At 52.5% G+C, this 41,946-nt stretch carries 31 protein-coding genes and 1 pseudogene; 22 read left to right on the top strand and 10 right to left on the bottom strand.

The genetic code is table 11. From position 1 onward, the window contains the following. On the top strand, positions 1–1,599 hold a 1,599-nt coding region (locus DACE_RS17590; protein WP_238326432.1), incomplete at its 5' end, for a sensor domain-containing diguanylate cyclase. Between the two features lie 132 nt (positions 1,600–1,731). Here DACE_RS17590 and DACE_RS14785 read toward each other — a convergent pair. From DACE_RS14785 to DACE_RS14750, 7 genes are all read right to left on the bottom strand, one after another. Further along, entirely contained in the window at positions 1,732–4,020 is a 2,289-nt protein-coding gene (locus DACE_RS14785) for a multiheme c-type cytochrome (RefSeq protein ID WP_006002542.1), read from the bottom strand. 26 nt (positions 4,021–4,046) lie between these two features. Next, complete coding sequence (locus tag DACE_RS17585; RefSeq protein WP_006002541.1) at positions 4,047–4,874, bottom strand: cytochrome c3 family protein; 828 nt, start codon at positions 4,872–4,874, stop codon at positions 4,047–4,049. Positions 4,875–4,887: 13 nt separating this feature from the next. Beyond that, complete coding sequence (locus DACE_RS14775; RefSeq protein WP_006002539.1) at positions 4,888–6,102, bottom strand: hypothetical protein; 1,215 nt, start codon at positions 6,100–6,102, stop codon at positions 4,888–4,890. A 567-nt stretch (positions 6,103–6,669) separates the two neighbouring features. Further along, positions 6,670–7,761, bottom strand: coding sequence for an SEL1-like repeat protein (locus DACE_RS14765; RefSeq protein ID WP_006002538.1), 1,092 nt, complete (start codon positions 7,759–7,761; stop codon positions 6,670–6,672). 26 nt (positions 7,762–7,787) lie between these two features. Beyond that, positions 7,788–8,612: a hypothetical protein gene (locus DACE_RS14760; protein WP_006002536.1), complete on the bottom strand. Its 825-nt coding sequence runs from the start codon at positions 8,610–8,612 to the stop codon at positions 7,788–7,790. Positions 8,613–8,635: 23 nt separating this feature from the next. Then, a complete protein-coding gene (locus tag DACE_RS14755; protein WP_006002535.1) occupies positions 8,636–9,928 on the bottom strand; it encodes a cytochrome c3 family protein in 1,293 nt (430 codons plus the stop codon). Positions 9,929–10,008: 80 nt separating this feature from the next. After that, positions 10,009–10,791 carry a cytochrome c3 family protein gene (locus DACE_RS14750; RefSeq protein WP_006002534.1) on the bottom strand — a complete coding sequence of 261 codons (783 nt, stop codon included), beginning with the start codon at positions 10,789–10,791 and terminating at the stop codon, positions 10,009–10,011. A gap of 411 nt (positions 10,792–11,202) precedes the next feature. On the opposite strand from DACE_RS14750, the gene DACE_RS14745 reads away from it, so the two are divergent. The 12 genes from DACE_RS14745 (at position 11,203) to DACE_RS14690 (ending at position 28,603) form a co-directional block, all read left to right on the top strand. Next, positions 11,203–12,480, top strand: coding sequence for an O-acetylhomoserine aminocarboxypropyltransferase/cysteine synthase family protein (locus tag DACE_RS14745; protein WP_040367635.1), 1,278 nt, complete (start codon positions 11,203–11,205; stop codon positions 12,478–12,480). A 233-nt stretch (positions 12,481–12,713) separates the two neighbouring features. After that, positions 12,714–13,478, top strand: coding sequence for a hypothetical protein (locus DACE_RS14740; protein ID WP_006002532.1), 765 nt, complete (start codon positions 12,714–12,716; stop codon positions 13,476–13,478). Positions 13,479–13,603: 125 nt separating this feature from the next. Next, complete coding sequence (pepN, locus tag DACE_RS14735) at positions 13,604–16,267, top strand: aminopeptidase N (protein ID WP_006002531.1); 2,664 nt, start codon at positions 13,604–13,606, stop codon at positions 16,265–16,267. Between the two features lie 7 nt (positions 16,268–16,274). After that, entirely contained in the window at positions 16,275–20,018 is a 3,744-nt protein-coding gene (locus tag DACE_RS14730) for a hydantoinase B/oxoprolinase family protein (protein WP_006002530.1), read from the top strand. 44 nt (positions 20,019–20,062) lie between these two features. After that, positions 20,063–21,124 carry a GGDEF domain-containing protein gene (locus tag DACE_RS14725; protein ID WP_006002529.1) on the top strand — a complete coding sequence of 354 codons (1,062 nt, stop codon included), beginning with the start codon at positions 20,063–20,065 and terminating at the stop codon, positions 21,122–21,124. Next, a complete protein-coding gene (gene yihA, locus DACE_RS14720) occupies positions 21,114–21,722 on the top strand; it encodes a ribosome biogenesis GTP-binding protein YihA/YsxC (protein WP_006002528.1) in 609 nt (202 codons plus the stop codon). The genes DACE_RS14725 and yihA overlap by 11 nt, the downstream gene beginning before the upstream one ends. Positions 21,723–21,768: 46 nt before the next feature. Further along, entirely contained in the window at positions 21,769–22,983 is a 1,215-nt protein-coding gene (locus DACE_RS14715; protein WP_006002527.1) for a bifunctional cobalt-precorrin-7 (C(5))-methyltransferase/cobalt-precorrin-6B (C(15))-methyltransferase, read from the top strand. Positions 22,984–23,013: 30 nt separating this feature from the next. Beyond that, positions 23,014–23,364 carry a PilZ domain-containing protein gene (locus DACE_RS14710; protein ID WP_006002526.1) on the top strand — a complete coding sequence of 117 codons (351 nt, stop codon included), beginning with the start codon at positions 23,014–23,016 and terminating at the stop codon, positions 23,362–23,364. Between the two features lie 6 nt (positions 23,365–23,370). Continuing rightward, a complete protein-coding gene (locus DACE_RS14705; RefSeq protein ID WP_006002525.1) occupies positions 23,371–24,333 on the top strand; it encodes a tRNA dihydrouridine synthase in 963 nt (320 codons plus the stop codon). A gap of 262 nt (positions 24,334–24,595) precedes the next feature. Further along, entirely contained in the window at positions 24,596–26,443 is a 1,848-nt protein-coding gene (locus tag DACE_RS14700) for a hypothetical protein (RefSeq protein WP_006002524.1), read from the top strand. A 199-nt stretch (positions 26,444–26,642) separates the two neighbouring features. Next, positions 26,643–26,861, top strand: coding sequence for a hypothetical protein (locus DACE_RS14695; RefSeq protein ID WP_006002523.1), 219 nt, complete (start codon positions 26,643–26,645; stop codon positions 26,859–26,861). A gap of 149 nt (positions 26,862–27,010) precedes the next feature. Next, positions 27,011–28,603 (top strand): sensor histidine kinase, encoded by a 1,593-nt coding sequence (locus tag DACE_RS14690; protein WP_006002522.1) that lies wholly within the window; start codon positions 27,011–27,013, stop codon positions 28,601–28,603. A gap of 33 nt (positions 28,604–28,636) precedes the next feature. On the opposite strand, the gene DACE_RS14685 is transcribed toward DACE_RS14690, so the two are convergent. After that, a complete protein-coding gene (locus DACE_RS14685; RefSeq protein ID WP_006002521.1) occupies positions 28,637–30,052 on the bottom strand; it encodes a sigma-54-dependent transcriptional regulator in 1,416 nt (471 codons plus the stop codon). Positions 30,053–30,548: 496 nt separating this feature from the next. Here DACE_RS14685 and DACE_RS14680 point away from each other — a divergent pair, with 496 nt between their 5' ends. From DACE_RS14680 to DACE_RS14665, 4 genes are all read left to right on the top strand, one after another. Beyond that, entirely contained in the window at positions 30,549–31,586 is a 1,038-nt protein-coding gene (locus tag DACE_RS14680) for a cytochrome c3 family protein (RefSeq protein ID WP_006002519.1), read from the top strand. Position 31,587: 1 nt separating this feature from the next. Next, the gene (locus DACE_RS14675) at positions 31,588–32,229 is read left to right on the top strand and encodes a cytochrome b/b6 domain-containing protein (RefSeq protein WP_006002517.1); all 642 of its coding nucleotides are present in this window, start codon (positions 31,588–31,590) and stop codon (positions 32,227–32,229) included. 72 nt (positions 32,230–32,301) lie between these two features. Continuing rightward, positions 32,302–33,111, top strand: coding sequence for a hypothetical protein (locus tag DACE_RS14670; protein ID WP_006002515.1), 810 nt, complete (start codon positions 32,302–32,304; stop codon positions 33,109–33,111). Between the two features lie 80 nt (positions 33,112–33,191). Then, positions 33,192–33,758 carry a hypothetical protein gene (locus tag DACE_RS14665; RefSeq protein ID WP_006002513.1) on the top strand — a complete coding sequence of 189 codons (567 nt, stop codon included), beginning with the start codon at positions 33,192–33,194 and terminating at the stop codon, positions 33,756–33,758. Between the two features lie 40 nt (positions 33,759–33,798). Here DACE_RS14665 and DACE_RS14660 read toward each other — a convergent pair whose 3' ends face one another. After that, positions 33,799–34,083, bottom strand: a complete 285-nt coding sequence (locus DACE_RS14660; protein WP_006002511.1) for a hypothetical protein — start codon at positions 34,081–34,083, stop codon at positions 33,799–33,801. 376 nt (positions 34,084–34,459) lie between these two features. Between DACE_RS14660 and DACE_RS14655 the strand changes: the two genes are divergently transcribed. From DACE_RS14655 to DACE_RS18735, 5 genes and pseudogenes are all read left to right on the top strand, one after another. Next, the gene (locus tag DACE_RS14655; RefSeq protein WP_040367629.1) at positions 34,460–34,699 is read left to right on the top strand and encodes a hypothetical protein; all 240 of its coding nucleotides are present in this window, start codon (positions 34,460–34,462) and stop codon (positions 34,697–34,699) included. Between the two features lie 269 nt (positions 34,700–34,968). Then, a pseudogene (locus tag DACE_RS14650) lies at positions 34,969–37,173 on the top strand (ribonucleoside triphosphate reductase). A gap of 5 nt (positions 37,174–37,178) precedes the next feature. Beyond that, positions 37,179–37,874, top strand: coding sequence for an anaerobic ribonucleoside-triphosphate reductase activating protein (locus DACE_RS14640; protein ID WP_006002503.1), 696 nt, complete (start codon positions 37,179–37,181; stop codon positions 37,872–37,874). 655 nt (positions 37,875–38,529) lie between these two features. Next, positions 38,530–39,012, top strand: a complete 483-nt coding sequence (locus DACE_RS14635; RefSeq protein WP_006002501.1) for a chemotaxis protein CheW — start codon at positions 38,530–38,532, stop codon at positions 39,010–39,012. 49 nt (positions 39,013–39,061) lie between these two features. Then, positions 39,062–41,014: a methyl-accepting chemotaxis protein gene (locus DACE_RS18735; RefSeq protein ID WP_006002499.1), complete on the top strand. Its 1,953-nt coding sequence runs from the start codon at positions 39,062–39,064 to the stop codon at positions 41,012–41,014. Between the two features lie 186 nt (positions 41,015–41,200). Here DACE_RS18735 and DACE_RS14625 read toward each other — a convergent pair. Next, a partial coding sequence (locus DACE_RS14625; RefSeq protein ID WP_238326431.1) for a hypothetical protein occupies positions 41,201–41,946 on the bottom strand: 746 nt, incomplete at its 5' end.

Here is a 41,946-nt window from a genome sequence, read left to right as displayed (position 1 = left end):
ACGAATGAAATTCGTATATTCAAGGTGCAGTTGCACTACCCGACTAAGAGAGACACTATGTCCTTACGCCTGCGTACTTTATTGACTCTTATTCTTATCCTCGGCGTTTCGCTTGTGTCGATGATGTTTGTCATGCACCGTTATATTTTTTCTGCGTTTAATTCGCTAGAACACCTGCACTTCAACCGGCTTGGTGAGCATTTTGTTCAGACCATTGGCAGTCAGGAGGAGTACTTCACCTCCTTTGTCCGTGATTGGGGCGTGTGGAATGACAGTTATCAATTTATCCAGGATCAAAATCAGGGCTATATTGATGACAATTTCAATGATGAGACGCTGACCGGGATTGGAACGCTGTGTATCCTTTACTTTGACCTCGACTTCAACCTTGTTTATGCGTTCTCTTTTGCCGAGGATCGTAAGATAGCGCTTTCTGTGGCCGAATCTGTCAAGCACAGCCGCAAGCATATTCAAGCGCTGAACCTTGAGGTGAAAAGCTCCTTTTACCTGTGTGTCAAACAGCTCAATGGTCCACTTCTTACCGCTATGTATCCTATTTATCCAACGGATCGCAGTTGTCCAGCCAATGGCTACATCCTGATGGGACGGGCCATCAACAGTCAATATTGCTATGATGTGTCAAGCCACTCCGGATTTGATTTTGAACTGGTTAAAGTCTGTGACAAAACGGCAACGGCTCAAAAGAATGAAAAAAAGACGAGTCTGACCTATTCATTTATCTCGGAAGATTTTGCCGAACTGACTCTGATGGTGCGCAATGTCGACCATCAGCAGGCCTTTGCCTTAAAGACAAAGGTTTTTCGTGAGATGAACAACCATCTGCGCCAGGTGTTCAAGGTGACTGTCACCGTGATGGTCATGTTGGGTGTTATCGGGATTTTGTTGGTTGAATTGCTGTTGAACCATCTGGTCCTGTCGCCGATCTCCGCTCAAATTAACCACTTTAACCGCATTGGTGAGAGTGGTGATCTCAGTGAGCGATTTGAAGATCACAGCAGCCGTGAGCTCCACCAGTTGTCACAGACCGCCAATCACATGCTGGATCGGATTGAATCGTTGAACAAGGAGCTGCAGTTGGCGTCCATGACAGACAGCTTAACCAGGGTGGGAAACCGCCGTCAGTTTGATGAGCATCTTCAGCATGAGTGGCTGATCGCTCGGCGTAACGGAACGGTTGTCAGCCTGCTGATGATCGATATTGATCACTTTAAGCTCTACAATGATACCTACGGTCATCAGGATGGCGACCAGTGCCTGCAGTCCGTTGCCGAGGTGATTTCGAATCAAGTCAAGCGAGAGGCTGATCTCGTTGCCCGCTACGGTGGAGAAGAGTTTGCGGTTATTCTTCCCGATGTTCCGCTTATTGGGGCGCAAAAAGTGGCCGAGCGGATCCGGCAGGCGATCAATGATCTGGGGATCCCCAATGTTGATGCACTAAAGACTCCCTGGATTACTGTCAGTATTGGCTATGAGTCGATGTCGCCGCAGTCCGGACAGGATTGTGAGGAGCTGATCCGTTTTGCCGACCAGGCACTGTATCGGGCGAAAAAAGCCGGACGCAATTGTATTATAAGCTGAAATGAGTAAGAACCGGTCGGCACTTTATGTCAAAAGTGCATGATGGTAGATAAACTAAAAGCCCCACATCGAACGATGTGGGGCTTTTGATGTTATCCGGCAGAGAGTCCTGCCGGAAGTAGAGGTTATTGATTATGGACGAGCTGCAAGGTTGGTATCAGCATCAGCGCCGAACCACATTGCTGCATCAGCATAAACGGCTTCATCAATCGTAATGGAACCGGTCAATGAACCATGTTGCAGCAAGTCAATGGAGTCAAAGAGCAGGCGTTTAGCATAGTAGCGGTTATGCGCATAGGCGCCCGGCTCGTCATCCATGTACTTGTAGTTCTGGTAGGTGCCATAGTAGTCAATGGCAACTGTTTCGTAATAAGCCAGGAACTCATCAACACCGTTACCGTCCGGATCAAGTGTCGGTGAATCAGCCGTCAAGTCAACATTCAGAGTATTGACCGTGGTGTTGGTGATGTAGTTTTCCAAGACCATAATTGCTTCTTCAAAACCAAGCTTCTCTTCTTCAAGAACTGAAGCGTCAAAGTAGTGGTCGCCTGCCGGATCAGTAGTGTTGTGACACGCTGCACAGGTTTCAAAGCTGGTGATTGAAGTAATCTCACCAGTGACTTCATCTTCTTCAACAACGGCAAAAGTATGGTCAGAGTCTGCCATATGGCAACCAACACAAGGACCGGAAGTTCCTGTTCCTGCATACACTTCGTTGCCATCAGCGTCAATTGTGCCGATATCGGCGTGATGGAAGTAAGAAACATTCGCGTAGCTCTGGCCGTCAAACTCGTATCCAAGATGTGTTACAGAGCTGAACAGGGTACCTGCTGCCGGACCATGATGGCCTTCGAAGCGGCTGGAACGACTTGCATCTTTCAAGTTGTCCACATTGTTGCGACCACCATGGCAGTGGATACAAGTGTTTGAATTGCCAATGTCGGGGATAACAACGGCAACGCCATCATAACTGTAGCTCATGGTGTTGTCGCCTGATGCATACAGGGCACCCTGATTGTCGCTATGGCAGCCCCAGCAGTAGAGCAGCTCGTTTTGGCCGGAAGAAGTAACAATGCCATCGCCGTCAACAGCCCAATCTGCAAGATGAGAGAAGTCATTGTTAGCTGCGTCGTAGGTAGTAGGGTCAGCCGTGTAGTTCTTGAAACCTGTTGCCGTATGACATTCCTGGCAACTCTGGCGATTCTGGGCATCCCAGTCGTAATGCGGGAATGCATTATCCGCACCCAAAGAACCTGCTTCTTTGATGGCCAGAGATTGGGCAATCGTACGGTTTTGGTCGAGGCCGCCATCGGCAATCTCATCGCCGTAGAATTCAGCAACTTCCAACTTTATGTCGCCAAGTTTGCCAGCGTGGCCAGATCTTGCCCACTGATCATTGATGGTGTTAGAGAAGCTTGAAGAGTCATCATCAGCACGAATCTCTTCAACAGCGTGGACATCGTGACAATCACGGCAGGCACGCTCGCTTAAGGGGTTAACGACATAACCTTCGATAACGTCGGTTGTTGTCGGGTCATCGTAGTGGGTATCCGTGATGATGCGGTAGTATACATCCTCATGGTACATCCATTCTGCATCATCAGGGGAGCCACTGTCACTCATGTGGCAAGAGGTACAAGTTGCATACTCGCCACTAGCAACAACATGACCATGGTCTTCCACTTCTTCAAACAGCAGTCCGCCAGCATTGTGTGGATTGTGGCAGGTACGGCATTGAACAGCCTCATCGCTCTCAACAGCGAAAACCGAGGCTTCCAATTGGGTCTTGGTGGTCACGTCTTTATACAGACGACCACCGAGATCGGTATGGCAACGTGAGCAAACGGCTTCGTTGCGTACGGAAGCCGTGTAGTGGCGGGAGGCCACGTAGTTTGTGCCGATATTGTTTGCTTCGGGATGATAGGTCAGATGACTCTCCGGCAGTTCATCATGGCAGGCGGCACATTCTGCAATGCCTGGCTCGGCCATGGGGATCGGTCCGACACCATAGTGGTCACCGCCAGCGCCGTGACAGGCTTCACAGCCCACAGCCGCGAGGCCGTCAGCCGGCACGTTGGCTGCGTCAATCATGCTTTCGAGTCCTGGGCCATCGCCAATGGGGTCGTGGCAGTCGAGACAACCATCAGCGGCATCGGCCTGAGTAATGTGGTCACTGTGAATGACGTGAGCTCCGGCCAGATAGTCGGCCACTTCTTCAGAACTCCAGCTGAAGTCTTCATGGCAACCGATACAGGTGGCAGCACCAACATAGCTGATGCCGGTATCGGTGTCTGAACCCAGATCATCTTCCGCCGGGGCGGCTGACTGATCGCCGCCGGAACCGGAGTTACTTCCGCAGGCCGTCAACAGCAGGATGCTGCTGAGAACTACGAAAAAAGAAAACCAATGTTTAACCTTCATTCCTACCTCCTATGTTGTCGTGTGTGTTAGTGACACTTACGGCAGGTTCGGCCATCGCTGGCACGAAGCATTCTTCCATCAATGTCATCCCAGTCCTTGGGATGGGGGTTGATTCCCAGACCACTGCGGGCACTGTGGCATTTGATGCACACATCGCCTTCGGGGTGGCACGCCTGGCAAGTCACCAGGTTCTTGCGTGCCTCTCGGGCGTGGCCGCTGGTCCATTCGTGTGAGGGTAAGATCGAGTCGACATGGCAGGTCTGGCATTGAGACTCATCGAAGCTCTCATGGGCCGGACCGGTGGAGCCGACGGTTAAGCTGCTGAAACTGCGCTGATGCGAAATGCCGGTGAGGGATCCGCGACGAAAATCGCTGTGGCAGTCGGAGCAGAAACTGCTCTCATGGCAGCTGGTACACAATTGGGGGTTGGTGCGTGCCGCAATCGGGTGTGATACATGGAAATCGCTGCGGTGCACGTTAGTCATGCTGTTACCGAAGTCACCCATCTCGTCGGCAAACCCGGCAGTGTGGCATTCCAGGCAGTCATTTTGCTGGTGACAGGCTGCGCAGTCCATGGACTTGCTCTTTGCCGCAGCGCGGTGACTGAGCGACCAGGTGACATCATGGGTTTTGAGCCCGGAAAACGAGACTTCTTCGACCATGGTTGCCTCATGGCAATCCAGGCAGATAGCGACATCGGGAATGATGCTCTCAGCATCCGCCACATGGCAGGTGCTGCAGTCTTTACCTTCGAAAATGGCGACGTGCTCGTCATGATCGAAGGTGGTGGCCCAGGCCGTGGATGTCACCAGCACGACCATAACGGTCCAAAATATCAATACTGTGTGCTTCATATGTGACTCCTTTTTAGAAACGGACATTCAAGCGAACGCGGCCACGGTAATACTCGTCCCACAGATCGCTCTCAACCCGTTCAACCTTGGCCTGTAAGTTGATTTTGCGGTTAAAGGTGACAGTGCCATCGACCCAGATGCGGGAGTTAGTGGTCTCATCCTCGTCTTCGTCAAGGTAGCGTTCCATAACGTCGAGGTGAACACCGGCTCCAGCCTGGAAACGGTTGTTGATGGTGGCAGCCGCATAGACCTTGACACCGGCCAGATCCTGACCATCGGGATCTTCACGCCAGGTGCCGATCACGTAACCGGAGAAACGACCGGTACGGATTTTTTCGATCCCGACTTCAAACACGTCGGCATCGGCGTCGTACTCGTACATCTCGCGCGCGTAGTTGACAAAAGCACGCAAGCCCGGCATCAGGCGCTGTTCGTATTCAACGAACAGTTCCTCGTACTCATCCACGGCAAACACCGAATAGATGGAGGTGGAGGAGAATACCGGAAGTGAGTAGAGATACTCGGCACGCACCGACCAGTTGTCGCTGCGGTGGTACTTGGCACCGCCAAGAAAATAGCTGACGGCGTTGGCAAGATAGTTAAACTGGGTTTCGCTGTACACGTACAGCATGTCTTTAAAGTCGTAATCGACATCGAGACCGAACAGTTCATTGGCCAGCTCACTGTGATCCCATTTCTGCAGGTAGGACAGTCCGAGATTCAGATCGTCCATAAAGGTGCGACGAACCTCGATACCGGCAATGAGATCCTTGGCGTTGTAGCCATCGTAATAAGCGACATCGCCACCACCAAACACGGTGATGTCAACATCACCCCAGCCCGAATACTCCATATACAAACCATCCATAATGGAAGCACCGGCAGTGGTGGAAATGAACTGACGTCCGAATCGCACATCCAGATCTTCGATTAGATCCTTCTTCTCAAGGTACGCATAGTACAGCCGACTATCGACATCTGCTTCATCGGCCAGGTCATCGGCAAGGCGACCGTATCCCCGAAATGCCAGGCCATTGTTGTCAATGTCGTGAACATTGAGCAGCATGTACTGGTAAAAGGGGACGGCGGTGTCACCGTCGCCGGTGTCGTACCACTCGAATTCGGTACTCGACCGTCCTGATACTGTTATCCCTAACGCGCTATTCAGTGGGAAACCCACTGTGGACAGGATAGCGACGCAGAGAAACAGCCGTAGCCAACATTTCATTCTGCCTCCCTTTCTTTCTTTGTTGGACATCATTGGGGCTGTATTTCTCCTTTTCGGGCCTCCTTAACCTCCGTTTTATTTTTGAGAAATACAGAAACGAACGTTCTTTCAGTTGTACTGACTTTTACACTTTTTGCAATAAAATTAAGTTAAAACTTATCTTAGTTAAACGCAATGTCCAGCAACTAGCTTGATTTTGGGTATTTTTTTTAAACGGAATAGACAGAAATTAATTTTATGCGATTTTTGGTGAAAAATATTTTAACTATTGACGGAAAAAGGAGGGGGTATGATATGGCTTGAAAGGTCTTTTGCAGGCCCTTTACAGCGCGTTAGGCGGCTCTCGAGGGAAAGGTGTTTTTTTGAGACACCGCGCCCCTGAATTTAAGCAGACTTTAATGGAGCTTGTGCTTGAACAGATTGGATTAAAACACCTAGGAGCAAATTCTATTCAGGGGAGAGCTAAGAGGGGTGTTTGGTAAGACGTGGGGAGCTTCCCCTGTTCTCTGCACGCTCAAATAGATGGACATTTAGACCACATTTGGGCGTACAGAATTCAGGCTCGGCTTATCGGGACAGCTTAAAGTAAAAGCGGGTGTAGCTGCCGTAGCTGCTGCGAGCATAGGATTGCAGCACCCAGTCCAGCCCTTCGCTCATGGACTCAAAGGTTTTGCGGTTGACAGGAATCGATAGTGCCAGACTGATGGCTGGGTCGATCTGAGCTGTTACTTCACCGTTAGCGGAGCTGATTGTGCCGATGGGGCCTTCAGGGCGGTCTTCAGTGAATATCTTGCTGCTGTTGGCGTTGCCGACCAGCCGATACGTCAGCGTCATAGGCGGTTGCATACGACTCTTTTGCAGTTGGCGCATAGCCATGTCAATTCGCGCCATGGGCACGTCTTCAGCGGCCAGACGTTCTTGCTCTGTGCCGCGGGCGGTGAGCTCGCGCTGGGTTTGCAGTGCCTGACGGTACCAGTGGATGGCTTTTTCGTAATTAATGGCTTCACTTTTGCCATAGAAAAAGTAGTCGCCCAGGGTTAGCGCGGGTTGCGGATCAACGCCTGCTTCGGCAGCTCGGCGCAGCCATTTTTTTGCCCGGGCATAGTCTGCCTGTTGATGGTAGAACGCTCCGAGCCGGGTCATGGCCGGGTAACTCCCGGCTTCGGCTGCTTGGGTCAGCAAGTCAAGGGTGGCCTGAGCCTGGTCGTCTCGTTGAATCAGACCGGCTTCGACGAGTAACGCCATGTTGTACCATTGGCGCGCCGTCATTTTGTTGCCGGCGTAAAGGCGGTTGTAGGCTTTGGAAAGCAGGCTTTTGGCAATGGTGCTGTTTTTGACTATGAGGCTGCTCAGCTTTTTTTGCGCCTGCGGAGTGGCACTGACATAGCCCTCAGGCAATTGTGAGGTGTAACTTTCAGCCAGCAACAATTGAGCGTCCATATCATCACGGTCGGCGGCGAGGCGGATGAAGTCGACTCCGGTGCGTTGTAATTCGTCTTCAGCGTGCGTGACAAATTCCTTGCCGCGCTCATAATAGTCGTGGGTCGAACATTTCCAACACAACTTGTAGCTGTAGTTGTAAAGCATGGCGCCGCCGGCCAGCAGGATGCAGCTGATGAAAAGCACACTATTGAGTAGCAGTTTGTTGCGCGGAATCATGCGAGTATCCTTTGTGACGGTGCCAATCAGGAACCGGGCAGTAAGTTGTGAGGATTGCCATGGCAATCATTGCAGTCTCTGAAACCTTCCAGCATTTCGGCGCTGTGCGGTGTGTCATGGCAATCGTTGCATGTCGTCATGGCGCCGTGTTCTTCGGCATGGCAGAACGTACAGTTGAGCAGGGAGTGTGCCAGGTGTCCCTGCTTAAGTTCGGTGGCGGGTTCTTCATGGCAACCGCCACAGGCACTGTTGTCAATGGCATCACTGTACAGCAGGTCACTGACATGGTGAACCGGATGGCATTGCATGCACGCCTTACTGCTGATAAACGGTGAGTGCGGTTCTTCGTGGCATTCGGTGCATTTTGGCAGATAGCCATGCCGATCCTGATGGCACTCGCTGCATGTCATGTCACTGTGTGCGCTGGGCTGTGTCATCTCCTCGGCCGGTTGCTGGTGGCACTGATGACACAGTGGCTCAAGTGTGTTGAGGTTGAGACTGGCGACGGGAGCGTGGGCGTTGCTGTGACAGGTCAGACAGGCCGACATGATAGCAGATTCACCGTGCGGGTAGTCGTGACAATCACTGCACGCTGGAACGCGTTGTTGCCAGGTAAGTTGTTTGGAAAAGTTGTGAAACGTTTCATGGCAATCTCGGCACACCATTTTGTGGGCACCGCCTTGATCGCGCAAGTCTGTAAAAACCTGTTCGTGGCAGCGGGCGCACTCCAATGTGGTCATTGGAGCGATGGACTGGGAGAACACATCGTCCTCGGCGTTGGCGATCCCTGCACTGCTCAATGTGGTGGCAAGGAGGAACAGGGTGGTAAAAACGGTTGCTCGTATCGTCATGGCGGACCTCATTGGTTGCCGGATTAGTTCTTCAGGTTATGCGGCCCGTTGTGGCACTGGCCGCAGTCTGTAAAGTGTTGATGGATACTGGAGTCATGGGGTTCTCCATGACAGTTGTCGCACGACAAAATGACTTTATGTGTGCGGCGGTGGCAGAATACGCATTGAACATCAGCGTGCCCGGTGGTGTTGGCGGACAGTTGTTTGAGCTGGCCGCGGTGGCAACTGCCGCACAGGTCAGAGCGGATGCCGGCTTGAGAAAAGCGCAATGCCAGAGGGCTGTGAGGCTGGTGGCAGCGCAGACAGTCGCGATATGACATGGTGTCGTTGTGACCGTCGTGACAGTCCAGACAGGACATGGCCTCACCGTGCTCCTGGTGGCACTCGTTGCAATCCATTTCGTTGTGGGCACTCGGCCACTGGGTCATCTCCTGTTGTGGTGCTTCGTGACAGGAGATGCACACGGGTTTGATCGGTGATACGGCGGTCAGGTCGATCTCCAATGGCGCGTGCGGGCGGTGGCAAGCCGTGCAGTTGTCCAGTTTGTAATGGGGATGATCACTCGGTGCATGGCAGTCGGCACAGGACGGAATCACGCCCTCTTCGTGAGGAGGGTGGGCAGTGTGGCAATCACTGCAGTGGATATCGGAACTGTGTGCTTCGCCTTTAGCTAGAAGCTCGTTAACCTGATCTTCGTGGCATGCAGCACAGTGATCTGCCGGGGTGTCGTTATCCCACAGGTACGTGGTCGGCGCATGGGGCTGGTGACAGCCGAGGCAATCCTGATAGGTCATCTCAGGACTGTGTTTATCATGGCAATCAATACAGGTGGAGAACTGACCTTTCTCAGTGCCGTGCTCAGTGTGGCAGTCGTTGCACTGCTGCTCGGCATGTAGACTCGGTGTCTTGTCCATGGTGGTGCCGACGTCGTCGTGGCAGCTCAGGCAGGCGACTTTTGGCTCATCAAGAGCGCTCAGGTCGTTGATGCCCGGTGCATGAGGGTTGTGACAGCTGCTGCAATTCTTAAGTGTAAAGTGCTTGTGATCATCGCCGTTGTGACAATCGCTGCATTCGGGGATGATCGCGTCGCCGAGTGGCGGATGGTTGTCATGGCAGCCGAGGCAACCCATGTCATCACGATGGGCACCGCCATGATCGCGAATGTCCACGGAGGGTTGGTGATGGCATTTGATACAGTCGGCGCCCGTCAAGGGAACAGCGGTGATCTCGCCAAAACACAATGAGGCGCAGAACACCAGCGAGATAAACAGCAGCAGACCTGCCGACAGACGTTTTGCGTGAGCACTACACATCATGGAAACCAACCGTCAAAAAGAAGATGGAAAAGGCTGCATCGGCTGCTGCTTTTTAGAATTGCAGCAGCCGATGCAGGTGTTTATTCGGCCAATGCGTGGGGATCGATATGACACTCAACGCAGGTCGGATATTTTTCATGCATGATGCCGTGTGGCTTGCCATGGCAGTCAATACACGGCGTAATGGTCATGTGCTCATCGACATGGCACTCGGAACAGGTCAGTTCGTGGTGCTTCTTGGTCGACTTGGCCAGCATGGCGGCAATGTCTTCGTGGCAAGCTGCGCACAAATCCGAAGGCAGGTCGTTATAGGTGACCTCTTTCGGGCTGTGGGGTTTGTGGCACAGGGTGCAATCGTTGACGGTCATGCTTTCAGAGTGCCCGTCGTGGCAATCAAGGCAATTTTGATATTGGCCCTCTGCCAGACCGTGGGCATTGTGACAGGCGTTGCAGTCCTGCTCGGAGTGCAGACTGGGACGGGCGGCCATCTCTTCACCCTGATCGGGGTGACAGGAAATACAGGCCGGCTTGACATTGTCCAGAGCCGTGAAATCGATTTCGAGAGGGTGGTGCGGATAGTGGCAGCCGACACAGTTATCCAGCGTGTAGTGGGCGGTTTCTTCGGGTGCGTGACACAGGGCACATTGCGGGATGACCCGATCACCCAGCGGGGGGTGTTCCAGGTGGCAATCGCGGCAGCCCATGTCAGCATGCGCGGCACCGTGAGCCGCGACATCTTTAACGGCGTTGATATGACATTTGACGCAATCCGCGTCGGTCAAAGTCTCTTGTGCCAGAGTATTGGTGGCGAAAAAAAGACCCGCAGTAAGGATAAGGCCGAAAACGACCACAGACTTATTCATAGACTCCTCCAAGACAACTCATTGAAATTCACTATAAAAAACAATGGAATAAATAAAATCAACATGACAATTGTATACAAAATTATGAGCTTCATATCTAACCAGAATCGGGGCCGGAAATCAACATTTGACTTCACGAAAGGCAGAAAAACAGCCGATTAGTCTATGGCCAACGTGTTCAACAGGGTAAAAATGATCGCATGGTGGCCGTGGCAACCTTAACGGGTAGAAGATGATAGATTTCGCTGCAGGCTGGCCGCCTGTTTAACGCCAATCCGGGCGATTTTGCGTAGTGACTTTTTACCGAAAACGCGTTAGCCTCATGGGCCTTGTTGCAACATGTTATTTCCCGAGATCAGTGGCTTTGGTCTGCTGGGTCTTGTGTCGGGTTTCAGTAAAGGAGTAGAAACTATGGATGAGCAATGGAGTGTAGAGACTCTGGCGATTCAGGGCGGCTATCGTCCTGAGGCGGCGCAGCCGCGGGTAACGCCTATCGTTCAGAGCACCACCTTTAAGTACGATAATGCCGATCATATGGCGAGTTTGTTTGATCTGGATTGCTTTGATCCCATGTATACCCGTATCGGCAATCCCACTTGGGCGGCTTTTGAGCAGAAGATGGCCGAGATGGAAGGGGGCGTCGGCGCTCTGGCCACCTCTTCAGGTCAGGCGGCCAGTACCCTGTCGATTCTTAATATCTGCCGCAGTGGTGAGCATGTGGTCACGGCAGGTACCCTGTATGGTGGGACCTATTCACTGTTTTACAATACCCTGCCGAAGATGGGGATTGAAGTGACTTTCGTTGATCCGGAAGCCAGTATTGAAGAGATTAAAAGCCATTTTCGCCCGGAAACCAAGGTGTTGTTTGCCGAGACTATCGGCAATCCCGGCCTTAATGTGCTTGATTTTGAGAAGTTCTCGGCCGTTGCTAAAGAGATGCAGGTGCCGTTGGTTATCGACAATACCTTTGGCACCCCCTATCTGTGTCGCCCCTTTGAGCACGGTGCCGACATTGTCATCCATTCGGCTACCAAATATATTGATGGCCATGCCACCAGCGTTGGCGGTGTGATCGTTGACAGTGGAAGGTTTGACTGGAGCAATGGCCGTTATCCTGAATTGACCGAGCCCGACAGCAGTTACCACGGGCTGTGTTACACGGAAAAGTTCGGCAACATGGCTTATATCATCAAGGCTCGGGTTCAGTTGATGCGCGATCTCGGCACCAGCCCGTCACCGTTTAACACCTTTATGTTTAATCACGGGCTGGAAACCCTGCATGTGCGTATGCAGCGCCATTGCGAGAACGCCCTTGAAGTGGCCAAGCGTCTGGAGTTGCATCCCAAGGTCAAGTGGGTGTCCTATCCGGGGCTGCCGAGCCATCCCAGCTACGAACGGGTGCAGAAATACCTGCCCAAGGGTGCCAGCGGCGTGCTGACATTCGGCATTGAGGGTGGTGTGGAAGCTGGTCGTCGTTTTATGGAAAGCACCAAGCTGATTGCCATGGTGGTTCATGTCGGTGATGTGCGCAGTTGCGTGTTGCATCCGGCCAGTACTACTCATCGCCAGCTCAGCGAGGAACAACAGATCGCTTCGGGGGTTACGCCGGATCTGATCCGTTTGTCTGTCGGTATTGAGAATGTTGAGGATATTATTGCCGATATTGATCAGGCTCTGGCAAAGAGTTAGTTTTTCGTTTGCGGTTTTGTCATCGCCCTTACGACAGGCCGCAGAACGATGAATTCTGCGGCCTGTCGTGCGTCAATGAGATGCGGGGCGGAACCTGCCGGCTGTGCTTTTTCAACAGACATTGCGCAAGAAATGCTCTATAGTAAACGATTTGTGAGGGGTTTTTACGTTGTGCGATGATGTCGCACAGGGATGTAGTGTTATGTCGGTATGTTCATGCAGGAGTTGTCATCATGCCAGAGCGTGAAAAACAACAGAACGATTCGCAAGAGCAGGGTACGGAGTCTCGTAAAGGCATTGCCGCTCTGTTTGCCCGCGAAGAGCTTAAAGATCTGTTTATCAAATATCTGATCCTGATCGGGGTCATTGAAGGTTTCATCTTTTTTGTCAGTTTTCTCAGCCAGTTGGGGCCGGAAAATGTGCCTTTTCCGTGGAAATCGTACTTCTTTGCCGCCTTTATTGTGCCGCTGACCATCACTTTTTTGCTTGGTGTGATTGTACTGGGATTTGACCGCTATCTCTATGGCCATCAGCCGTCCGGCTCTTCGGAGACCGCCGTTGGTCTGAGTCCCTCCGAGCAGCAGACGCGGATTCACAAGTTTCATGCGTTTATCTATGTCATCCGCCAGATTCCTTTTTTGATGGGGCTGTTGCTGCTGGTCGTGTTGTCGGGTGTGGTCTACAAACTTGATGGTATCCTCGCGGTGATCGGCCATGTTGGAGAACGGACCGCTCATTACCTGTTTATCGGTCTGGCGGTGGTGCTGGCTGTTGGTGCGGTGCTCGGTCTGGTGTGGATGTTCATGAGCTACAACTTGCGTAAAAAAAGCATGGAGTACCAGTATCGGTATAAAAAAGATGTGGTGGATAAAACCGGTCTGATCATCCTTGATGACGACCGGGTGATGGACCGTGACGGCAAGATGCTGTCCGGGGATCAAGTGCCACGTATTGAGCATAATGATGATGACGACAACGATGCCATTCTGATCGAGTAGTGTGGTGTCACTGCCGTTGAGGTCATAAGTGGCCCTGCTTCGTGACCGGAGTGGGGCCTTTTTGTTTTGTCGGATCGGCACGGCGCTCGCCCGCTACGAGAGAACGCGCTACAGGAGAACATGTTATGGCAGATAAACCCCAACCCACGTATCTCAAAGATTATGTTCCCTATCCGTTTGAGGTCGAACGGCTAGATCTCGAATTTGACCTGGAGCCTCACCATACCCGAGTGCTGTCGCGGGCACGTTATAAGCGTAAAGAGCATGTTGATGTGGAAGAGCCGCTGCGCTTGAACGGTGCAGGACAGACTCTGCTCTCGTTGTCCCTTGACGGGACACCGCTGACGGCGCTGGATTACCGCTGTCAGGATAGTGGCCTGGTGCTGCCCAATGTGCCCAATGCCTTCGAGCTGACTGTGGTTACCGAAATAGACCCCGAGGCCAATAAAGCGCTGGAAGGGCTCTACCTGTCGAGCGGGAATTTTTGCACTCAGTGCGAGGCGCAGGGCTTTCGCCGTATTACCTATTTTCCTGATCGTCCTGATGTTATGACCCGCTATACCACGACGATTCGCGCCGACAAGCAGCGTTTTCCGGTGCTGTTGTCCAACGGTAATCTGGTGGAACAGTGTGACCTCGATGATGGCCGACATCTGACTCGCTGGGAAGATCCGTTCTTCAAGCCCAGCTACCTGTTTGCTCTGGTGGCTGGTGACTTGGTTTGCCAGGAGGATGCGTTCACCACCATGTCAGGACGTGAGGTGTTGTTGCAGATCTATGTTGAGGCGCGCAATGCCGATAAGTGCGACCATGCCATGCTGTCGCTGAAAAAAGCGATGGCCTGGGATGAACAGCGCTTTGGTTTTGAATACGATCTCGACCGCTTCATGATTGTTGCTGTGGATGATTTCAATATGGGCGCCATGGAAAACAAAGGCCTCAATGTGTTTAATTCCAAGTATGTCCTTGCCCGCCCGGAAACCGCCACGGATGATGATTTTCTCAATATCGAAAGTGTGGTCGGCCACGAATATTTTCACAACTGGACCGGTAACCGCATCACTTGCCGTGACTGGTTTCAACTCAGTTTGAAAGAGGGGCTGACTGTTTTTCGTGATCAGGAGTTCTCTGCCGACATGAACTCGGCGGCGGTTAAGCGCATTGAAGAGGTGCGTATCCTGCAAAGTCATCAGTTTGCCGAAGATTCCGGGCCCATGGCCCACCCGGTACGCCCCGAATCCTATGTGGAGATCAACAATTTCTACACCATGACCGTATATAGCAAAGGTGCTGAGCTGATCCGCATGATGCAGACCCTGCTGGGGCGTGACGGATTCATGGCCGGCATTCGCCTTTATGTGCAGCGCCACGATGGTCAGGCGGTAACCACTGATGATTTTGTTGCGGCCATGGAAGATGCCAGTGGTGTTGATCTGGACCAGTTTCGACGCTGGTATTCGCAGGCAGGAACGCCGGTGATTCATGTTGAACAGCACTACGATGGTGAGCGGCAGCAACTGACCCTTGATGTGACGCAGAGTTGCCCGGCCACACCGGGCCAGCCTGACAAGCAGCCGTTCCATATTCCGTTACGCCTGGCGTTGCTCGGTCCGGACGGTACGCCGCAACCGTTGCATCTAGTGAATGAGTCTGGACAGCAGGGAGCTGAAGAGCTGGTATTGTCAGTGACGGCGGCACGCCAGAAGTTCTGCTTCGAACAGGTGGGTGAGGGTTGTGTCGTCTCACTGCTGCGTGATTTTTCAGCGCCGGTGAAATTGACCATGAACACCTCCCGCGATGAGTTGGCGTTTCTCATGGCCCATGACAACGATGCATTTAACCGCTGGAATGCCAGCCAGCGATTGGCCGGAGGGTTGTTGCTTGATCTGGTGGACAGGGTGCGTAAGGGGCAGAAGCTGATTCTGGAGCCGATGTTTGTTGAGGCGTTTCGCACCAGTTTACTCGATGAGCAGACGGACCCGTCGCTGTTGGCTCTGGCTCTAGCTCTGCCGCTGGAGAGTTTTCTTGCGGAGCAGATGGAGGAGATTGACCCGCAGGCGATCTTCACTGCACGCGAATTTGTCCGCCATGAAGTGGCTGTGCAACTTAAGGACGATTTTCTTACCGTTTATCGTCGTTGCGCCGATAGCGGACCGTATGAGGTAACACCCCAGGCTGTGGGGCAACGGCGATTGAAAAATCTCTGTCTCGGTTATCTGGCCGCTTTGGCGCCGCAGGATAACATGATTTGGCAGATGATTCTCGAGCAGTTCTCCACCGGCCGTAATATGACCGATGTCAGTGCCGCGCTGGGGCTGCTGGCCGATCATGACAACCGCGACAGCCGTCATGCTCTTGACACGTTTTATGCTACCTGGAAAGAGGACCCTCTGGTGGTGGAGAAGTGGCTGGGTATTCAGGCACGGTCGCGACGTGAAGACTGTCTGGAGCAGGTGGAGCGGCTGATGGGAACGCCGGCGTTCAACTTGCACAACCCCAATAAGGTGCGCTCACTGATCGGTGTGTTCTGCCAGGGCAACAGCGTCCGTTTTCATGCGGCTGATGGTTCCGGTTACGATTTTTTGCGTCGTCAAGTGGCACTCATCGACCCGTTCAATCCGCAAATTGCCGCCCGTCTGGTGGCACCACTGCTGCGCTGGCCCCGTTATGACGATACGCGAAGTGCGCTGATGAAGCAGGCGCTGGAGCAACTGCAGGCGAAAACCACCCTGTCGGCCGATCTCTATGAAATGGTCAGCAAGGGCCTTGATCAGAACAAAAAGGGGTGATGGTGGGATGATGGCGGCACCCTGGTCTGGAATCCGTTTTGCGATTGATCGTGGCGGCACGTTTACCGATGTCTATGCCCAACTGCCCGACGGGCGCAGCTTTGTGCATAAGCTGCTCTCCGAAGACCCGCGCAATTATACGGATGCACCGCGTGAAGGGATCCGCCGAATCCTTGAGCAAATTGGCGGCGAGGCGTTGCCGGAACAATTCAGTGCCGAGGGCATTGTTTCGGTGCGGATGGGAACGACCGTGGCAACCAACGCGCTGCTGGAGCACAAAGGGGCCAAAACCGCGTTGCTGATCAGTGAAGGCTTTGCCGATCTGTTGCAGATTGGTGACCAGACCCGCCCTGAGCTGTTTGCCTTGCATATTCAACGGCCGATACCACTCTATGATGAGGTGGTGGAGATCAGCGAACGGATTCGTCCGGCGCAGCCGAAGGAACAGGCCGATGCCGTGGGCTGTGATGGTCGTGGTTACCGGATTCTCCTGGCGCCGCAGGTGGGACAGGTGCGTGCCCAGCTCCAACACCTGCGCCAACAGGGCTATGACAGTGTGGCCGTGGTATTTGCCCATGGCTATGCCTGCCCCGGCCATGAACAGCAGGTGGGGGCGCTGGCGCGAGAACTCGGCTTTACCCAGGTGTCGCTGTCGCATGAGGTGATGCCGACGGCACGGCTGGTGGCGCGGGGTGACACCACGGTGGTTGATGCCTATCTGACGCCGAAAATCCGTCAGTACAGCGATGGATTTTGCAACGGTTTCAGTGATGGACTGGCTCACTGTGAATTGCGCTTTATGACCTCCGATGGCGGCCTGGTTCCTGCGGAGAATTTCAATGGCAGCCGTGCGTTGTTGTCCGGTCCGGCCGGCGGTGTGGTCGGTTTTGCCCAAACCTGTCAGCGGGCGTTTCCCGATCGGCCGGTGATCGGTTTTGACATGGGTGGCACCTCAACAGATGTGTCACGTTTTGACGGCGACTACGACCTGATTCAACAAAGCGAGATTGCCGGAACACGCATACAGGCTCCACAGCTCAACATTCAGACTGTGGCCGCCGGTGGCGGTTCAAGATTGTTTTTCCGCCATGGCATGTTTGAGGTTGGTCCGGAGTCGGCCGGTGCCCATCCGGGACCGGTGTGTTACCGCAAGGGGGGGCACCTGACCGTCACTGATGCCAACCTGCTGTTAGGACGTCTGCAGCCGGACTTCTTTCCGAAGATCTTTGGTGAGGATGAACAACAGCCACTCGATCTGGACGCCACCCGTCAAGCCTTTGCCGTGTTGACCAATGAGGTTAATCAGTGGCTCTCTGAGCAGGAGCGTCCGCCCATGACCGCCGAACAAGTGGCCGCAGGCATTCTTGATGTCGCCAACGAGCAGATGGCGCGTCCGGTGCGAGCGGTGTCGGTGCAGAAGGGCTTTGATCTGGCTGAACATGTGCTGGCTTGTTTCGGTGGCGCTGGCGGTCAACATGCCTGTGCCATGGCGCGAAAGCTGGGTATGGAAACTATCTTTATTCATCGCCATGCTGGAATCCTGTCGGCCTATGGCATGGAACTGGCGCAGCCGGTGTGCGAGCTGCAGCAGGCGGCCTGTGGTGAACTGACGACAGAGGGGGTGGCAAAGCTTGACCTTGTCCAACAGCAGTTGGCGGAGCAGGCCTACCAGACTCTGATTGCACAGGGGGTTGAGCGCCAACAGATCGATAGCCATGTTTATCTCAACCTGCGCTATGCCGGCACCGATCACGCCATGATGGTCATGCGGCCGGAGGATGGCGATTATGGCCGCGCTTTTCGCGAGGCGTACCGCCGGGAATACGGCTTTGAACTGCAGGCTACTATTGAGGTTGATGATGTGCGGGTGCGCGCTGTGGCACGTCAGAGTGCCTCTTTGACCGAATGTGCTGTTGCGGCGGTGCAACTGCCCGAGTCGTTGGCGACGGTGGCGTGTTACTTCGATGGTGCGTATCATGAGACGCCTGTGTGTCTGTGGCGGGATGACTGTGCCGACACAACGCTGGTTGGGCCGGCGCTGTTGATCCGCGACACGGCAACCGTGGTGGTTGAGCCGGGCTGCAAAGCATGTTTCAACGCGGACGGCGACCTGAGTATCTCGGTGGACGCTCGTGTTCAGACGTCTACGACCGCTTTGGATCCGGTGCAGTTGGCACTGTTTAGTAACCGCTTCATGTCCATCGCTGAGCAGATGGGTTATGCGTTGCAGCGTACGGCCATCTCCACCAATATCAAGGAGCGCTGCGATTTTTCCTGTGCGCTGTTTGATGCCGATGGTGCGCTGATAGCCAATGCGCCCCACACTCCGGTGCATCTCGGTGCCATGGGAGAAGCGGTGCGCGCGCAGATCGCCGTTAATGACGAACCGCTTCAACCAGGCGATGTGCTGCTCAGCAATCATCCGGCTATGGGTGGCAGCCATCTACCCGATATGACGGTGATCACGCCGTTGTGGCATGACGGAAGGATCGTCATGTATGTGGCAAATCGCGGCCATCATGCCGATATCGGCGGGGTGACACCCGGGTCCATGCCGCCGTTTTCACGTCGGCTTGATGAAGAGGGTTGTGCTATTCGCCGTATGAAACTGGTTGATGGTGGTGTTTTTCAGGAAGCACGGCTGCGTGAAGTGCTTCAGGCGGCCGGCAGTCGGCGCCTGGATGATAATCTGTCCGATTTCAGGGCGCAGGTGGCGGCCAATCAGTGTGGCTGTCGTTTGCTCGAAGGGCTGATTGGCCAGCTTGGTTTGCTCTGTGTGCAGGCCTATATGGGTTATATTCAGGATCATGCTGAAGCTGCGGTGCGTGATGGTCTGTTGCGGCTGGTGGCACAACATGGTGGCAAGCAACAACTTGTGGCCGAAGACTTTCTTGATGACGGTACGGCCGTGCGTCTGACCGTGGATATCGACCCACAGGGGCTGGCCCATTTCGATTTTCGCGACAGCGATGCGCAGCAGTGGGGGAACCTCAATGCCCCGCTGGCTGTGACCTGGTCGGCCATCCTGTATGCGTTGCGTTGTTTGGTTGCCGAACCGATCCCTCTCAATCATGGTTGCCTGCGACCAGTGCGGTTGAGTGTCGCCGAAGGATCAATTCTGGCTCCGGATCAACTGGCCGCCGTCGTTGGTGGTAATGTGCTGACCTCGCAACGGATTGTCGATGTGTTGTTCAAAGCCTTTGGTTGTGTGGCCGCCTCGCAGGGGTGTATGAATAACCTGACCTTTGGCAACGAGCAGTTTGGCTATTACGAGACTGTTGGTGGCGGCAGCGGCGCCGGACCGGACTGGGATGGCTGTTCCGGGGTGCATAGCCATATGACCAACACCCGTATCACCGACCCGGAGATTCTCGAATTACGTTATCCAGTGCTGTTGCGTCAATTTGCCATCCGTTATGGTTCCGGTGGTTGTGGGCGTCATCCGGGAGGCAACGGTCTGATTCGTGAACTCGAATTTCTACAACCGTTAACCGCCTCGATTCTCTCAGAACGCCGGGTGTTTGCGCCCTACGGGCTTGAAGGCGGAGGCTCTGGTCGCTGTGGACGCAATCGGGTCTGGGTTGCCGGGCGCGGCTGGATCAACCTGACGGGCAAAAACAGCGTTGCCGTGGCGGCCGGTGATCGGTTGCGCATTGAAACACCTGGTGGTGGCGGTTTTGGAAAATGTGACGACAGATGCGCCAGCTCTGCTATGATACAACAATGTGGCAAACGGATGGGCGGCTGTTGAAACCGGGTCGTTGACGGGCAGTGCTGATTCAGAGGTAAATCATCATGCGTCATGACAAAAGTCTTTTTGAGCGGGTTCGTGAGAACGAGCAGTTGGCTGAGAAGTTTTACAAGGTCGAGCTGAAGATTCTCTCCACCTTGAAATTTGCGGATTTCTTTGACACCTTGCTCAAGGAGATCTCCGATGTTTTTCAGGTGCCTTTTGTGTGGTTTTCGCTGATTGCCGATACCGAAGTGGCGGCTATGCTGCAGCAGTGTCGGGGCGAATGCAGCGAACGGCAACGGATCAACCTGATTGATCGCCATCAATTGCAGCGTTTGATCGGTGATGATCTCAGTGTGCAGCTGGTCAATGATCAGTTGCATCGCTATCTGCCGCTGCTGCCGAAAGATCAACACTATGCGGTGCGCTCCATCGCGGTGGCGCCGATCACGCTGGACGGCATAGTGATCGGCACGCTTAATCAGGCCGATGTTGATGGTCAGAGGTTTGCTCCGGGACTCAATACCGTGCTGCTGGAACGTCTGGCGCTCAAGGTGGCAATCTGTCTGTCCAATGTCACGGCTCATGAGAAACTGCGCTCTTTGGCGTGTCTTGATCCGCTGACCGGTCTGCTCAACCGCCGGGTTCTCGGTCAGGCGTTGCAGCGTGAGTTTGACCGGGCGTGCCGTTACGAGACCGCGTTATCGGTTGTGTTTATCGACCTCAACGATTTCAAGCAGGTCAATGACAACCATGGCCATGATGCCGGCGATCTGCTGCTGCAGTATCTGGCCGATTGTCTGCAACGCTACAGTCGTACCACGGACTTGGTTGCCCGTTATGCCGGTGATGAATTTGTTTTGGTGCTTCCTCAGACCGATGGCGAAAACGCCGGGCTGCTCATGGAGCGGCTGGATAAAGAATTAAGCCGCCAGGGCATGCTCTATGGGGACGCTCTGGTAGCGGTCTCGCTGAGTTATGGTGTGGCCAGTTTGCCGGATGGAGATGTCTCCAGCCCAGAACAGATGTTGAAAAAAGCCGATCAGGCTCTTTATCGTCATAAACGACGCAGTAAGGTTCATTCCGTCAGTCGTCATGAAAGTGCAGGTTTGAATGCAGATTAAAACGGCCCAGTTTGTCAAGAGTGCCACCCGCCCCGGTAATTATCCGCCGGCAGAGCGTCCTGAAATTGCCTTTGCCGGTCGCAGTAATGTTGGTAAGAGCTCCCTGCTCAACGTCATGGTGCAACGTAAAAGCCTGGTGCGGACCTCGTCGACACCTGGGCGTACGCAGTTGATTAACTTCTTCGATCTCAACGAAGAGATTTATCTTGTCGACCTGCCTGGATACGGCTTTGCCAAAGTGCCCATGGCGGTAAAAAAACAATGGGGGCCGATGATCCAGACTTATCTGCAGAGCCGTCAATCTCTGTGTGCTGTGGTGGTGTTGTTCGACATCCGTCGGGTACCGCGTGAGGAGGACTTGCAGTTGCTTGACTGGCTCGAGGAGTATGAAGTCCCGACCATTCCGGTGATTACCAAGGTGGATAAAGTCAGCCGTAATCGACGCGCCGCGCAGATTGCTCCGATTGCTGAGGCCACCGGATTACCGGCGGAAGCTTTCAGCCTGTTCTCGGCGCTGACCAAAGAGGGGCGCGATGAGATCTGGGAGCGGTTGGAAATTGCCATGGAGGAGTGCTCCTGTCTTGACGCAGAGGTCTGAACTGGTTAGTCTATGGTGGCTTAATAAATAAGGAAGGGTAGATTATATGGGAATCGTTTATGTGGTTGGTGCCGGGATTGAAGGGCAGGAAGGGTTTAGTGCCCGGGCCTTGAGTCTGGTGCGCCAGGCGCGGGTTCTTTATGGTGCGCCGCGGTTGCTGGAGTTGTTTGGCGATCTTGATGTCGAAAAGGTGGCTCTCAGCGGCAACGATGATCTGTCGCAGTTGGTAAAAGATCAGCCCGGACCGGTTGTGGTTCTGACTTCCGGTGATCCGCTGTTTTTCAGTATCGGCCGCAATCTGCTGCGCAATTTACCCAAAGACCGCCTTGAATTTGTTCCCAATGTCAGCTCAGTGCAGTCTGCGTTTTCCCGGATTAAAGAGCCGTGGGATGATGCCGTGTTTATCTCTACCGAGCAGCGTACTCTGGCTGATATCGGCGATCGGATTATTGCCAATGACAAGGCGGCGGTACTGACCGATGCCCGCCATACCCCGGCAAACATTGCTGACGAATTACTGCGGCGCGGTTTTGACGGCTACACCGTATATCTGTGTGAAAACCTAGGGACGACGCAAGAACGCATTGTTAAAACCACGGTTCAGGAACTGCCGACCATGCAGGCCGCTGAACTCAACGTGCTGATCCTGATCAAACGTTATGACAACACCACGCCGGGGGATCAGCCGACTCTAGGAATTGCCGATGGTGAATTTCTCACTATGAAAAAGCAGATCACGCCGGAAGAGGTGCGGGTGGTGGCTCTGGCGAAATTGCAGTTGCGTCATGACATGGTATTGTGGGATATAGGCGCCGGCAGTGGTTCCATTAGTATCGAAGCGGACTTTTTGTTGCCCCACGGACGAATTTTTGCCGTGGAGCGTAACATTGAATATATTAAGTTTTTGCGCGAAAACCTCAACCGTTTTCACCCGCGCAATGTTCGGGTTGTGGAAGGCGAAGCGCCCAGTTGTCTGGAAGATCTGCCCGACCCGGATCGCGTGTTTATCGGTGGTTCAGGCGGCAACTTGTGGGAACTGCTCGAGGCGGTGGATGGACGCTTGCCGGCCGATGGCCGGGTGGTTTTGACCGCCATGACTCTCGATACCCTGGTGGCATCGAGCGACTTTTTTGGAAATTCGGGATATCTGGTGGATGTGACAACCCTCAATGTGGCCCGAACCAGCAGCAATACTGATTACAAGGTCTTTGAGGCCCATAATCCCGTCTATATTATTGTAGCGACCAAGGCTCAGGATTAGCCGACGACCGGTCAGCCAAGGAGTAAGGCGATGGAACAAGAAGAGCGACGCCGTGATCCACGGTACAACACGTTGAATTTTGTTTATTTCAGCTTTCAAGACCCAGCCAATGGTGATGGAGAGTATATGGGTAAGACCCTTGACGCCAGTCTGCGTGGTCTGTTGCTCGAAGTACATCTTCCGTTGCCAATTGGTCAACGTCTGAATTTAAGTGTTGGCGCGGGTGAAGATATTTTCGAATTTTCCGGCGAGGTGGTTCACTGTATGGACCATGATGGTGGCATGTTCTGCACGGGGATTGAGTTTGATCCGATGACTGTAGAGAAAAAAGAGAAGCTGGAGCAGTATCTTACCGCGTTTGCCAAGGAAAAAGAGGGCTAGACACTGGTGAAAACACTACCCTGGCAAAAGGGGACATTTCCTCTGATGCTGGCTCCGATGCAGGGGCTTACCAATCGGGCCATGCGGGCTGTCCAATGTGACATTGGACAGCCCGATGTCGTTTTTACCGAATTTGTTCGTGTTAGTCACGTTGCCCGCCAGCGCATTACGCCGAATGATCGGCGTGAGATTCTGGCGGGTGTGGACGATGTGCCTCTGGTTGTGCAGTTGATTGGTCATCGCAGCGAATCTCTGGCCGAAGCAGCGCAGATTGTTGCCGACCTCGGTGGGGCCCATGTCAATCTCAACATGGGCTGCCCTTTTGGCCGGACGACAACGGGTAAGACCGGCGGTGCTATGCTGCAGGAGCCGGAAAAAATCGGGGATTGTCTGCGGGCGATACGGGCCGCCTTTCACGGCTCTGTGTCGGTTAAAGTGCGTGCCGGTTACGACGATCCTGAGCAAATTTTTGACTTGTTGCCGGTGTTTGAAAAGTATGGCGTCGATTTTATCGTGCTCCATCCACGCACGGTGGTACAGAAATATGCCGATGATGCCGACCATGCCGTGACTGCACGGGTTGTGGCGGCTACAGCACTGCCGGTGATAGCCAATGGCGACCTGTTCAGTGAAGAGCGGGCACGACAGGTGGCTGAACAGACCGGTGCTGCTGGACTGATGCTGGGACGTGGTGCCATTGCTGACCCGTGGTTGTTTCAGCGAATCCGTGGTCGTGGTGTTGAGCCCGATATCTCACAGCGCCTGCAGCAGATGGTCGTTTATTTTGACCGTCTGTCTGAGAACTATGTCCCGTTGTTTTGCGGCGAACAGCAGGTGTTAAGCAAGTTGAAGAATGTGCTCGACGCATTTGTAGATCCCGAGTTGCAAACATTGAAAAAAAAGTTGCGTCGCTGTAAGACGTTATCTCAATTTCATGATGTTTTACGGGCCGCGTCGCTGACGATGTGAGCGCGTTGGGACCGGTGTCTATTTTGGGGGCGCTAACGCCCAGAGAACGGACGTTCATTGCATTGTGAATCGTCAATTGTATACAATTGTTGGATTGACTTTGTTCGTTATTTCGTGGTAGTAAGCGTAGCGCTGTATAATAAAAACATACAGTGAACGCAGCGTTGCCATGTGGCAACGCTCAATCAACGTTGTTCCGGCCAGGTAGAGAGCTTTGTTGCTCGGGGGCGGCCGGCAATCTGCTGAAGTAAGGAGTTTTTTAATGGAGAAAAGGGTATCGCGTTGGGTATCGTTGGGCCTGATTGCGGCAGTTCTGCTGCTGTTTGGCGCCCAGAGTGCTCTGGCAGATATGGAAACCTGCCTTGAATGTCACGACGATGTCGTTACAGCCAGTGACTTTATGGCATCGGTCCATGGTCAGCAAGAGTTTGAGTGCCTTGATTGTCATGAAGTTGATGATCTGACGGCTCACGTCGACGAGGGTGTGCTGCCCGGTCCCGTTAATTGTGCCAATTGCCACGACTCGATTGCTGAAGAGCATGCCGGCAGTGTTCACGCGCAAAACGAAGTGGGTTGTGCCGATTGTCATGACGGCATCCACACGCTGGAGGAAGCTCCGGCAGGCAAGCAGTCCATTGTCAACGGTTGTAACAACTGTCATGAGATGGAGGGCTATGCCGAGTCCACACATGGTAAAGCGATTGCTGAAGGCAACGAAGACGGCGCCTCTTGTGCCGACTGTCACGGTCTTCATGCCATTACCGGCCTGTCCACCTGTGATGTGAAGGTGGCCCGCTCCTTCGGAACCGATGCCTGTATCACCTGTCACGGTGACGAAGAGATGATGGAGCGCAACGAAGTCTACGGCGGTGCCGTTCATACTTATCTGGCCAGCTACCATGGTAAGAGCTACCGTCTCGGCTATCCTGAGTTGACAGCCACCTGTGCTGACTGCCATGGCAGCCATGACATCTATCCGGAAGACAATCCTGCGGCAACCATCAATCTTGAGAATCGTGCCGATACATGCGGTAAGTGCCATGAGGGTTCCAGCCGTCTGTTCAGCCAATTCTATTCTCACGGTGATCACGCCGACTTTGATAACTACCCGGTACTGGCCGTGACCTTCTGGGCCATGACCACGTTGCTGGTGGGTACCTTCTCCGTGTTCTGGCTGCACTCCATCCTGTGGATGATTCGCGGCATTGCCGAGAATAAAGAGAAGAAAGCCGCTCTGGCTGCGGGGAAAGCGCACATTGAGATTCCTGATGGACACCGGGTCTACAAGCGCTTCCAGAACTACCATATTTTCATGCACTTGCTGGTCATTATCAGCTTCCTGATCCTGGCATTGACCGGTCTGCCGCTGAAATTCTCCAGCCAGCACTGGGCTCAGGTGATGATGGACTTCTATGGCGGTACCGCCAACGCCGCGTTCGGTCACCGCATCGGTGCCTGCATCACATTCGTCTACTTTGGTATGGCGATTGTTTTGAGCATCCACTTCCTGTTTATCCGCAAGGATATCCCTGGAATGTGGTTGCAACGGCTGTTTGGTCCGGATTCTCTGATGCCGAACCTGCGTGATATCAAAGATGTGACCGGCATGGTCCGCTGGTTCCTGTGGAAGGGGCCCAAGCCGACTTTTGAGCGCTGGAACTACTGGGAGAAATTCGACTTCATCGCGGTCTTCTGGGGTATGTTTGCCATCGGTGGTTCCGGTCTGATGTTGTGGTTCCCTGAGTTCTTTGGCATGTTCCTGCCGGGGTGGGTGTTCAACGTGGCCACCATCGTCCATTCGGATGAAGCCCTGCTGGCAACCGGCTTTATTTTCTCAGTCCACTTCTTCAATACGCACCTGCGTCCGGAGAAATTCCCCATGGACTTCGTTATCTTCAACGGCGAAATGCATAAGGAAGAGTTTGTTGAGGAGCGTGGTGATCAATGGAAGCGTTATGAAGAAATGGGGATCACCGAGCAGTTCTTTAAAGAGAAACCTTCTAGCCCACTGTATGGCCTGATCCTGAGAATCTTTGGATTTACGGCTGTTGCCATTGGTGTTGTTCTGTTGGTTCTGATGGTTGTTTCCATTCTTGGTGGCAGTCATTAGATGATTACAGAATAAATCGGGTACAAAAGGGAGTTGCTTCGGCAACTCCCTTTTATTTTGATGACACAGAAACATCATGTCCCTTATTGAAGGTAGTATGATCCCCGGTTTCTCATCACTGACAAAAGCAGGTTGAGGGGGGCTTTTTTGTTGTCAAAGCTTATGCTAGAGTCTGCGCACGGTTATCAGGAGGATGCGTATGAAGAAATTTGCGGTTTCGCTGGGAGTGATCGGCTTGGTTCTGAATCTGGTCGGCGGCGTGTCAGCGTTGTTCGGGGTGTACCTCATCGCCTTTAAGGCCGGTGTGGAAATGTTTGGCTGGGGCAATGCAAAAACATTTGGTTACCTGTTTTTGTGTGTCGGGCTGTGTTTAGTTGCCGGGGGCGTGTTGTTGGCCAGCTATGTGCGAAACCGATGATCTGGGCTGGTTTGAAGCACGAACATTGGCTGCGGCAAGTGTGGTGATTGTCCATTGTTGGGGACTGCGACTTGATTTTTTCCTGTAATCAACGCAATATAACTGTGCATTTTGCATTGACCCTTTCTTAACCCTTTCACAGGTCGATTATGGCGCTGCGCTTCTCTTTGCTGGTCAAGTTTATGGCCGTTATCAGTACGGTTTTGTTGATCACCATGTTTATTTCGGTGGTGGTGAATGTCCGTTTTCAGCGCCAGATCACGTTGGAGAACTCCCTTCACGAAGCGGATTACTTCAGCGAAACCATCCTACGTTCCACCTATTACCAAATGCTTGAAGATGATCGAGAGATGCTCTATCAGATGATTGATGAAGTGGGTGCCATGCCCGGCATCCGTCGGATTCGTCTGTTCAATAAGGAAGGGATCATCAATTTCTCCACCGACAAGCAGGAGGTGGGGACGATTATTCAGCACAACTCTGAGGGCTGCAGTATCTGCCATCTGGATACTGGTGAACCTCTGGCCTATGCACCGACCGCAGCACGCGGACGGACTTTCTATGATGAAAACGGTGAGATTTTTCTTGGTGTGACCAAGGCGATCTATAACGATCCCAGCTGTTATACGGCGGAATGTCATTACCATCCTCAGGATCGTGAACTCAACGGGATTCTCGATGTGCAGATTTCGTTGAAGAATCGTATGGCGCAGGTCGATATTTTTCGCAACTATTTTGTCATCCTCACCTGTGTGCTGTTGGTGTTGTTGTTTGTCGCCCTGTTGCTTTTGACCAAACGGCTGATTATCTCACCGGTTAGTGTGTTGATCGAACATCAGCGGCGCATCTCTGCAGGCGATTTGAGCAGTATGATTGAGGATGCGCCTAATGATGAGCTGGGCGAATTGGCACGCGGGGCGAATCAGATGACCCGTAGTCTGCGCGCCTCCCAGGCTGAGATTCGCAACTGGGCCAATACTCTTGAAGCCAAGGTTGAGGAGCGGACACAACAGATTCAAAAAATGCAGGGCACTCTGGCGCGTTCCGAACGTCTGGCGTCACTGGGTAAGCTTGTTGCAGGTATTGCGCATGAGATCAACAATCCGCTCACCGGTATTCTGATGTTCTCCTCCATGGCGGCGGAGACTCCGGGGATCAGTGAGCAGATGAAGAAAGACCTCGATACCATCACTCAGGAAACCCAGCGTTGCGCCGGGATTGTTCGCGGCTTGCTTGATTTTGGACGTGAGTCCATTCCGATGAAAACCTATATCTCCGTGAACACGATCCTCGACAAGACGCTGGCTCTGGTAGAAAATCAGACGCTGTTCCAAGACGTTGAAATTGCCCGTGAATATGATGACCAGATTCCGGAGCTTGAGGGGGACCCCAATCAGTTGGAGCAGGTGTTCATGAATATCTTCATCAATGCCGCTCAAGCTATGCTAGCCGGGGGGCAACTGGCGATCAAGACTTGGTTTAATGATGAGATGGTGATGATCCGTATCGCCGATACCGGCTGTGGGATTTCAGGAGAGAACCTTGAGCGGATTTTTGATCCGTTTTTCACCACCAAAGATCAGCAGGGTACCGGCCTCGGCTTGTCCGTTTCTTATGGGATCGTTGAAAATCACGGTGGGGATATTCGTGTCGAGAGCTGCCCGGCTAAGGGAACGGCTTTCACTATTCGTCTGCCGGTCAACGGTGGCGACAAAGGACTTCCGGTCCCGCCAAGTCACTAGCTGGCTGAGAGGGGCGCGGGGAGCTGTTGTCGCTCAGTCGACCTTGCGGTCGCGGGCGGAAACCTGCAGCTTCTTCATCAGGGCCTGGAAGTTGGGGCGTAACATGCCGACATCTTCGGCGGCGCGGGTGATGTTCCAGTCGTTGCGCTTCAGAGCTTCGAGAACAAAGCTTTTTTCAATCGGTTTGACCGCTTCTTCGCGCAGCTTGCGTTTCATCTCTTTGAGTTCTTCGGTGGTGGCGGGAACGTAGCCGTCGTCATCACCTGCTCCGATCAGTTCTTCACCATGCATGCCTAAATCGCCGGGCATGATCATGTCGCCTGAAGTCAGAACCACGGCCCGCTCAATCATGTGCTCAAGTTCGCGCACGTTCCCTGGAAAATCATAATCTTCAAGCAGGTTCATGGCTGCCGGACTGACCCCCTTGATCTCTTTGTTGATCTCATCAGCAAACTTGCGCAAAAAGTAGCCGACCAGCAAGGGGAGATCACCGCTGCGCTCGCGTAAGGGAGGCATGTCAATGGGGATGGTGTTCAGGCGGAAGTAGAGGTCTTCACGGAAATCGCCCTCATTGGACAGTTCGCGCAGGTTTTTGTTGGTTGCCGAAATCAGGCGAATGTCGATGGGCTGCGGCTTGGTGCCGCCAATGGGGGTGACTTCGCGCTCCTGAATGACCCGCAACAGTTTGGCCTGGGAGCTTAAGCTGATGTTGGAAACTTCATCGAGAAACAGAGTGCCGCCATTGGCGACTTTAAACAGGCCGACCTTGGTTTGGCTGGCGCCGGTAAACGAGCCTTTTTCGTGACCGAACAGTTCGCTCTCCAACAGGCTCTCGGCCAGGGCGGTACAGTCAATGGCAACAAACGGCATGTCTTTGCGGGCGCTGTTCTCATGGATGGCGCGGGCGACCAGTTCTTTACCGGTGCCGCTTTCGCCGGTAATCAGAACTGTGCTGTCCGTCGGTGCGACTTGCAGGATGCGCCCATAGACCTTCTGCATGGCTTTGCTGTCGCCAACGAAGCGGTGGAAACCGCGATGTTCATTGAGAGTGTTGCCGAGGCTGCCGCCTTCTCCGGATAGTTTGCGTTGTTCGATGGCCTTGTTGACCATCTCTTTGACCTGAGGAGGCGTAAACGGTTTGGAAAGATAGTCGAAGGCGCCGTTTTTGATGGCATCGACGGCCGTTTCTACGGTAGCGTAGCCGGTGATGATGATCACCGGGACGTCCGGTTGCAGAATCTTGATGGATTTGAGCACTTCCATGCCACCCATGCCGGGCATTTTCAAATCGCTGATCACAACGGTGAAATCATCGATTTGAACTTTTTCGAGCGCTGTATGGCCGCTGGTCGCGGTGATAACCTCGTAGCCTTCCTGCTCAAGAATCCGTTTAACGGCTTCCCGGATAACGGCTTCGTCATCGACGACTAAAATGCGCGGCTGGGACATAGATATGAACTCCTCCTGGCGGCTCGAAAGCGGGTGGTGTAAAGCACCTTAGGTTCTATCCCACCTGTCGAACATTGTCAAGCTTCACCGCGCCTAGAAGCCCGATTTTACGGCCTTCAGGGCGAATTTGACCAAGTAGAGGTGCACACGGTGAACAGGGCTGCATTTTGGAAAAATGCACTGCATAGAAAATCTATACAGTGAGTCGGCTGTGTGTGGGAGCCGCTAGCCCCCTGTTTTACAGCGTTTTATGACTCATTGAATTGTTTGGGACTGTATGGAAATTGTATACAGTTTCCTGGATTGGCGCAAGGGTGTTTCTTTTAAGTTCTTGTAAATAGACGGTTATTCCGAATTTTCGCCTTGATGGAACACTCCTTGCTAATTAGTAAGACACGACGATGGTGTCGTGTGCAAACCGCAGTCCGGGATGACCTGGACAAACCATTCAATGTGATGTAGTTGGCTAAAGTTCGAGGAAGGAGCGTCGGTACAAATGAAACGATTATTGTTGTGTTATGCGGCCATTCTGGTTGCTCTGATGATGAGCCAGACTGTGTGGGCCATGGAAACCGAGGATTGCCTGGGTTGCCATACTGAGGTCGATGAGGTTGGCGAAGACTATGTGATTGCCGGAGAGTTGTTTGCCAAAACAGCTCATGCGGAAGAGGGGTGTACAGCGTGCCACGAAGTGGGCGATGAGCATCCTGATGATGGTGTAGAAGCTGAATTGGTGGCAACCTGTGCGGATTGTCACGATCAAGTCACCGAAACCTATAATTCCAGCGTTCACGCTGAGAATGCCGAATGTCGTGACTGCCATAATGCCCATCAGGCGTTGGCTCCCGTCAGCCTTTCCGGTGTTCAGATGAACGAATCCTGTCAGGATTGCCATGGGTCTACCGAAGTGGAAGAGACCCATGCCCGTTGGCTGCCGCAGGCGGATGTCCATATCCGCTCGGTTCCTTGTGTGTCCTGCCACAGTTCATCGGAGAAGTTTGTTATTACGCTTTATGTCACCCAGCGCCAAGGTAATCGCGCTTATGCTGATTATGAGCTGCTCGACTATCAGCAACTCGCGGAGCGCACCGAAGGGGCGCCGGTCAGTTCGTTGCTGGATATTGACAACAACGGTGAAGTCTCACTGGATGAACTATCGACATTCTACAAAAACGGCGAAAAATCCGGTCTGCGGTTGTGGGCGATGATGACGCCGGAAACCGTAGAGCATAATTTCACCACCCTGGACAATCGCTGGGATTGCACCTATTGCCATGCCGCCGGTCCTGAAGCCATGCAGCACAGTTATGCGGCATTTCCGGCTGAAGATGGTAGTTATCAACGGGTTCCCATGGAACAAGGGGCAACGCTCGATGCCCTGTTTGGTACCCCGGATTTCTATATGGTGGGCTCAACCCGCAGTAAGGTGTTGAACATTGTCGGCCTGTTGATTCTGCTTGGCGGACTGGCCATGCCTATCGGTCACGGTACTCTGCGCTTTTTGACCCGCAAGAACAGAAAGAAGGAGCATTAAAATGGAAATGCAAGAACGAATTTATCTGACTCCGACACCGGTACGGATCTGGCACTGGCTGAATGCTCTGGGTATTGTCACACTGTGTGTGACTGGCGCTCAAATCCGTTTTCCCGAGTATATCAATATCTTCGGCACCTATAAGGCGGCGATCCGTCTCCATCATACAGCCGGCATCGTTGTCGCCCTGTCGTTCGCACTGTGGCTGTTCTATTACGGTGTTATTGCAAAGATGTTGACCAAGCTGTATGTGCCGACCTCAGACGATATTAAGAGCGGCGTGATTCGTCAGGCACTGTACTATTTCTTTTATTACTTCACCGGAACTAAGTCCAATCCCCATGAGGAGAGCCCGACCAACAAGTTTAATCCCATGCAAAAAGGGGCGTATGTGGTGATTATGATGGTTCTGGTGCCGTTGGTGATCATCACTGGAGCGATTCTGATGAACCTGGAACCGCTGCGTGAATTGGTTGTTTTATTTGGTGGCGTGCGTGTCGTGGCCGGAATTCACTTCCTGCTGGCGTGTGCACTGGGGGCCTTCTTGCCGACACATTTCTATCTGGCAACATTGGGCCACACGCCTTTCGCCCACTTCAAGCCGATGTGGACGGGTTGGGAAGAGCATCACTCTGACCATTAAAGTTGTACCGGCCTGCAATGGAGTGCAGCGGGGCGATTGCACCGCCTCGCTGCTTTTTTAAGGAATGATATTATGTCCAGACGGATCACTACCCGAACAATTGTCCCGGTTGCCGTCATTATGGCAGCGTTTATCACGGTATGCTTTATCCTGCTCTATACCTATATCCAGGATCTGATGCTGGAGGGAGAGGTTAAGCGTGTCGCCTGCATGGCGAAAACCGTTGCCCGGTCAACCGGCTATGACATGCTTAAAAATGATCATGCCGCGTTGAACTATACGGTGAAAAATATCGGTAGCAATCCCGGTATGGTTCATCTGCGTATTTTTGATAAAAAGGGTGTGATCCGTTTTTCCAGTAATGATCATGAGGTGGGCCATCTGGTCGACCGTAAGGCCGAAAGCTGTAACGTCTGCCACAGTCCGGATGGTGTGAGTACTGTGCCGGATGGTGGAGGGCGGATCGAAAGGGTGCGCTTTTTCACCGACAGTCAGGACCAGAATATCATTGGACTGACCTACCCGATTCCCCGCCAAGAGGGGTGTGTCACGGCCTCATGCCATCCCGGGAACCAAGATAAGTCTTTACTCGGGACCGTGGATGTGGCCATGTCGCAGCGCAGTTTCGAAAAGGGGATGGACGGGGTTGTTAATGTGTTGGTGGGCTTCTGGTTTATGGTGGTGCTGTTGTCCATTGGCCTGATCGCCGCTATTTTGCAGAAAAATGTTCTGGTGCCGATCAATCGTCTGGTCGCCTATGTAAAACAGTTACGCCGTGGCATTTATGTCGATGCGGAACTTGAAGACAGTTACGAATTAGAATATATTGCAGACACAGTCAAAGAACTGGCTGAGAAGGTGAAAAAGCATGAATTGGGGTAGCTAGCCCAACGGGTGCAACAGGTACGGTGGTGACGCCTGCGGGGGCCGGCGTTTGGGATGACTCGTTCTGGAGAGACTGGATGGCTTTCTGGCGTAAGCCGCAATCGGACGAAGATGCATCAGAGTTGCGCAGTTCACAGCAACGGCTGGCACGCATCCAGGCGCATATTGACTCCCTGCATCGATTGTCCCGACAGGGATTGTGGGGCTTGCTGGCGTTTATCCTGATCAGTCTGGTCGCCGTATTTCTGCAGGATGTGAATATCCTCAGCCATCTGTCGCTGTCCATGCGCGAATTTCTTGGTAAGCCCCCCTCTCCCAAAATGATCAATATCGCCCTGGCGGTTTACAGCTTCTCAGCTCTGATTCTTACTCTGTCGCGTTTGTCCGATCGCACCGAAGTGTACCGGGGCTGGTCCCATGTCGGCTATTTGAGCGGCTTTTATATCTTCTATCTCTTCTCCAATGCTTTGCGGGTCAATGTTGTGGCCGTGCTGGTCGCCGGGTTGGCGATTCTCGGCCTGGAATATTACAGCATCTGGAGTTATGCTGCCGACGCCATTCGCCGAGAGCGAACCATTATGGGCAAGCTGTCACGCAATCTTGACCACGACGCCAATGACGGTACGGAAGATCATGGCTCCTGAGCGTGTTTTCTTTGCTGTTCCTTTGCCATTTTAAAGCCTGTCAGAGCGATAACTGACAATGGCGGCAACGGCGTCCCCATGAGGTGCCGGCGCCGCGCATGTGAAACAGGTTGCCACACCGCGGGCAACGGCTGAAACTGACACGCATTCCGCCGATCGCTGCCAGAATAATCCATATGATGCACACCATCGCTGGAGCAAGATTCCCTTCTGAAACAGACAGGGTGATGCCGATCATCGGCAGATAACTGATAAAAACCGCCCACAACTGCATGCGCTTGTGGCGAATCTGTTTGAGTTGCTCATCAAAGCGTTGTTCTTCCATGATCCCTCCTGTAGCTCTGATTCCATTGTTTATCCAGTATACACGATGAGCAGTTTTGTTTCCTTCTAACGTGCTGTTTTTTAAAGATTTTATCTATGTATAGAAAAGTTATACACGCGCAAGGCTAAAAAAATAGTCGATAAACCATAGAGTTAACTGGGCGTGGTTTGTATTGGTCTTCGATTGTTGCCGCTGAACTGCATAGTGTTTTTATACACTTGTCAGATTATGCGCCTTGAGCAGAGAGGGATGGCAAGATGCTGTATACGTAATATCGCGGTCTTGTGATCTTTTACACTCTTTGGCATCTTCCCTGCAAATGATCTATATCATGTGATCTGATCATTCAGGTCGTTGCATGATGCAGGAGGGGACGATGAAAGGTGTTTTGATGCTGATATTGGTTGCAGTTACTGCAACGCCGACTTACGCAGGCTCAATGGCTTCTGGGGGGGACGCTGGTCTGCTTGTTTGGTTTTTTATCGGATTCCTGGCACTGTTCATCGTCTCCCAGCTCATCCCCGGGATCGTTTTGACGATCGGAGTCCTCCGGGGACTGTTTTCCCGCAACGAAGCGAGAAAAGGAGCGACGCGACCCAATGATCATGTGATGTGATGCAGGGTATAATACCTTGAGGACGATCGCCTGGAATGCCGCATTAGACAGGTGTCTGCAATCCCGGTTCTGCCTCGCCAAAAATCACCATTAATTTCTATCTGTTGTCGTGTGCCGGGACCATTGGTCCCGGTATTTTTTTGTGGAAATTTACCAGCTTTGCCACCTTATCCACAGTGTTGCTCACAGGTTAATGAACAACATGTTGTAGGTCTGTTTTGAATTAATCTCTACATCTAGTGTTTTTCCTTGTCTCGTCTGATCCTGCTATGTTAATTTTTTCTTCGTTGAGTTTTATGCATTCAAAGGAGAGAGCGGTGCTGGAATACATTCGCAAGCGGGACGGGAGGCTGGCGGCTTTTGAGGAAGGAAAAATCTCTGAAGCCATCAAGAAAGCGGTTCGTGCAGTTGGTGGTCAGGACATGACCAAAGCTGAAGAGATCACCCGCCAGGTGGTCGGGATTCTCGAGATCATCTACAAAGATGATCGGGCGCCTACCGTAGAGAATGTGCAGGACCTGGTTGAAAAGCAGCTCATCGAAAGTGGCCATGCCCAGACGGCAAAAGCGTATATCCTTTATCGCCGTCAGCACGAGCAGCTCAGAGCGACCAAATCGTTTATGCAGGAATCCATTGATGCGATTGATTCCTACCTGACTCAGGAGGATTGGCGCGTCAAGGAAAATGCCAATATGGGCTACTCCCTGCAAGGGCTTAATAACCACATTGCCTCCAATATTACCAGCAACTACTGGTTGAATAAGATTTATCCCGAGCGGATTTCCGCAGCCCACAAGCAGGGCGATTTCCATATCCATGATCTCGGCATGTTGTCTGTGTACTGCTGTGGCTGGGATTTGAAAGACCTGTTGATGCAGGGCTTCACGGGTGCCTACGGTAAGGTCCAAAGTGGTCCAGCCAAGCATTTTCGCACCGCACTTGGCCAGGCGGTTAATTTTTTCTATACCTTGCAGGGTGAGGCGGCCGGTGCTCAGGCGTTTGCCAGTTTTGATACCTTGCTGGCACCGTTTATCCGCTACGACAATCTCAGTTATGAAGACGTGCGTCAATCGATTCAGGAGTTTATCTTCAACATGAACGTGCCGACTCGCGTCGGCTTCCAGACACCGTTCACCAACATCACGCTCGACTTGACGCCGCCACGTAATATGGCCCACGAAGGGGTGATCATTGGTGGCGAGATGCAGCAGGAAATCTATGGCGAGTTCCAGCATGAGATGGATCTGTTCAACCGTGCCTTTTGCGAGGTGATGATGGAAGGGGATGCTTCAGGGCGTATTTTTACCTTTCCGATCCCCACTTATAACATCACCGCCGACCTTGATTGGGAGAGCGACCGTTTGCAGAGTGTCTGGGAGATGACCGCCAAATACGGGACCCCCTATTTCAGCAATTTCATCAATTCTGACATGGATCCGGAGGATGCCCGTTCCATGTGCTGTCGTTTGCGCCTTGATAACCGCGAGCTGCGGCGTCGTGGCGGCGGTCTGTTTGGTTCCAATCCGCTGACCGGTTCTACCGGCGTGGTAACACTTAATCTACCGCGTGCTGCCTACGTAGCTGATGATAAACAGAGCTTTTTCGAACGAATCTCCGATCTGATGAAACTGGCCGCTGAGTCTTTGGACATCAAACGCAAGCAATTGGAGCGCTTTACCGAAGAGGGGCTGTATCCCTACAGTCGCTATTACCTCAGTGCCATCCGTGAGCGTAGCGGTCGTTATTGGGATAACCACTTTTCGACCATTGGTCTGATCGGCATGAACGAGGCGGCACAAAATCTCATCGGTTGTGGCATCGATCAACCTGAGGGGGCGCAGTTCGCCGAAGAGACCCTCGAATTCATGCGCAAGCAGCTTGAGGCGTTCCAGGAAGAGACCGGCCAACTTTACAATCTCGAAGCCACACCGGCCGAGGGAACCAGCTTCCGGTTGGCGCAACGCGATAAGACGCAGTTCCCGGATATTCTTACCGCAGGAACAGAGCAGCCCTATTACACCAACTCGACTCAGCTACCCGTTGGAACCACGGACGATATTTTCGAAGCTCTGCAACATCAGGATGGTCTGCAGACCCGTTACACCGGTGGTACGGTGTTCCACGGTTTCCTCGGGGAACGGCTTGATGATTGGCGTAGTGCCCGGTTGTTGGTCAAACGCATCGCCGAAAACTTCCATCTGCCGTATTTCACTCTCAGTCCGACTTTTACCATCTGTCCGGTGCATGGCTACATTGCCGGTGAACATTTTTCCTGCCCGCACGACCATAACGATCAGGCGGCCTAATCAGACTCAGGTCAACAAGGAGGTTTCATGTCCAGCAAGTGTCAGCAGAAAACGGAAGTGTACTCTCGTGTGTGTGGTTTTTTTCGTCCTGTACAGCAATGGAATAAAGGGAAGCAGGAGGAATTTACCCAGCGGCGTGAATACGCGGTACAAAGCAGCGAGAAGTAATTTTCGTGGGTATTAAAGGTTTTCAGGGCACCAGTGTCCTTGATTTTCCAGGTCGGATTGCCTCGCTGGTGTTTTACGGCGGGTGCAATCTGAGCTGCGGTTTTTGTCACAATCCCACCTTGATTGACGATTTCGATCAATATCCCGATATGCCTGTTGAAGCGTTGCTCGATGCGTTGCAGCAGCGCCTTGGTTTTATCGACGGCGTGGTGATTTCCGGAGGAGAGCCCACCCTGGCTCCCACATTGTCGTCAACCTTGTCACAGATCAAACAGATGGGCCTGGCCGTCAAGCTCGATACCAATGGTCTGCGCCCCGATGTGGTGGCACGGCTGATGGAGCAGCAGTTGCTCGATTATGTGGCCCTCGATGTGAAGACTTCACCAGAGCGTTATGGTGAATTGCATCACCGACCAGTGGCGTTGGGCGAGTTGAAGAAAACCGTCGATCTATTGTTAAGCGGGGATGTGGAGTACGAGTTTCGCACCACCTGCGTTCCGGGGTTGGTCGAAGAAAAAGATATTCGGAATATGGCCAAGTTGCTTGACGGCGGACGACGCTGGATTTTACAGCAATATGTTGCCGAGCACGCTATGGATGCCGCCATGCAGCAATGTGGTGTGTTTTCTCCTCAGGTGTTGCATAGCTATGCCGACGTAGTCCGAACTCATGTGCAACAGGTGGAGCTACGCGGGTTATAACTCGGTCTGTATTGATATTGATCAAAAAAAGAGGTGTTGCCGATGGGCAATACCTCTTTTTTTGTTTGAGGCATTTTGGGCTTTAAGGTCGTTTTGACCTTTTTCATATGCTAAAGGATGTTGCGGGTGAAATAACCCTTATAAGGCAAGGGTTGGGGTGTTTGCCTTACTGTTTGCGGCAGCTAATAGTGGTAGTCGTTAAGAAATGCGCGTGCTAATAAGTTTTGTAAGTTTACTGTTAGAATATTTGACTTTTTGAGGTATCTGGTCAAGTTTTATGAGGAGTTTTTTTCTTACTCAATACAGGCAACTGATTGAACTGACAGGAGTCTATCGTTTTCGTTGCGATGCCTCGATGTTCACTGTGATCTGTGTCGTTTGATGATTTATGTTTTTGTCGTAATAAGTTAAAGCTGTTGTTGGTTCCTCGCGAGATTGTTTTGTTTTAATTTTGTGATTATCTTGTGCGGTTTTTCAGGGTGTCCGAGCCACAGCAGATCTCCATAGCAACGAATGGAAGCAGGGGAACGACTGAATTCATCGTTGTGATCTGTAAAATGAACAATCGTTTTTTGTTGCTGACTGCAACGTTCGTTAAGGAACTGTGAGGCCAGAGAAAACCATTGGCTTGGCAAGAAGAAAGGAGAGCGCGTTGATGGATACAGACGATCTTGGACAGATTAATCAGTATTTGACCTTCAAGCTTGATGATGAGGTCTTTGCTTTGGGGATCGCCAAAGTACGAGAGGTTCTCGATTTTAGCGATGTTACGAAAGTGCCGCAGACGCCTGTTTTTATGCGCGGTGTAATCAATCTTCGCGGCAATGTGGTTCCTGTGGTCGACATGCGGATTAAGTTCAGCATGAGCGAGACTGAAGCCACGGTGAATACGTGCATTATTATTACTGAGGTGGAGATGGATGGTGAGCCAAGCATACTTGGTGCCCTGGTTGATTCGGTGCAGGAAGTACTTGAGATCGGTCCTGATCAGATCGAACCGCCACCACGTATCGGTACCAATCTTGATACTGCGTTTATACAGGGCATGGGAAAGCACAATGAGGAGTTTATTATCATCCTTGATATTGACAAGGTGTTTTCGGCGGATGAGATTACGTTGATTCAGGCGGTTGATTAAACCGAATTCGGCACAGAATACGTCACTCTATAGATATGTGGAGGCAGAGATGTTCAAAAATTTAAAGCTGGGTATGAAGATCGGGGGAGGTTTTTTTTGTGTATCTGTTCTGTTCCTGATCTCTCTTGGCGTTTATCAGGTTACCCTGAATTACAGCCAGAAAAGTTATGATCGAATTCTGCACTATGTTGAGAAGTCGAAAACAACCACGTTAAATATTGATCGATTGATGTTAAATTCACGCCGAGCGGAAAAAGACTTTCTGTTGCGCAAAGACATCACGTACAAAGAGAAAGTCGATAAAATTCTTGCGCAGATGGTCGAACAGACATCCGGTCTGAAAAAACTTCAGAAGGAGCTGGGGAATACCGAAACCATTGAGAACGTGGACAGAATTGATCACGCGATTGCCAGTTACCGCAATGCCTTCTTTAAACTCGTTGATCGGTGGGTTTTGATGGGCTTGGATGAGAAAAGCGGTTTGCAGGGAAAATTCAGAGATGCGGCACATTCTGTGGAGGAAACGACTGAAGAATTGAACAATCCCGCCCTTCAGGCTCTTTACCTGACGCTGCGTAAAAATGAAAAAGATTATCTCCTGCGCGGTGCGGATAAATATGTTGCTGCGATTGCCACCGATGTTCCGATCTTCATTGATGCAATCAATGCGACAGACGCCGATGCGGGCGTCAAGACAAAGGCTGTGGCCAATGTCAAACTATATCAGGAGAGCTTCCTGGCTCTTGTCGAGGCGAAAGCCGCGGTTGCAGAAGTGACTGAAACAATGCGCACTGCCATCCATCAGATTGAGCCACTGGTCGAAAATCTGTTGAAAAAAATGGAAGCTGAATCAGACCTTCAGGAAGAGGCTGTGGCGGCAGACATTGCCGCCCGTTCGAAGATGGCGCTGGGGTGCGGTTCCGGCGCGCTGATTTTGGCACTATTGATTGCCATTCTTATCACACGGGCAATAACACGACCGATCCTGCAAGGGGTGGATTTTGCCAAAGCCTTATCAGAAGGCGATCTGACCAGGACTCTGGATATTGTCCAAAAAGATGAAGTTGGACAACTGGCCAAGGCGCTCAACGAGATGATCGAACAGCTTAAAGCCATTGTCGGTGATGTGCGCGCCGCCTCCAATAATGTGGCATCAGGCAGTCAGGAGCTGTCGGCCAGTTCTGAGGAGATGAGTCAGGGCGCCACCGAGCAGGCTGCTGCAGCCGAAGAAGCCTCTTCCTCCATGGAACAGATGGCCGCCAATATCAAGCAAAATGCGGACAACGCCATGCAGACCGAGAAGATTGCCCTTAAATCGTCTCAGGATGCCAAAGGTGGGGGAGAGGCCGTTCAGGAAACCGTGAAAGCGATGAAAGATATCGCCGAAAAGATCTCTATCATTGAGGAGATTGCCCGACAGACCAACCTGCTGGCGCTTAATGCTGCGATTGAAGCGGCGCGTGCTGGAGAGCATGGCAAAGGGTTTGCTGTGGTGGCCTCGGAAGTGCGCAAGCTGGCTGAACGCAGTCAAAGCGCAGCAGCAGAAATAAGCGACCTTTCCTCCAGCAGTGTTGAGGTGGCGGAGAATGCAGGAGACATGTTGGCTAAGATGGTCCCTGATATTCAACGCACGGCAGAACTGGTTCAGGAGATTGCTGCGGCCAGCAAAGAACAGGATGCCGGTGCCGACCAGGTCAATAAGGCGATTCAGCAGCTTGATCAGGTCATTCAGCAAAATGCGGCCGCTGCCGAAGAGATGGCCTCCACTTCTGAGGAACTCAACGCCCAGGCGGCTCAATTACAGGAATCTATAGCGTTCTTTAAGCTCGATTCCAGCGCAGCAAAGCGCCTGGTCAGTCCAACGGTTTCGCCCAAGGCTCCAGCATTGAAGGAAGTAATGCCGACACGAAAAGCCGAGCCGACGCAAAAAGAGGCTGGTGGATTAATGCTTGATATGGCAACAGGAAAAGACGCACTTGATCATGAGTTTGAAGAATATTAACCTGGCCGGATGTTGCCAGGTGGAAAAATTAAGAAACGAGGCGACAGAGGAATTTCCTTTGTCGCCTCGTTTTTTTGTTTAGCGTGCGATCACATCACGGCCTGTCCATGCTTCACAACGGCTGTCGTGACAAGCGGCAATGGTCTGGGGCGCGCTGTTGCGCAGAGTGCATGAGCAGTATTTTGCTTAACGCTGAAACAGAGCCGTGACACTTTTGTGGTAAGCTGTCACCCACTGATCAATGGTGCCTTCGTTGATGTGGACTCCGGCAAAGGGACCGCCGATCACCCGCTCACCACGCAGATCTTTACGCATGTAAGGCAGTCGGGTGCCGTTTTTGTCGTACATGGAAAAGCAGTTTTTGGTCAGGGCTTTGACCGTTGGCACAAATTTCCCCGTGTCAATTGTCCATTCCGAATAAACCATCAGTACGGCATCCACCTCAAGGGATGCGCACAGTTGTTTGGCCTGATCCGTGGTCAGAATCCCTTTAACGATGGCATTGCGGTTGTCGGAGCAGATCGGCATGGTGCAGTTGTCGATTATTGGTGAAGACAAGCCACGTTTGGCATTGGCTACGGTCAGGGTCTGATACTCGGGATTATCAATGAAGCTCTTGACCGGTTTGATGGACCAGCGTTTGGCGAGGATCTGCTCGGTATCATTCAACATGCTGTTGATATTGTCGTTGATGAGCTGCTGATTGATGGGGCCCTGGCCGAAAAAGCCGTAATTATTCACGGTAAAAGAGACAATTGCCACCGACTCAATGGTTGGATCCTGAGTCGCAAGGCGTCCGCCGCCACAACCCGAGATCAGAACAATAGCCAGTAACATAAAAGCAAAACGAAAACGGTGCATAGTATAACCTCCACAAAAAGAGATGGCGACAGCAGGCACAGGGCATGGCAGGCGTGACCCGCTGCGCGTAA

Source organism: Desulfuromonas acetoxidans DSM 684 (genome assembly GCF_000167355.1).
GTDB lineage: Bacteria > Desulfobacterota > Desulfuromonadia > Desulfuromonadales > Desulfuromonadaceae > Desulfuromonas > Desulfuromonas acetoxidans.
This window is presented reverse-complemented; position numbering and strand designations above follow the sequence as displayed.

Coding starts and splice junctions, on each gene's coding strand:
- DACE_RS18735 (WP_006002499.1), top strand. CDS start 39,062: ATGTTCAAAAATTTAAAGCTGGGTATGAAGATCGGGGGAGGTTTTTTT.
- DACE_RS14740 (WP_006002532.1), top strand. CDS start 12,714: ATGCCAGAGCGTGAAAAACAACAGAACGATTCGCAAGAGCAGGGTACG.
- DACE_RS14765 (WP_006002538.1), bottom strand. CDS start 7,761: ATGATTCCGCGCAACAAACTGCTACTCAATAGTGTGCTTTTCATCAGC.
- DACE_RS14760 (WP_006002536.1), bottom strand. CDS start 8,612: ATGACGATACGAGCAACCGTTTTTACCACCCTGTTCCTCCTTGCCACC.
- DACE_RS14725 (WP_006002529.1), top strand. CDS start 20,063: ATGCGTCATGACAAAAGTCTTTTTGAGCGGGTTCGTGAGAACGAGCAG.
- DACE_RS14685 (WP_006002521.1), bottom strand. CDS start 30,052: ATGTCCCAGCCGCGCATTTTAGTCGTCGATGACGAAGCCGTTATCCGG.
- DACE_RS14660 (WP_006002511.1), bottom strand. CDS start 34,083: ATGGAAGAACAACGCTTTGATGAGCAACTCAAACAGATTCGCCACAAG.
- DACE_RS14695 (WP_006002523.1), top strand. CDS start 26,643: ATGAAGAAATTTGCGGTTTCGCTGGGAGTGATCGGCTTGGTTCTGAAT.
- DACE_RS14700 (WP_006002524.1), top strand. CDS start 24,596: ATGGAGAAAAGGGTATCGCGTTGGGTATCGTTGGGCCTGATTGCGGCA.
- DACE_RS14665 (WP_006002513.1), top strand. CDS start 33,192: ATGGCTTTCTGGCGTAAGCCGCAATCGGACGAAGATGCATCAGAGTTG.
- DACE_RS14670 (WP_006002515.1), top strand. CDS start 32,302: ATGTCCAGACGGATCACTACCCGAACAATTGTCCCGGTTGCCGTCATT.
- DACE_RS17585 (WP_006002541.1), bottom strand. CDS start 4,874: ATGAAGCACACAGTATTGATATTTTGGACCGTTATGGTCGTGCTGGTG.
- DACE_RS14635 (WP_006002501.1), top strand. CDS start 38,530: ATGGATACAGACGATCTTGGACAGATTAATCAGTATTTGACCTTCAAG.
- DACE_RS14675 (WP_006002517.1), top strand. CDS start 31,588: ATGGAAATGCAAGAACGAATTTATCTGACTCCGACACCGGTACGGATC.
- DACE_RS14750 (WP_006002534.1), bottom strand. CDS start 10,791: ATGAATAAGTCTGTGGTCGTTTTCGGCCTTATCCTTACTGCGGGTCTT.
- DACE_RS14755 (WP_006002535.1), bottom strand. CDS start 9,928: ATGATGTGTAGTGCTCACGCAAAACGTCTGTCGGCAGGTCTGCTGCTG.
- DACE_RS14690 (WP_006002522.1), top strand. CDS start 27,011: ATGGCGCTGCGCTTCTCTTTGCTGGTCAAGTTTATGGCCGTTATCAGT.
- yihA (WP_006002528.1), top strand. CDS start 21,114: ATGCAGATTAAAACGGCCCAGTTTGTCAAGAGTGCCACCCGCCCCGGT.
- DACE_RS14710 (WP_006002526.1), top strand. CDS start 23,014: ATGGAACAAGAAGAGCGACGCCGTGATCCACGGTACAACACGTTGAAT.
- DACE_RS14745 (WP_040367635.1), top strand. CDS start 11,203: ATGGATGAGCAATGGAGTGTAGAGACTCTGGCGATTCAGGGCGGCTAT.
- DACE_RS14730 (WP_006002530.1), top strand. CDS start 16,275: ATGATGGCGGCACCCTGGTCTGGAATCCGTTTTGCGATTGATCGTGGC.
- DACE_RS14775 (WP_006002539.1), bottom strand. CDS start 6,102: ATGAAATGTTGGCTACGGCTGTTTCTCTGCGTCGCTATCCTGTCCACA.
- DACE_RS14655 (WP_040367629.1), top strand. CDS start 34,460: ATGAAAGGTGTTTTGATGCTGATATTGGTTGCAGTTACTGCAACGCCG.
- DACE_RS14785 (WP_006002542.1), bottom strand. CDS start 4,020: ATGAAGGTTAAACATTGGTTTTCTTTTTTCGTAGTTCTCAGCAGCATC.
- pepN (WP_006002531.1), top strand. CDS start 13,604: ATGGCAGATAAACCCCAACCCACGTATCTCAAAGATTATGTTCCCTAT.
- DACE_RS14680 (WP_006002519.1), top strand. CDS start 30,549: ATGAAACGATTATTGTTGTGTTATGCGGCCATTCTGGTTGCTCTGATG.
- DACE_RS14715 (WP_006002527.1), top strand. CDS start 21,769: ATGGGAATCGTTTATGTGGTTGGTGCCGGGATTGAAGGGCAGGAAGGG.